This is a genomic window from Mucilaginibacter sp. P4_A11 (genome assembly GCF_056402535.1).
The window spans coordinates 1-57671 of record NZ_JBFUHE010000017.1; the positions used below are offsets into that span (position 1 = coordinate 1).

49 protein-coding genes (1 of these 49 running past the window's edge) are annotated in these 57671 nt (G+C 42.2%); 21 read left to right on the forward strand and 28 right to left on the reverse strand.

Annotated elements, in window-relative coordinates; translation table 11 throughout:
* The first annotated feature begins 1194 nt into the window (after positions 1-1194).
* The 4 genes from AC1DUD_RS25615 (at position 1195) to porD (ending at position 4703) form a co-directional block, all read left to right on the forward strand.
* Positions 1195-2121, forward strand: coding sequence for an outer membrane protein assembly factor BamD (locus AC1DUD_RS25615; RefSeq protein WP_477379775.1), 927 nt, complete (start codon positions 1195-1197; stop codon positions 2119-2121).
* A 31-nt stretch (positions 2122-2152) separates the two neighbouring features.
* Positions 2153-2485, forward strand: a complete 333-nt coding sequence (locus tag AC1DUD_RS25620; RefSeq protein WP_112575789.1) for a DNA-directed RNA polymerase subunit omega — start codon at positions 2153-2155, stop codon at positions 2483-2485.
* 125 nt (positions 2486-2610) lie between these two features.
* Complete coding sequence (gene coaBC, locus AC1DUD_RS25625) at positions 2611-3813, forward strand: bifunctional phosphopantothenoylcysteine decarboxylase/phosphopantothenate--cysteine ligase CoaBC (RefSeq protein ID WP_477379777.1); 1203 nt, start codon at positions 2611-2613, stop codon at positions 3811-3813.
* Entirely contained in the window at positions 3810-4703 is an 894-nt protein-coding gene (gene porD / locus AC1DUD_RS25630) for a type IX secretion system protein PorD (protein WP_477379779.1), read from the forward strand. Before coaBC ends, porD begins: the two co-directional genes overlap by 4 nt.
* Positions 4704-5095: 392 nt before the next feature.
* Here the strand turns inward: porD and AC1DUD_RS25635 are convergent, their stop codons facing one another.
* From AC1DUD_RS25635 to AC1DUD_RS25660, 6 genes are all read right to left on the reverse strand, one after another.
* Positions 5096-6763, reverse strand: a complete 1668-nt coding sequence (locus AC1DUD_RS25635) for an ArnT family glycosyltransferase (protein ID WP_477379781.1) — start codon at positions 6761-6763, stop codon at positions 5096-5098.
* Positions 6764-6795: 32 nt separating this feature from the next.
* The gene (locus tag AC1DUD_RS25640; RefSeq protein WP_477379783.1) at positions 6796-7776 is read right to left on the reverse strand and encodes a glycosyltransferase; all 981 of its coding nucleotides are present in this window, start codon (positions 7774-7776) and stop codon (positions 6796-6798) included.
* Between the two features lie 137 nt (positions 7777-7913).
* Positions 7914-8354, reverse strand: a complete 441-nt coding sequence (locus AC1DUD_RS25645) for a sterol desaturase family protein (protein WP_477379785.1) — start codon at positions 8352-8354, stop codon at positions 7914-7916.
* Between the two features lies 1 nt (position 8355).
* Entirely contained in the window at positions 8356-8976 is a 621-nt protein-coding gene (locus AC1DUD_RS25650) for a TlpA family protein disulfide reductase (RefSeq protein WP_477379787.1), read from the reverse strand.
* Positions 8977-9085: 109 nt separating this feature from the next.
* Positions 9086-10489: a dihydrolipoyl dehydrogenase gene (gene lpdA, locus AC1DUD_RS25655; RefSeq protein WP_477379789.1), complete on the reverse strand. Its 1404-nt coding sequence runs from the start codon at positions 10487-10489 to the stop codon at positions 9086-9088.
* Between the two features lie 248 nt (positions 10490-10737).
* Positions 10738-11304, reverse strand: a complete 567-nt coding sequence (locus AC1DUD_RS25660) for an SMI1/KNR4 family protein (RefSeq protein ID WP_477379791.1) — start codon at positions 11302-11304, stop codon at positions 10738-10740.
* A 184-nt stretch (positions 11305-11488) separates the two neighbouring features.
* On the opposite strand from AC1DUD_RS25660, the gene AC1DUD_RS25665 reads away from it, so the two are divergent.
* From AC1DUD_RS25665 to AC1DUD_RS25695, 7 genes are all read left to right on the forward strand, one after another.
* On the forward strand, positions 11489-13345 hold the full coding sequence (locus AC1DUD_RS25665) for a CocE/NonD family hydrolase (protein WP_477379793.1): 1857 nt from the start codon (positions 11489-11491) through the stop codon (positions 13343-13345).
* A 262-nt stretch (positions 13346-13607) separates the two neighbouring features.
* Positions 13608-14066: an XAC2610-related protein gene (locus AC1DUD_RS25670; RefSeq protein ID WP_477379795.1), complete on the forward strand. Its 459-nt coding sequence runs from the start codon at positions 13608-13610 to the stop codon at positions 14064-14066.
* A 37-nt stretch (positions 14067-14103) separates the two neighbouring features.
* Positions 14104-15774: a M1 family metallopeptidase gene (locus AC1DUD_RS25675; RefSeq protein ID WP_477379797.1), complete on the forward strand. Its 1671-nt coding sequence runs from the start codon at positions 14104-14106 to the stop codon at positions 15772-15774.
* An 11-nt stretch (positions 15775-15785) separates the two neighbouring features.
* A complete protein-coding gene (locus tag AC1DUD_RS25680; RefSeq protein ID WP_477379799.1) occupies positions 15786-17450 on the forward strand; it encodes a M1 family metallopeptidase in 1665 nt (554 codons plus the stop codon).
* Between the two features lie 269 nt (positions 17451-17719).
* Positions 17720-18463 (forward strand): head GIN domain-containing protein, encoded by a 744-nt coding sequence (locus AC1DUD_RS25685; protein WP_477379801.1) that lies wholly within the window; start codon positions 17720-17722, stop codon positions 18461-18463.
* Between the two features lie 205 nt (positions 18464-18668).
* The gene (locus AC1DUD_RS25690) at positions 18669-19691 is read left to right on the forward strand and encodes a proline iminopeptidase-family hydrolase (protein WP_477379803.1); all 1023 of its coding nucleotides are present in this window, start codon (positions 18669-18671) and stop codon (positions 19689-19691) included.
* Between the two features lie 43 nt (positions 19692-19734).
* Complete coding sequence (locus tag AC1DUD_RS25695; protein ID WP_477379805.1) at positions 19735-20574, forward strand: DUF2911 domain-containing protein; 840 nt, start codon at positions 19735-19737, stop codon at positions 20572-20574.
* Positions 20575-20681: 107 nt separating this feature from the next.
* On the opposite strand, the gene AC1DUD_RS25700 is transcribed toward AC1DUD_RS25695, so the two are convergent.
* From AC1DUD_RS25700 to AC1DUD_RS25710, 3 genes are all read right to left on the reverse strand, one after another.
* Positions 20682-21407 (reverse strand): DUF2490 domain-containing protein, encoded by a 726-nt coding sequence (locus AC1DUD_RS25700; protein ID WP_477379807.1) that lies wholly within the window; start codon positions 21405-21407, stop codon positions 20682-20684.
* A gap of 156 nt (positions 21408-21563) precedes the next feature.
* Positions 21564-22589 carry a hypothetical protein gene (locus AC1DUD_RS25705; protein ID WP_477379809.1) on the reverse strand — a complete coding sequence of 342 codons (1026 nt, stop codon included), beginning with the start codon at positions 22587-22589 and terminating at the stop codon, positions 21564-21566.
* A gap of 10 nt (positions 22590-22599) precedes the next feature.
* Positions 22600-24321, reverse strand: coding sequence for a glycosyltransferase family 39 protein (locus AC1DUD_RS25710; protein WP_477379811.1), 1722 nt, complete (start codon positions 24319-24321; stop codon positions 22600-22602).
* A 150-nt stretch (positions 24322-24471) separates the two neighbouring features.
* Here AC1DUD_RS25710 and AC1DUD_RS25715 point away from each other — a divergent pair, with 150 nt between their 5' ends.
* Positions 24472-24951: a DinB family protein gene (locus AC1DUD_RS25715; RefSeq protein ID WP_477379813.1), complete on the forward strand. Its 480-nt coding sequence runs from the start codon at positions 24472-24474 to the stop codon at positions 24949-24951.
* Here the strand turns inward: AC1DUD_RS25715 and AC1DUD_RS25720 are convergent.
* From AC1DUD_RS25720 to AC1DUD_RS25760, 9 genes are all read right to left on the reverse strand, one after another.
* Positions 24948-26261, reverse strand: coding sequence for a hypothetical protein (locus AC1DUD_RS25720; protein ID WP_477379815.1), 1314 nt, complete (start codon positions 26259-26261; stop codon positions 24948-24950). The two genes, AC1DUD_RS25715 and AC1DUD_RS25720, sit on opposite strands and share 4 nt — an antisense overlap.
* Before the next feature lie 14 nt (positions 26262-26275).
* A complete protein-coding gene (locus tag AC1DUD_RS25725; RefSeq protein ID WP_477379817.1) occupies positions 26276-27784 on the reverse strand; it encodes an FAD-binding protein in 1509 nt (502 codons plus the stop codon).
* Positions 27785-27786: 2 nt separating this feature from the next.
* Positions 27787-28146 carry a Bor/Iss family lipoprotein gene (locus AC1DUD_RS25730; RefSeq protein ID WP_477379819.1) on the reverse strand — a complete coding sequence of 120 codons (360 nt, stop codon included), beginning with the start codon at positions 28144-28146 and terminating at the stop codon, positions 27787-27789.
* Positions 28147-28279: 133 nt separating this feature from the next.
* Positions 28280-29395, reverse strand: coding sequence for a cyclopropane fatty acyl phospholipid synthase (gene cfa, locus AC1DUD_RS25735; RefSeq protein ID WP_477379821.1), 1116 nt, complete (start codon positions 29393-29395; stop codon positions 28280-28282).
* Positions 29396-29486: 91 nt separating this feature from the next.
* Positions 29487-30035 (reverse strand): REP-associated tyrosine transposase, encoded by a 549-nt coding sequence (locus AC1DUD_RS25740; RefSeq protein WP_477379823.1) that lies wholly within the window; start codon positions 30033-30035, stop codon positions 29487-29489.
* A 179-nt stretch (positions 30036-30214) separates the two neighbouring features.
* Positions 30215-31237 carry a recombinase RecA gene (gene recA / locus AC1DUD_RS25745; protein ID WP_477379825.1) on the reverse strand — a complete coding sequence of 341 codons (1023 nt, stop codon included), beginning with the start codon at positions 31235-31237 and terminating at the stop codon, positions 30215-30217.
* 210 nt (positions 31238-31447) lie between these two features.
* Positions 31448-32209 (reverse strand): endonuclease III, encoded by a 762-nt coding sequence (gene nth, locus AC1DUD_RS25750; protein ID WP_477379827.1) that lies wholly within the window; start codon positions 32207-32209, stop codon positions 31448-31450.
* A 242-nt stretch (positions 32210-32451) separates the two neighbouring features.
* The gene (locus AC1DUD_RS25755) at positions 32452-32646 is read right to left on the reverse strand and encodes a hypothetical protein (protein ID WP_121234147.1); all 195 of its coding nucleotides are present in this window, start codon (positions 32644-32646) and stop codon (positions 32452-32454) included.
* Positions 32647-32917: 271 nt separating this feature from the next.
* Positions 32918-33502, reverse strand: coding sequence for an RNA polymerase sigma factor (locus tag AC1DUD_RS25760; RefSeq protein ID WP_090534404.1), 585 nt, complete (start codon positions 33500-33502; stop codon positions 32918-32920).
* A 506-nt stretch (positions 33503-34008) separates the two neighbouring features.
* Between AC1DUD_RS25760 and uvrA the strand changes: the two genes are divergently transcribed.
* The 4 genes from uvrA to AC1DUD_RS25780 all read left to right on the forward strand — a co-directional run bounded on the left by uvrA (position 34009) and on the right by AC1DUD_RS25780 (position 41083).
* Positions 34009-36903, forward strand: coding sequence for an excinuclease ABC subunit UvrA (uvrA, locus tag AC1DUD_RS25765; RefSeq protein ID WP_477379830.1), 2895 nt, complete (start codon positions 34009-34011; stop codon positions 36901-36903).
* Between the two features lie 212 nt (positions 36904-37115).
* Entirely contained in the window at positions 37116-39404 is a 2289-nt protein-coding gene (locus AC1DUD_RS25770) for an IPT/TIG domain-containing protein (protein WP_477379832.1), read from the forward strand.
* 188 nt (positions 39405-39592) lie between these two features.
* On the forward strand, positions 39593-40186 hold the full coding sequence (locus AC1DUD_RS25775; RefSeq protein WP_477379834.1) for a glycoside hydrolase family 19 protein: 594 nt from the start codon (positions 39593-39595) through the stop codon (positions 40184-40186).
* A 99-nt stretch (positions 40187-40285) separates the two neighbouring features.
* A complete protein-coding gene (locus tag AC1DUD_RS25780; protein WP_477379836.1) occupies positions 40286-41083 on the forward strand; it encodes a Fic family protein in 798 nt (265 codons plus the stop codon).
* A gap of 2 nt (positions 41084-41085) precedes the next feature.
* Here the strand turns inward: AC1DUD_RS25780 and AC1DUD_RS25785 are convergent, their stop codons facing one another.
* Entirely contained in the window at positions 41086-41652 is a 567-nt protein-coding gene (locus tag AC1DUD_RS25785) for a hypothetical protein (RefSeq protein WP_477379838.1), read from the reverse strand.
* A gap of 137 nt (positions 41653-41789) precedes the next feature.
* Here AC1DUD_RS25785 and AC1DUD_RS25790 point away from each other — a divergent pair, with 137 nt between their 5' ends.
* Complete coding sequence (locus tag AC1DUD_RS25790) at positions 41790-43430, forward strand: ABC transporter substrate-binding protein (protein WP_477379840.1); 1641 nt, start codon at positions 41790-41792, stop codon at positions 43428-43430.
* A gap of 163 nt (positions 43431-43593) precedes the next feature.
* Here the strand turns inward: AC1DUD_RS25790 and odhB are convergent, their stop codons facing one another.
* The 5 genes from odhB to msrA form a co-directional block, all read right to left on the reverse strand.
* A complete protein-coding gene (odhB, locus tag AC1DUD_RS25795) occupies positions 43594-45162 on the reverse strand; it encodes a 2-oxoglutarate dehydrogenase complex dihydrolipoyllysine-residue succinyltransferase (protein WP_477379842.1) in 1569 nt (522 codons plus the stop codon).
* 62 nt (positions 45163-45224) lie between these two features.
* A complete protein-coding gene (locus AC1DUD_RS25800; RefSeq protein ID WP_477379844.1) occupies positions 45225-48041 on the reverse strand; it encodes a 2-oxoglutarate dehydrogenase E1 component in 2817 nt (938 codons plus the stop codon).
* 171 nt (positions 48042-48212) lie between these two features.
* Positions 48213-49508 carry a DASH family cryptochrome gene (locus AC1DUD_RS25805; RefSeq protein WP_477379846.1) on the reverse strand — a complete coding sequence of 432 codons (1296 nt, stop codon included), beginning with the start codon at positions 49506-49508 and terminating at the stop codon, positions 48213-48215.
* Between the two features lie 223 nt (positions 49509-49731).
* Positions 49732-50538 carry a 5'-nucleotidase, lipoprotein e(P4) family gene (locus tag AC1DUD_RS25810; RefSeq protein WP_477379848.1) on the reverse strand — a complete coding sequence of 269 codons (807 nt, stop codon included), beginning with the start codon at positions 50536-50538 and terminating at the stop codon, positions 49732-49734.
* A 134-nt stretch (positions 50539-50672) separates the two neighbouring features.
* Positions 50673-51218 carry a peptide-methionine (S)-S-oxide reductase MsrA gene (gene msrA / locus AC1DUD_RS25815; RefSeq protein WP_477379850.1) on the reverse strand — a complete coding sequence of 182 codons (546 nt, stop codon included), beginning with the start codon at positions 51216-51218 and terminating at the stop codon, positions 50673-50675.
* A gap of 113 nt (positions 51219-51331) precedes the next feature.
* Here msrA and AC1DUD_RS25820 point away from each other — a divergent pair, with 113 nt between their 5' ends.
* A complete protein-coding gene (locus AC1DUD_RS25820; protein WP_477379852.1) occupies positions 51332-51724 on the forward strand; it encodes a hypothetical protein in 393 nt (130 codons plus the stop codon).
* A gap of 438 nt (positions 51725-52162) precedes the next feature.
* Complete coding sequence (locus AC1DUD_RS25825) at positions 52163-52909, forward strand: hypothetical protein (RefSeq protein ID WP_477379854.1); 747 nt, start codon at positions 52163-52165, stop codon at positions 52907-52909.
* A gap of 51 nt (positions 52910-52960) precedes the next feature.
* On the opposite strand, the gene AC1DUD_RS25830 is transcribed toward AC1DUD_RS25825, so the two are convergent.
* The gene (locus tag AC1DUD_RS25830; protein WP_477379856.1) at positions 52961-53857 is read right to left on the reverse strand and encodes a LysR family transcriptional regulator; all 897 of its coding nucleotides are present in this window, start codon (positions 53855-53857) and stop codon (positions 52961-52963) included.
* Positions 53858-53957: 100 nt separating this feature from the next.
* On the opposite strand from AC1DUD_RS25830, the gene AC1DUD_RS25835 reads away from it, so the two are divergent.
* Both AC1DUD_RS25835 and AC1DUD_RS25840 read left to right on the forward strand, forming a co-directional pair.
* Positions 53958-54596 (forward strand): NAD(P)H-dependent oxidoreductase, encoded by a 639-nt coding sequence (locus AC1DUD_RS25835; protein ID WP_477379858.1) that lies wholly within the window; start codon positions 53958-53960, stop codon positions 54594-54596.
* Positions 54562-54852 carry a putative quinol monooxygenase gene (locus AC1DUD_RS25840; RefSeq protein ID WP_477379860.1) on the forward strand — a complete coding sequence of 97 codons (291 nt, stop codon included), beginning with the start codon at positions 54562-54564 and terminating at the stop codon, positions 54850-54852. Before AC1DUD_RS25835 ends, AC1DUD_RS25840 begins: the two co-directional genes overlap by 35 nt.
* Positions 54853-55189: 337 nt before the next feature.
* Here AC1DUD_RS25840 and AC1DUD_RS25845 read toward each other — a convergent pair whose 3' ends face one another.
* The 3 genes from AC1DUD_RS25845 to AC1DUD_RS25855 form a co-directional block, all read right to left on the reverse strand.
* On the reverse strand, positions 55190-55510 hold the full coding sequence (locus tag AC1DUD_RS25845; protein WP_477379862.1) for a hypothetical protein: 321 nt from the start codon (positions 55508-55510) through the stop codon (positions 55190-55192).
* A gap of 142 nt (positions 55511-55652) precedes the next feature.
* A complete protein-coding gene (locus AC1DUD_RS25850) occupies positions 55653-56708 on the reverse strand; it encodes a hypothetical protein (RefSeq protein WP_477379864.1) in 1056 nt (351 codons plus the stop codon).
* A gap of 131 nt (positions 56709-56839) precedes the next feature.
* Positions 56840-57671 carry the 3' portion of a M1 family metallopeptidase gene (locus AC1DUD_RS25855; protein ID WP_477379866.1) on the reverse strand. It continues 1508 nt past the right edge of the window, so only the last 832 of its 2340 coding nucleotides appear in the window; its start codon lies beyond the right edge, outside the window — the gene reads right to left on this strand; it ends in the stop codon at positions 56840-56842.

Sequence of the window (57671 nt, forward strand, 5' to 3'; positions counted from 1 at the left end):
GCTGCAAAGGTGCGAATTTCTTTTCTCTTTCACAAAAGATTTTGAATCTTTTTTTTACCCCTCTGCTCGCCCTTTTCTAACCCTTTAATGAACTATCCCGCTACTTCGTTTCCTCGTTTGCGGGCTGCAAAGGTACATGCTTTTTCCCTTTCTCCAAATTATTTATAACTCTTTTCCTTAATACTATCTTAACATCCTATTTATCAACAACAAAAAGTTTTAACCACCCGCCTCCCAGCAGCCCTTTTCCCGCTGCAGCTGCATCCCTCCCCATCTAAAACATTCATTCAACATTTATGGATAACCCTTAGTAAAGCTTAATTCCCCATTTGATACACAATTATTATATAAGCAGCTACCTGCATATACTATAACTCTCCTATTATATATACTGTAAAGCTTTTATACCCCTGGCGTATACTAAACCAATATATGCTTTCGGCAGCTATTCTATTTAAATACTATATATACCCATCGAACAGCTGATACAGTTATTAATGAAAGAACTTTACTTTATAAACCGGCCCCACGTTAGGGATAGTAGCGTAAAGCCCGCAGCGTGCGCTGGCCATTGTGTAAAGGCAAAGCGAGGACTTGCAGCGGATAGCCCGGCCGCAGGCAACGCCATAATTCAATTTAAAGCGAAAATTAACTTATGATTCCTGGTAAATGATGCAAAAAACACCGGAGTTGTGTACCTCCGGCACACTAAAAATTCAATCGTTCTATTTCTACAAACCTTTTGCACCTCTGGTGCAGCCACCCTCAATCCCTTAGCTTGCACTTCTGGTGCGTCCCTCAATCCCATAGTTTATTGTATGTACCGTTAGTCAACACCGGGTTGAATAGCTGTCGAAGTTGCTATACCCATGCCATCATCAACCTACCTTAGTCGTATTTAAAAACAGTGCACTTACACATAAATATCATATATACTACAGAAAACACAAACGGCCTGCGATGACTCCATTCAATCATACAGCTCCCCGATCAATAAGTCCTCAAAAACCGATATACATTATATAAGAAACAAACGTTTTAACAGTATTAGTTTAACAAGCCCGGCATACCCAAACCGTCAATAGTTAAAAGATGTTAAATACACTATATATATAGGTACCGGGCCAATGCCTCGTTATATATTAGCGGCTAAATAAAAATTGATTGATTTATATTATTAACTATCTTTGCAAAATGTTTAAAAAGCAACTAACGTTATTAGCCAGTGTTTTAGCTATCGTAATTATTACGCTTGGCAGTTGTAAAAGCAAATACGAAAAGTTAAAAGCCAGTAACGATTACGCCAAAAAATACCAGGAAGCTATTAAGTACTATAACAAAAAGGACTATAACAAGGCTTTAGGCTTATTTGAGGTGCTGGTTGAACGTTACCGTGGCCGTGAAGGTGCTGAAGATCTTTTTTACTATTACGCCTTTACGTATTATAAACAAAAGGACTACACATCGGCAAGATACCACTTTAAAACATTCGCGGATACCTATCCTTCAAGCTCAAGGGCTGAGGAGTGCCGCTTCTTTTCGGCTTATTGCTACTACCTTGATTCGCCGATATTTTCGCTTGATCAGGATAATACGTTAAAGGCTATCGACGCTTTGCAGTTGTTCATTAACCTTTATCCAAAAAGCGACCGTGTAGCTGAGGCCAGCAAGCTTATCCAAAACCTGCGTGATAAACTGGAAACCAAAGCTTATGCCAACGCTAAGCTTTATTTAACTATCAGCGATTATCAATCGGCAGTTATTGCGTTCAACAATGCGTTGCGCGATTATCCTGATACCAAATACGGCGAGGAAATGGAATACCTTATTGTTAAGGCACAATATCAATATGCTTACCATAGCTTTGAAACTAAACAGGAAGACCGTTTTAACCAGGCTATAGCTTACGCCGACCAGTTTGCTGAGAAATATCCGAACAGCAAATATCTGCACGAAACTCAAACTTACGCCAAAGACAGCCATCAAGGCATCAAACAAGCTCAACGCCTTATAGCCGAAGCTATGAGCAATTCAAAAGTTGCCAAAAAGCTTGCAACTAAAGACACTGTAACAACTACTGCGCCATCTGAAAAAAATCAGCCGCAAAAAATACCATATTAATTAAGATATATTAAAGAGTTAAATATAAGATATGACAGCTAACAACAGTAATAAACCAGCAGCAGCCAGCAGCACTGTAACCCGCGATTTACGCGAGCTGGATACCAAAACAGAGAACATCTATGAGTCGCTTGTGATTATGTCAAAAAGAGCGAACCAAATCTCGAACAATATCAAAGAAGAGCTTCACCAGAAACTTTCTGAGTTTGCCTCATCAAATGATAACCTTGAAGAAGTGTTTGAAAACCGTGAGCAAATTGAAATCTCAAAACACTACGAGAAATTGCCAAAACCTTCATTGGTTGCAGTTCAGGAGTTTTTAGATGGTAAAGTTTACTATCGTAACCCAACTAAAGAAGTTTAGTCGCCCCCGGCCTCTCTACAAGGGGGGAGGAAATTTATTTATAAAATAGAAAAAACTCCCCTATCGGGAGTTTTTTCTATTTTAGCCTATATTTAATCTTTCGCCGAATAGGTGGATCTGAGCTTATGCTTAAAGATAAAAACATTATTTTAGGAGTTTGCGGCAGTATTGCTGCATACAAATCGGCATTACTGGTTAGGCTGTTGGTTAAAGCTGGCGCCAATGTTAAAGTGGTAATGACTACCGATGCCACGCATTTTATTACCCCGCTTACCCTTTCAACATTATCAAAAAACCCAGTATTGGTTGATTATTTCAAAACTGATACCGGTGAATGGAACAACCATGTTGAGCTTGGCCTTTGGGCCGATATGCTGATCACAGCCCCAGCTACAGCCAATACCCTTGCAAAAATGGCCAATGGTCTTTGCGATAACCTGCTTAGCGCCGTATATCTATCGGCCAAGTGCCCGGTTTATTTTGCCCCGGCTATGGACCTGGACATGTGGCTGCATCCGGCTACCCGCCAAAACGTGAACAGGCTGCAGTCATTTGGTAACATCATGATCCCCCCTGGTAATGGCGAGCTGGCCAGCGGTCTGTACGGCGAAGGCCGGATGGCCGAGCCTGAAGAGATCGTTGCTTTTTTGGAAGCTGAATCAAAAAAAAAACTCCTTTTAGCCGGTCATAAGATCCTGGTAACTGCGGGACCAACCTATGAAGCCATCGACCCGGTTAGGTTTATCGGCAATCACTCGTCGGGTAAAATGGGATTTGCTATCGCGGATGAGCTTGCTTTGATGGGTGCCGATGTTACTTTGATAACCGGTCCTACGGCACAGGTTAGTAAACAACACAATATAAAAAGGGTGAATGTTACTTCGGCGGCACAAATGCTGCAGGCCTGCCTGGCTGTTTATGCTGATTCAAAAGCTTGTATTATGAGCGCTGCCGTGGCTGATTATACCCCGGCCGATGTAGCCACCCAAAAGATCAAAAAACAAGAAGGTGGCCTTACCATCGAACTGAAGAAGACCACTGATATATTAAAAACCCTTGGCGAGGCTAAACTCGAAGGACAAATACTGGTTGGTTTTGCCCTAGAAACCAACGACGAGGAAATGAATGCAATAACCAAGCTGCAAAAGAAAAATCTTGATTTTATTGTACTAAATTCGCTCAATGACGCGGGTGCCGGTTTTGCAGGCGATACCAATAAAATAACCATTATTGATCGCGAATTGAAGAAAACAACTTTCGACCTGAAAAGCAAGGATGCTGTGGCCCGCGATATTTGCAATAAAGTTGCCCAACTGATAAACGGATGAAAAAACTGCTGCTTCACACCGCGCTGATGTTCCTTTGCTACAGGACTGTGGCCCAGGACCTGAACGCACGTGTACAGGTGGTATCACCTAAAATACAGGTGAGCAATAAACGCGTTTTCCAAACCCTTGAAACCGCCATGAAGGATTTCCTGAATGGCCGTAAGTGGAGCGCCGACCCGATTTTACCACAGGAAAGGATAGATTGCAATTTTGTGCTGAACATTACCAACTGGGATGGCAGCAGCAATTTTACCGGCGAACTGCAGGTACAATCATCCCGAGCCGTTTTTGGGTCATCTTACACCTCTACCCTGTTAAACCTCAATGATAAAGACATCAGCTTTAGCTATACCGAAGGTCAAACCATTGACTATACCGATCAAAACTTCCAGGGGAACCTGAGCTCCATCATGGCTTTTTATGCCAATATTATTGTGGGGCTTGATTATGATACTTTTTCAAAATTTGGCGGCACGCCTTATTTTTTAGCCGCGCAAACTATAGTTACCAATGCGCAAACATCCTCCTACAACGGCTGGAAAGCTTTCGACGGTAACGTGAACCGTTACTGGCTATCCGAAAACCTGAACAACAAATTATATAATCCGCTGCGTAGTTTTCTGTACGACTACCATCGTAACGGACTCGACCTGATGGCTGACAATGTAAGCAAAGGCCGTAAAGCCATTGACGCACTGTTACCCTTATTGCAGCAAATAGATCGTCAGCGTGTAGGCGCTATGCTCCCGCTTATATTCTATACTGCAAAAAGCGATGAACTGGTATCGATTTACAGCAAGGCCGATAACCAGGAACGCTTAACCGCCATGAACCTGTTTTTACAGCTTGACCCGGCTAATGGTAATAAATATCAAACGTTGCAGAAATAATCCTTACTATTGTTTTAAAACGAATGAAGAAGACGTCATTGCGAGGAGGAACGACGAAGCAATCCCCTACTTACAGGGCCGCTCTTTATAGTTTAAGATTATTAATAATTAAATTAGATCTTAGGTATTAATGAGCTTCCTTAGGGCGTTGTCTTTGTTCTTTATAATGACGTAATTGTAAGTAAATTGATTGTTCTTTTTAATTAAGATAATGGCGTTCCCGTTAGCTAACGGGCCGGGCTATCCGCTACAAGTCCTCGCTTTCCTAGCGCGCAGTGGCACATGCACGCTCCGGGCTTTCCGCTCCTATCCCTAACGCGGCCGTCACACAGTCCATCAAAACAACACCTTAACAGCATCATTACATTTGTCGATTTATAGCTAACACCTCTCTACCTGATCTTAATCAAATAAAACTGATCTAAAGTAGAGGCCCTCTTCTTTTTAATGATAAAAGGTAGGCTCAGGTTTTCATGAGGAAAATCCCGAAAAGCTTTTATTGTAGTATAGCCAATCCCCTTCTCATTTAATTCAGCTATCGCTTTTTCATCGGCTACTATGATCCGGCTTTTTAGGCTGTCGGTTTTTAGAATAGCATCAACATTGGTATACGTTACCTGTCCCTTGTAATAAAAATCAAAGGTATTTGATAAAACAGTTGCACTCACCTTTTGCTGCGGATAGTTATCGTTAAGGTATTCGGCAGCCGAAAGATCTCCGCGGTAATTAACAATAGTTGGATAGGCTACGGTAACCAGGTAAGTATTTACCAATATAGATACAGCGCAGGTAAACAAAAATACGGGCTGGTAAACTTGTGTCGGCTTTTTATAAATGTAGATAGCCAAACCTGTAAATCCTGCAATCAACAAAACAAACAGCGGCCAGCATTCGGGCGCAAAGATGAAGTTAAGTGCAATAACAGCCACGAGCAAAAGACCTGTAATAATGTATTGTGTGATCTTAAAAAACTTAAACTCGGCACCTGCCTTTAATGAGTCGACAAAAACGGCGGTTATAATAGCAAAAAACGGGAACAGGATATTTGTATAAAAAGGCAGCTGAAACTTGGAAAGTGAAAAGATCAGCAGCAGCAATAACCCGCCTGAGATGCACAGATATTCGGGCTGGGCAATACGCTTAACCATTTTCCTGATGGTAGCATAAAGCGCATAGAACAGGATAATAGCCCAGGGTGCAAAAGCCCAAAGCAGGGTATGAACAAAAAACAGCTTATCGCCGTGCGTATTGGTGATATAGCCGTTATTGTTGAAACGCCCAAACTGGCTATCCCACAAAAACCAGTGGATCCCGGAAATGCCGGTGCGACCGAAAACAACTTTTTCGGGGTGGAGATCAAACTGGGTGTATACCGAATATATTTCGGGTAAGGTAAACACCACTACCAATATAAACGAGAGCAGCCATTTCCAGTGGAGCACACCTTTAATATTCCCCTTAAATAAATAATCGCCAATGATTGACGCCCCTATCGGGATAAGCAGGTAAATGCCTTTGGTCATTACAGCGCAGGCCGTAAATATTGATGCCAGCAGCACATCGGCCATGCTGAACCGTTCTTTTACTTTATAAAAGTGATGAACAGCTCCCATGAGCAAGCCCATAATATAAGGTTCGGCACGTACATCGGTATTTGACATTACGCTATGCTGGGCGGTAAGCAAGATCAGGATAGCAATAATGGCTGTTTCATCACCATAAAACTTTTTGGCCAATTTATAGGTGTAAGCTACAGCCATGAAAAAGAACAACAAGGCAGGCAGTTTATAGGCAATGGTATTTACACCAAAGATCTTGAAGCTAATGGCGATAGCCCAGAAAGGGAAATGGGGTTTGTCGAGCCAGTCGCCTCCATGATACATCAGATCAGTAAAATTATTACTGTGCGCCATGCTCCGGGCCAGGGCCGAATACAGGGCCGGGTCGTCAGTAAAAAATTTGATGCCGATACCTGCCACGTTGAGCACGATGGCCAATAGCAGCACTATGAAGTAAGGCCGTTTTTGTGATGAAAAAATTGAAGCTCCTGAACTATCCACTAAAAATATTTATGCTCAAAAATAGCTGAATTTTAATTATTCCACGGCAGGTATTTGGGCTGATCGTTATTGATGAGTTTGGGCTGTTCGGAATTTATCGCCTGTCCGTTTAGAACCTGTTCATACAGCGCCATATAAGCAGCGGCCATTTTGCCGATATTAAAGTTATCGGCCGCGTACTGGTGGCAATATTCCTTATTAAAGTTTTCAACGTTTCTAAGTCCGGCGGCTAATTCACTTTTACTTGCCGAAAGCAAACCAACCTCTGCTGATACCAGTTCAGGCAGTGAGCCGTAAGGGGTACCGAAAACCGGGCAGCCAAAATAAAAGCTTTCAATAATGGCTATCCCGAATGGTTCGTGCCACAATACCGGGAAAAGCAAGGCCTTTGAGCTGTTCATCACCACTGATTTTGCTTCATCCCCCACCATACCCTTAAAACGCACATTTAGATTTGGTGTAAAACGCAGGCCCATTTTTAGGTTGAGCCGGGTACCACCAAGTACTACCAACTTATTACCACTCATTGTAGCTACATCAATAGCCCCTTTTACATTTTTTACCCGCCAGGCCGCTTTAGCGAGGAAGTGGGTATGCGTTCGTTTATTATTGAGATCTGGCTTTTGATAATCGGCTGTATCAATTGCATTATGTACAAACACTGTTGAGCCATGCCTGTCCGCGTGATTGGCCGACACAAATACCGAATTAAGATCCAACTGCGCTCCACCCGGGTTATTATGAACCGTAACTATATAAGGCTTTTTAGTAAAACCACTCAGCTGGAACTGGAAGTGTACCACATCAATATCATTGGGGACTTGCTGGTTGATATCGACAGTTGGATTATAAGTCAACACCTTTGCAAACGGACAGCTTGATCCCTCACCTACCAGATAAGTGATTTTGTGACCAAGCCGGTTTAACTCGCGGCCAAGCCACCAGATAATACGCTCGGTACCGCCATATTTAGTAGCCGGGATTTGAGTATTGTTGACGATGAGGATATTCATAGATGTTTGGCAAAGATAATATTAGGAGTGGAATGAGTCGTTCAATAATTGTCTGAACCATGATTTGTAGGATTTATGGATTCCCCCGATACTCGAAACTCTAATCCAAATAATCCATAAATCCTACAAATCAAGGTTCATTTCTTAAACCATTTCCTGCTTGCTACCAGTAACCCAAACTCTTCCGATGGATATTTCTCCGTTGATTTATGGTGAATTTTATGCGCCCTCCGGATCCCGGCCAGGTAACGGCTATCACTTTTAAAAGCTTTGAAACGGTTATGGATAAACCAGTCGTGAAAAATGAAATAGATGACCCCGTAAATACTGATGCCAGTCCCTATCCAAAAACGATAATCCAAACTTAAGTGGCCGATCCACATCAGCCACAAAGCAAAAGCAGCAAAGCCTATACTGAAAATGTCGTTTAGTTCAAACCAACCATGCCTCTGCTGGTGGTGGGTTTTATGGATAAACCACAAAGGTCCGTGGAATAGATACTTGTGCATAGCCCAGGAGATGAGTTCCATTAAAGCAATGGTAGATAAAACAATCCCGATATCTGTCGCTATTTTCATGTTATTTAGCTGTTACGTTTCGCGCTATCAGGTTTTCCATCTTTAGGGTATTTTCATCTTCGTGATCACCATAGCCGGTCTTCTTAAAAATCAATTTTCCCTTCTTATTGAAAATAATAACTGTTGGATATCCCCTAAAACCAAACTGCCTATCAGGGCATTTGGTTTTATCATCGGGCGTGTATTTCGTTAATACTTTGCCGGTATAGATCTTTTCATTGCAGCCAGGTATAAAATACACAGGCAGCTTAAAATCCTGTCGACCGCTAAAATCCTTATACATCTGAACAAAATTAGCTATCGATTTATCCTGTGCAATAAACCGTTTCACTATTCCGCTATCGGTTTGGCATATCGTAATGAAACTAAAATTCTTATTGTCTTTGTACTTAGCATAAAGTTTATGCAGCATGCCCATTTCACGAAAACAAGGCGGACAGGGTACAAACCAGCAATCAATGAACAACACTTTATTTTGGCCCAATTGCTTTAGGGTTGTATGTTTTCCGTTGATATCGTAAACGTCAATATCAGGTACCGATTTAATTTGTTTGGTTTGTGCATGAACCATGCATCCCAACAAAATTAAAAATGCGAATAAGGTGCAGGTTATTACTTTCATAACAGAAGTATTTAACGCTAACTTAAAATTAAAAAAGCGGCTATCAAATGATAACCGCTTTTAAATATTTCAAATTAAAAATCCGAAATCGAAAATCCCAATTCCGAAATTAAATATGTATCGCCCTGTTTTCAGTAGCAGCTAAACATGCTTCGCGCATAGCTTCGGTATAAGTTGGGTGGGCATGGCTCATGCGCGAAATATCTTCGGCGCTTGCGCGGTACTCCATGGCAACAACGGCCTCGGCTATCATATCGGCAGCACGCGGACCAATCATGTGTACGCCTAAAATTTCATCGGTAGTGGCATCAGCCAGTACTTTTACAAAACCATCCAGGTCGCCGCTTGCACGGGCACGACCACTGGCCTTGAATGGGAACGAACCTGTTTTGTATTTGACACCTGCTGCTTTCAATTGCTCTTCTGTTTGACCAACAGCAGCAACTTCCGGCCAGGTATAAACCACACCAGGGATCAGGTTATAATCAATATGCGGTTTTTGTCCGGCAATAATTTCGGCAACTAATGTACCCTCATCTTCGGCTTTGTGGGCAAGCATAGCGCCTTTTATCACATCGCCAATGGCGTAAACACCTTTTACTTTAGTTTCCAGGTGCTCATCAACCGTAATTTTACGGCCGCGTTCTTCAACAGTAATGCCAATATTTTCTAAACCTAAGCCATCGGTATAAGCAATACGGCCAACGGCTAACAGACAGTAATCGCCTTTAAGCTCTTTCTTTTCGCCTTTAGGGCTGTCAAAACTTACAGTAACCTCGTCGCCTTTAACAGTAGCACCGGTAACTTTATGGCCCAGGTAAAATTCCATACCCAGTTTGGTTAGTACCTTTTGTAATTCGCGACCTAAGCCCTTATCCATAGTAGGGATAATGCCATCCATAAATTCTATTACCGATACTTTGGCACCTAAACGGGCATAAACCGAACCAAGTTCCAAGCCAATAACACCACCGCCAATCAGTACCAGGTGTTTAGGCACTTCGCTCAGGGTTAAAGCCTCGGTTGAGGTGATGATCCGTTTTTTATCGATAGGCAAAAATGGCAGTGCCGATGGTTTTGAACCTGTAGCAATGATCACATTTTTACCGGTGATCTCGGTAACGGTACCATCGCTCTTTTTAACGGTGATGGTGTTTTTATCTTTAAATGACCCTACACCAAAGTGGGTATCGATCTTATTTTTCTTCATCAGGTAGCTGATACCGCTGGTGTTGGCATCAACAACTTCCTGCTTGCGTTTAATCATCTGCCCAAAATCTATCGAAAGATCTTTAAGGTTGATGCCATGTGTTTTAAAGGCATGGGCAGCATTATGGTAATGTTCAGACGAATCAAGCAGCGCCTTCGACGGGATACAGCCAACATTCAGGCAGGTACCGCCAAGCGTATTATACTTTTCAACAATTGCGGTTTTTAAACCCAGCTGGGCGCAGCGGATAGCGGCTACATAACCACCGGGGCCCGAACCTATAACTATAACATCATATTGCATAGTAGTGTGTATTTTATGGTGGGCAAAGTTAAGGATTTTAAAGTTGTTTTTGAGAGATTAGAGATTGGAGGTTAGAGATAAGCAACTATTTTCTGAACCGCAATTTTTAGGATTTAGGATTAACATGATATTGCCTTTTCCCTCGTTGTCGTGTCCTCACGACAACCTCTATGCATTGATTTTGAAAGGGATCAGTTCCATGAGGACTTGGTAACGGGAAAACAAACTAACATCCTAACTGAAATATTTTATTCATCACCGGCTTCCTGCATTTTTTTATAATCTTTATCCAGTCTTCTTAGCGCCATCCTGAAACTTGGAGCATAATCTGTGTGCCAATCTACCACTTCATGATCCCATAACACAACTGGATAATTTGCATTCAGATAACCACGGTTGGTATCAAAACATAACAGTCCCCAATCGCTCATACCCGCAAAAGGTATAAGTCCTTTATCAATCAAAAACTTTCTTGGATAACCATTATATATCATAGCAGATAATGAAGCGCGCCATGTATTTACCGGATGTTCGCACATTACACCTTCACCTATATTTAACTCATAAAAATGTTTATATTTAAGAAAGAAGACATAATCAGAAGGCAACTTATGACCGATTCGGCCTTCAAATTCCTCTATTTCCAGATCGGTTACCCTACTTTCAAGCGGCAACCATTTTTTCCATTCTTCTCCAGTTTCTTGCATTGGATCAAGCATATCCTGTTCAATTGACCGGGGTAGCTTATTAATGTCAAAATCTATAATTCGCTGAAGATAGAGGTCAACAAGATCCGTGATAAGTTTATCGGTCATTATATTTTTGATTATCCGATAAATATAATGATCGCAGCTAAACTTTTCATTGCTATTTCAAATCCAACGTCTTTTAAAATTAGCCCAAACTAACAGCATTTTAGCCTATTTGTAACAGAACCGCTGATAAATCGGTTTATCATGAACTGTTTATTAAATTAGCCCAATTAACCCGACTGATCTCATGAAGAAAATCAACCTTTTTTTCGCGCTGGTGTTGCTATGCACCGGCGTTAATGCCCAAAGCACCTATGTAAAGGAGCATTTTACCAAAAAAGATGTGTACATCACCATGCGCGATGGTGTAAAACTGTTCACGTCCATTTATACCCCGAATGATGCTTCGCCCAAAAACAAGTATCCGATGATGATGCAGCGTACCTGCTACAGCATTGCCCCATATGGCGAGGATAAATACCCGGCAAGGCTTGGCCCGTCTGAAATTATGATGAAAGAGGGCTACATTTTTATTTACCAGGACGTACGCGGCCGCTACAAAAGCGAAGGCACATGGACCAACATGACCCCGGTTATCGACAACAAAAAAAGTAAAAAAGATGTTGACGAAGGCTCTGATACCTATGACACCATCGACTGGCTGGTTAAAAATGTAACCAACAACAATGGCAAGGTTGGCCAGTATGGCATCTCTTACCCCGGCTTCTATACAGCAGCAGGGATTCTTTCAAACCATCCGGCACTGAAAGCCTCATCTCCGCAGGCACCTATCTCCGATTTCTTTTTTGATGATTTCCACCATAATGGTGCTTTTATCGAGGGTTACTTTTTCACCTTCCCGGTATTTGGTGTGCAAAAAACGGATACAACCAGCAAAGCCTGGTATACCATGCTTAAACCCGACAGCAAAGATGGTTATCAATACCTGTTAGATTTGGGTCCGCTTAAAAACGCCGATAAGTTTTACAAGGATAACTTCTTCTGGCAGGAAACCGTCAATCACCCCAACTACGACGAGTTTTGGCAAAAACGCGGCCTGTTGAAACACTATGGCAAAGTAAAACCTGCCGTAATGCTGGTAGGTGGCTGGTTTGATGCCGAAGACCTAACCGGTCCGCTGGCTATTTATAAAACCATTAACAAAACCGATCCAAACGCTTACAATACCATTGTAATGGGCCCATTTGGTCACGGCCGCTGGTCGCGCGAAACGGGGCATACCATGCACAGCAATGTTTACTTTGGCGATAGCGTGGCTACCTTCTATCAAAAAAATATCGAGGCTAAATTCTTCAACCATTTCCTGAAAGGCAATGGCGATAAAAACTCAGGGCTGCCTAATGCCTATATGTTTAATACAGGTAAAAAAGAATGGGCAACATTTGATAAATGGCCGGCCCCAAATGCCATACACGAAAAAATGTTTTTAGGTGCTGATGGCAAGCTGTCAACCGCCCAGGCCGCGTCTGCCGGTTCAGTTTCATTTGTAAGCGATCCACTTAAACCGGTTCCTTATACCGAGGATAATACCACCACCATGGGCTTCACGCCGCACAATTATATGAGCGAAGACCAGCGTTTTGCAGGTCGCCGACCGGATGTGCTGGTTTACCAGAGCGAAGTCTTAAATGATGATGTAACCCTTGGCGGCGAGATCATGGCGCACCTTAAAATTGCAACCACTGGTACCGATGCCGATTTTGTTGTGAAACTGATTGATGTTTATCCACCCGATGAGCCTAACAATCCATACATGCCCAACAAAAACATCATCCTGAGCAATTACTGGCAAATGGTACGTTCGGAAGTAATGCCGGCACGTTTCCGTAACAGCTTTGAAAAACCGGAGGCACTGGTAGCCAATCACAAGACAGATGTGAACTTCCGCCTGCAGGATGTGCTGCATACCTTCAAAAAAGGCCACCGCATCATGATCCAGGTACAAAGCACCTGGTTCCCTATTGTGGCACGTAATCCACAAAAGTTTGTGGAGAACCCGTACAAAGCAGATGAAAGTGATTACATCAAGGCCACCGAAACAGTTTATAACGATAGCTTTATCGATGTGCAGGTATTGAAGTAGTTATTTAGAGGTTGGAGATTAGAGATTAGCCACTACCTTCATTTGCCTTAAGCAGTTGGCCAGGTTATTAAACACTGGCCAATTGTTTTCGTAACTTGTTAGCATGAACCCAAAATCACTTTTTATACTGTTAAGCATCTGTGGTATTAATTTAAGGGCAATTGCACAAACCTGCAGGCATTCAAATTTGTCAAAGGCCTATGATTATATAATAGTTTCGGAAAGATATCCATTAAGTGATAGCGTATTTTATGGGGCTAACATGAGTCTTCAGATTTTTCGTAAAAACAAGCCACATGTCTGGCAAAACATCAGCTATAAAGCAAGCGTATTATATGAAGATGCTTTTAAAAACTGTAACGCGACACGTTCTTATATAACCGGCTACAGAAAAAATGCGGAGGTACCAGACTATGATTTTGGCGACTTGGTTATAGTCGACCTTAATTTCGACAAACTTGAAGATTTTGCTATCAAATATGATTCAGGTGGTAGCAGTGGTCCGCTTTATTATTTTTACTTTCAGGATAAAAGCGGTCATTTTTATTTAAGCAGATATTTAACTGATACTGTAGGTTCATTTCCGGCATGCATCAACCCCAAACAAAAAACCATCACTACTCAAATACATGCCAATGTAAGATATGAAGCAAGAAAAACTTTTAGATATAATTCCAAAACCCAAAAGTGGAAATTGATTAAATGGCAAATGATTGATTAACCAATTTAATGGATAATATTTGATATAATATAAGTACATGAAAATAAAACAACTATATCTTGCAGCGCTTACCTTACTAAGCACTGCAACAATTAGCCAGCAGGCAAAGGCCCAGCTCCTGAAAGAAAAAGAGCAGTTTACCCATGCCGATTCGCTTCGAGGTATACTTACTCCTTTGCGTACCTGTTATGATATCAATTACTATCACCTTGATGTGAAGTTTGATATCGATAAAAAATTCATCAGCGGCAGTAACCAGTTTAAATTTACCGCCACGCAGGATTTTACCAAACTCCAGTTCGATCTGTTTGCTAACCTAAAAATTGAAAAGATTGTTTATAAAGGTAAAGAGGTTGCCTTTACCCGCGATGGTAATGCTGCATTTGTTACTTTCCCTCAAACAATAACTAAAGGAAGTAAAGATGAGTTTACCGTTTATTATTCGGGCAATCCAACAATAGCTATAAACGCTCCCTGGGATGGTGGGGTAGTCTTCAAAAAAGATTCGTTGGGTAAACCATTTGTAGCTACGGCCTGTGAAGGCATAGGCGCCAGCATTTGGTGGCCTACTAAAGATCACCTGAGTGATGAGGTGGACAGCATGATGATCAGCATCAGCGTGCCTAAAGGTTTAAAAGATGTATCGAACGGTCGCTTGCGTAAAGTAACCCCGCTTAAAGACGGTTACACGCGTTTCGATTGGTTTGTGGCAAACCCGATCAACAACTATGATGTGGTTGCCAACATTGCCGATTATGTACACTTTGATGATACCTATATGGGCGAAAAAGGTAAACTCAGCCTCGATTACTGGGTACTGCCAACCAGCCTCGAAAAAGCAAAAAAACATTTCTCAGCCAACGTAAAACCGATGCTGAAGGCTTTTGAACACTGGTTTGGCCCTTATCCTTTTTATGAAGACGGTTACAAACTGGTTGAAACACCACACTTAGGTATGGAGCACCAAAGCGCCACGGCTTACGGCAATCACTTTTTAAATGGCTACATGGGCTATGATATGTCGGGCACAGGCTGGGGTACCAAATGGGATTACATCATTGTACACGAAAGCGGGCACGAATGGTTTGGCAATAATATCACTGGTAAAGACCTCGCCGATATGTGGGTCCATGAAAGCTTTACCTGCTACTCCGAGTCGCTTTTTATAGAAGATAACTGGGGCAAAAAAGCCGGGCTGGATTATAACTACGGCTTAAGGCTTACCATTAATAATGACAGCCCGATAGTAGGGGTTTATAATGTGAACAAAGAAGGCTCGGGCGATATGTATTCCAAGGGTGCCGTTTTCCTTAACATGATCCGTACTATTATTAATGATGATGAAAAATGGCGTGGCATCCTGCGCGGGCTTAACAAAACTTTTTATCATAAAACTGTTACATATGATGATGTGGTAGGTTTCATCAATGCGCAATCAGACATGAACTTTTCGGCCATATTTGACCAATACCTGCATTATCGCAGCCTTCCTGTTTTGGAGTTCACCAGTCATGAAAACAAGCTTTACTGCCGCTGGATTGCCGAAACCAAAGATTTCAACATGCCTATTAAAGTGCGCGTAAAGGGCGGCGAATATAAATTCATCACCCCTACAAGGCAACTGAGCCCTGTGGAAATTCCCGGCGCGACTAAGGATAACATCGAAATTGATTATTTAAACTACTACGTGGGTTCGCTCATGGACTAATTCCCAGATAAATGAAAAATAAGTTCTTAAATATTTGCGCAATTGCTTTAGGGCTAACAATAACCGGTGCGGCAACGGCCCACGCGCAATTAGGCTCCAACAAGCAAACGTTTACGCGTGCCGATTCGCTTCGGGGCGGGCTAACCCCGCTGCGTACCTGTTATGACATCAACTATTATCACCTTGATGTGAAGTTTGATATCGACAAAAAGTTCATCAGCGGCAGCAATCTGTTCAAATTCACTGCTACTCAAAACTTTACCAAACTCCAGTTCGATCTGTTTGCTAATTTAAAAATAGAGAAAATAGTTTATGAGGGTGCCGAAATACCATTCACCCGCGAGTTTAACGCCGTGTTTGTTACCTTCCCAAAAACAGTAAAAAAAGGCAGCAAGGATGAATTTACGGTTTACTACTCGGGCAATCCAACCATTGCCAAACGTGCTCCATGGGATGGCGGCATAGTTTACACCACTGACTCACTTGGAAAACCCTGGATAGCAACCGCCTGCCAGGGTATCGGTGCAAGCATATGGTGGCCGACTAAAGATCACCAGTATGACGAGGTGGACAGCGCCCTGATCAGCATAAGCGCACCTAATGGTTTAAAAGATGTTTCAAACGGCAGGCTGCGTAAAGTAACCGATCTGAACAATGGCTACACCCGTTTCGATTGGTTTGTGGCTAACCCCATTAACAATTATGATATAGAAGCCAACATTGGCGACTATACCCACTTTGAAGGCACTTACCAGGGCGAAAAAGGTCCGCTTACGCTTGATTACTGGCCATTAAGCTATAACGTTGACAAGGCCAAAAAGCAATGGGAACTTGACGCACCGCGGATGCTTAAATCGTTTGAATACTGGTTTGGCCCCTATCCTTTTTATGAAGATGGCTACAAACTGGTTGAAACTCCGCATCTGGGTATGGAACACCAAAGCGGTACCGCCTATGGCAACCACTACAAAAACGGCTACCTCGGTCGCGATTTATCAGGTACAGGCTGGGGCTTGAAATGGGATTTCATTGTTGTACACGAAAGCGGTCACGAATGGTTTGGCAATAACATCACCTCAAAAGATGTAGCCGATATGTGGATCCACGAAAGTTTTACCAATTATTCCGAATCGTTGTTCATCGAAACCTTTTACGGCAAACAAGCCGGGCAGGAATATGTAAACGGTACCCGCAAAAACATTCGTAACGATAAACCTATTGTTGGCCCATACGGCGTAAATATGGAAGGCTCAGGCGATATGTATTATAAAGGCGGCAACCTGTTAAACATGGTACGCACTATTATCAATAACGATGATAAATGGCGCAGTATCCTCCGTGGACTTAACAAAACATTCTATCATAAAACGGTTACTTATGATGATATTGTAGGCTACATCTGCAAACAGGCAGACATAAACCTGGCCCCTGTATTTGACCAGTACCTGCACTATAAGGATATCCCAACCCTCCAGTTTGTAGTTAAAGACGGCAAGCTTTATTCCAAATGGATTGCCAACGCCGAAGGTTTTAATATGCCGGTAAGGGTACGCGTTAAAGGCGGCGGGTATATCTTTATTAAACCAACCACACAGTTTACTCCGGTTAAGATCGACGGTATAACTAAGGACAATGTAGAGGTGGATACCTTTAATTATTATATTAAGGTTGATTGATGGTTGATTAGGTGAGTGGTTGATTGGGTGAATGGGGGATTTTTACCCGCGGCAAAATTAAAAACGGGTGTCATGCTGAGCCTGTCGAAGCATGTGGGCTGGCCTCTGCGCGCGACCCTTCGACAAGCTCAGGGTGACAGGCCCTCTTTAACCACTCACCTAATCAACTCAATCAACCACTCACCAAACACCCACAAAAAAATCAAATCCGGTGCAACTTTCCTCCCCCTATCGGCGTCTAATTTGAAAACGAAACTAAAACAACCGTCATGAAATCGATCTCAAAAATATTATTAGCCGCTGTGTTGGCAGCAGGAACAGCGGGTTACAGCACTGCAAAACCAGTAACCCCTATTGTTAAACATGCCGATCAAACCACGCAAGACCGCCATTTATCGGGCTTCAGCGCCATTGATCTGGCCGGTTCATTTGATGTTTACTTTACACAAGGCTCAAACGAATCAGTAAAAGTTGAAGCACCTTCAGATGTAATTGACAAGATCATTACCGAAGTGCAGGGTGGCGTATTGAAGATCTATAGTAAAAAAGGTACCAGCTGGGATAACTGGAGCTTTGGCCGCAGCCGTAAGATGATAGTCCATGTGGTAGCTAAAGATATGACCAGTATTAACGTTGCCGGTTCGGGCGATGTTTATTTTAAAGAAGGGATCACCACCAATTCATTAAAACTAAAAGTAGTTGGCTCGGGCGATATGCTGGGCAAAGTAACTGCTAAAAACCTGGATAGCAGCATTTCGGGTTCTGGCGACATGAAACTTTCAGGCCGTGCCGATAATTCGAGAGTGAACGTTGTAGGTTCAGGCGATTTTACCGCCCGCGACCTGATCACCATTAATACCGAGGTACATATAGCCGGTTCAGGCGATGCCACCATCAATGCCAGCAGTAAAATTGATGCTTCAGTAAGTGGCTCGGGCGATGTACACTATACCGGCGGAGCTAAAAATATTTCAAGCTCAAAAGCCGGTAGCGGGGATATTGAGAGGATCTAAGCGCCCTGCTACTTAAGGCAGTTAATATATAGGAGCGTCATTGCGAGGAACGAAGCAATCCCCGAGTTACAGAGCCACTCTGTATAGTTCGCGATTGCTTCGTACCTCGCGATGACGCTTTTTTTATAATCTGACAAAGCGCCTTTTATTCCGCTTCTTAGTATCTTTATCCAAAAGAAAACAATCCACCATTCCTATCGCTAACATGAAAAGGCTATTCTTCATCCTGATTGCTGCCTGCTTTTGCGCATGCAACAATCCATCAAAACCAGCTGCGGATACTGCCACCGGGTCAACAAATGCGCCTTACGAAATAAAAACCGGAGGTAGCAAAATGATCAAAGTTGCCGGGAAGTATAACGTATGGACGAAAAAAGTTGGCGACGGTAAAATAAAAGTATTGCTATTGCATGGCGGTCCGGGCTTTTCACATGATTATATGGAATGCTTTGAGGATTTCCTGCCGAAGGAAGGAATGGAAATTTACTACTATGATCAGCTGGGCTGCGGAAATTCAGATGCGCCTGCCGATACTTCACTATGGAATATTCCCCGTTATGTGGAGGAAGTTGAAGAGGTACGAAAGGGCCTGGGGCTGGATAATTTTTACCTGCTTGGCCATTCATGGGGTGGTATGCTGGCTATGGAATATCTGCACAAATACCAGTCGCACGTTAAAGGAGCGGTGTTATCAAATATGACTGCCGGAATTAAAGGTTATGTTACCTATGCGGCTGAACTGAAGAAAAAGTTTTTTACCCCACGTGATATTGCTGTATTTGATTCGCTGGACAGGCTCAAACAATACGACTCGCCACAATACAACGACCTGCTGATGAATAAACTTTACACCCAGGTAATTTGCCGGCTCCCTTTAGAAAGCTGGCCCGAACCGCTGTGGCGCGCCTTTAAAAAAGCCAACCATACCATTTACATACAAATGCAGGGTGTTGATGAATTTCATGTGACCGGCAATTTTAAAGGCTGGGAGTTTTGGGATAAACTGAAGGATATAAAAACACCTACCCTTGTTTTAGGTGGTATCCACGATGAAATGAATCCCGAAGACATGAAAAAGGAAAGTCGTTTATTGCCAAACAGCCGCACCTACCTGTGCCCCAACGGCAGTCATATGAGCATGTATGATGATCAGCAAAATTATTTCAAAAACCTGATCGCCTTTTTGAAGGACGTGGACGCGGGCACATTTACTGCAGATAAAAAGTAACACACCAATTATTAATACAATACCTTAACACCACCACACTCAAATGAAAAAGCTATTCACCTGTATCATCGCCATGATGGTATTTACTGCGGTAAATACCTATGCGCAGTTAACGCCGCAGCCCAGTTCAACACAAAGTATTGTGCAGGATTTCGGCCTCGGAAAAATCAGTCTGAATTATTCCCGCCCGGATGTAAAAGGCCGTAAAATATTTGGAGGCATGGAGCCCTATGGAGCTGTTTGGCGTACGGGCGCTAATTCGGCCACAGTAATTAAATTTACCGACGAGGTAACGATGGAAGGCAACAAGATCCCTGCGGGCGAGTACGGCCTGTTCAGTATTCCCGGCGAAAAAGAGTGGACAATCATCCTTAGCAAACAACCTAAACAATGGGGTGCATACCTGTATAAAGAAGCCGATGATTTCCTACGCTTCAAAGTAAAAACAGAACGTGTTTCTGCACTCACAGAAACAATGACCCTTGCCTTTACTAATGTAACCCCTACCACCTGCGATTTGCAAATGATGTGGGAGCACAGCGGTTTCGTGATCCACATGACCACTGATATCGATGCCAAAGTAATGGCTCGAATCGATTCGGCCATGAAAACCGATAAAAAGCCCTACTACGAAGCTTTGATCTATTATTACAACAACAATAAAGATATGGACAAAGCTTTAGCCTGGGCAACCGAGCTGGAAAAAGACAAGGATTTTCCGCCATTTGTACCTAAACTATGGAAAGCACGGATTTTATTGAAAAAAGGAGATAAAGCCGCGGCCATAACTACAGCCCAGGAAGGTGTAAAAATGGCAACCGATATGAAAACGGATGAGTATGTACGTTTAAATAACGAACTGATAGCGCAGGCGAAGAAGTAACATTTTAGTCGGTATGCAAATAAAAAGCCTTGCCAGTGATGTTGGCAAGGCTTTTTTATGTACTCACTTTTTTGAAATCATCTCCCTCGGAGAGGATTTAAGTGAAGTTAAAACCTCGTATAAAAAGCCACCTGCGCTACATGGTTTACCACATAGGCATCGGCTTGTTTAATGTACTGGTTAAGATAACCAGCTTCGGCATCAAATGATTTGCTGAAACGGTAACCAACGGCTACATAGGCACGGTTCTGATCAAAAAAATGCTTGTTTACTTTGTTTTTGTTTTGCACGTTTACAAAGGCCTCGTTTTGCAGGGCGAGGAAAGTACCTTCAGTAAACACGTCAGAATCAGGTTTCATTGGGATCACTGCACGGGCAAAATACCTGAAACGCTGGGCAAAATAGCGGTCATTCTTATTATCGGCAGTATTACCTAAAAAGCGTTGTTCCAGCCTTAACCGGTGTGCCAGTTGTATGTGTTTGGTAAGCTTATGGGTATAAGTGTACTGCTGCCAGATGCGGTGTTCCGGGCGAAAAGTTGTTTCGTTGCCAGGAGTACGGCCATAGGTAGCTATATAGGCATAACCTAAAGCCCCCACTTTATTTTTAGCAAAGTAATAATTAGCCGAAGGACGAAGCAGGATATGTTTAAGATAACTCACCTCATCATGTGAGCGCAATTGCCCGTCAAACGAATAGCCCCAATGTTCGGATAATTTATGGCTATGAAATATAGCCGCCCAGCCCGAAAATTGATTGTCTTGTGCAAGCAGCCTTGCAGGTGCCGCCAGCAGTAGTACTGCAAAAATTAATAGTTGTTTTTTTAATTGCATGGATATTATATGTGTTGTTATAAAGGTTAACATTTATTACAGAGACGCATTACATGCGTCTCTTTCAAAGACTGAAATTTGCAGGATCTGTCTTTAAAAACTCAGAAGTAGTGGTAGACAGGCAACCATTCACCTAATCAACTTACTCTCCACTCACTAATCTTTAAACCTCACCAACGTCTGGCGGCCCAGGTCAACCGTTACCCTGAATGCCTCCTGGTTACTGCTGTAGCCCGGCGTTTGGTGCAGGCTCAATATAAACTGTCCTTTTACACGCTTGTATAAAAACGGCGTGTAAATGATATCAAGGCGGTTATAGGTCTTCTTTTCAAAAAAGGAATCCCCATAAATAATATGGCTGCCCTGGCCTTTGTAAAATTCATCAAACAAGGCAAAACGTTTCCAGCTTAAATAGGCATTGGCCACAAAGCCGGTAGGTGTCCTGAAACCATCAACACCACGCACCCGCTCAAATGATGTCATGGCACCAGTCTCAATAGATAACGAATCTAAAATGGTTTTATGACTGAAGTCCAAACCTAATCTTATTTGTCCGCCGCCGTTATCCTGGATATGATCATTAGGTAGCAGCACTTCGGCGCCCGCATCATGCATCAGCAAAAAATAATGGCTCACATAAAACGGACCTGTCAAGCTTGGACGGTATTTACCCGAAAAACCGAACAGGAACTGCTCGCGGTCGGTAACGGTTTGGCGGCTTACCCAGTCAATCCAAACCGTTTCGGTCAGGTGATCATTGTGAAAACGCGTAAGCAAACCCTCAACGTTGGGGCGATAGTAGCGCAAAGTATCGTTCAATAACGCCCGCGGATAATCATCCAGTAAACCTTCCCGCGGGAAAGCACCGGCATTGAACAACCAGTTTTTGCCGGTAAAGCTGTAATAAGCAACCGGGTTCACTTTTAAAAAGTATGGTTTTGCGCCAAACTCGTGAATGCCGTTAACACCTACAATAAAGTGGTTCAGGCTGTCAATATTTAACCCAAGGTCGAGCGCGGTACGTACGCCCGAATAGGTACGCGAGCGGGCCACGAAGTCCTTATACTCGCGGTTATCCATAAAACCCAAACCATTAAAATGGATATCAAGGCTCCCCTGTGCAAGGGCGGCGGTAGTGGTTATGATCGAAAAAAGAACTAAAAGGTATATGCGTTTAAACATAGCTGATTTATTATTTTACTGTAATGTTGATGCTCTTGCTATTGCGGCCGCCAAAAAACGGCTCGGTACGAAGTGAAAAAATAAGTTGATATCTCCCCGGCTGCTCCGGTGCTGTTACGTTGAATTTAAAATGCGTGCTCTCGCCTGGCTTCAGGGCTATATTATGAAAAGAATCATCAGCCTTTTGATTGGAGATCTGATCAGTCTTTTTAAAGAAACAGGCTTCAAAAAACACAGGGTGCTTTTGATCTTTATTGCTGAAATCTATGGCGAAGGGATAAGGGTTTTTAACTGTAAGATCAAAATCCACCTTTTGTCCCGGACTAACCGTTTCTTTATTTGAAGGTAATTCAAACTCGACCCGCTGATAGGTGCGCGTATCATCAACCCAGCCGCCATACCACTTACCTGCAAATACATTAATGGAGTCGGTGGTTACACCTGGTAGCCAAACATCCAATACGTAATAAGTTTTTTTATGCTGAATACTGTCTTCTATCGGCCAGATATCGTACTGGGTGCGGCGATAATGCCGCGAATCATAGGCCAGTCCATGGGTTGTATTATTATAAAAATTGTATTTGGAAGGATCCTGAAAGCCTTCGTAAAAAATCACATAATTATCGCCCGCTTTTTGTTTGATTTGATGTGCCCACTCCTTAAACCCAAAAAAGCTTTTCATGGCATCTATTTTAAGCAAAAACGGCGGCCCCCAGATAATGCAGATACGGACAAGCAAAATCAAACTGGTATTTATTATCGCTAAACGGTTAAACCAGGCAGGCTTCCCTCCCGGTTTGGCGAAACTAATCAGCACCAGCATGCTTAGCGGCACGTAGGCAATGAGTGTCCAATGGAGTTGAACTTCACCTTTAAAAGATGTAAGAAAAAAGAACAGCAAAATACCCACACTGTTTACGAGTAAGGTGCGGGTAAAAACATCCTGGATCTTGCTTGTAAATCCTTTGTAAAACAAAAACCAGCCAATCAGCGGTCCTGCCATTAATAATTGACCAAGGGGATATAGGTAAGTATTATCCAGCTGATAATCATCAGCCGAACGCTCATTAAGGTGATAACTTATCGATGGATAATCATGGTTCACCTGCCAAATAATGTGAGGAGCGTATAAAGCTAAGGCCAATATCACGATAGCATAAAACGACCCGCGCTTCAATAGTTTAATGTTAGATGCCAATGTGAAAGCAACCAATAAAATACCATGATACTTACTATACAGCAGGCAGGCAATCACAACACCTAAAATAATAGCCAGCTTAAAGCTATCCTCTTCAATATATTGCTGATAAAAATACAGGAACAGCACAGTGAAGAACAGCAATGGCGCATCGGGCGTGGTGGTAAAACCGTAAATATGGAATACGAAAATACCCGAGACCACCAATATGAAGTTAATAGCATCAACTTTATACCGCTTTAACATCACCCACATGAGGTACAACGACGCAGTAGTACTGATCACCGTAAAAAACCTCACACCAAATTCATTATGCATGAGACTGTAGCCGGCCTTAATGAAAACGGCCACCATAGGTGGATGATCGTAATATCCCCAATCTAAAAAGCGTGAATACACCCAATAGTAAGCTTCATCGGCATGAATCTCGAGCGTAAATGCCTGTACGGCATTTAGCAAAGCCCACAGCAGTAAAAAATAAATTATTGGCTTATTATATTTTACCGGTGCGCTATTTAAAGAGGTATCCTGCATTAAAATGGATGAGTAAATGAATGGGCAAAGGTATGATAAAAGATATAAGCCATAAAACGTTGGCGGCGGCGATATGATAATTTGACGAAAAACATACCACAATCTTCATAATTTAGCGTAGTTATAGAAGCGTAACCCCTCCAATATAAAATGAAACAAGAATTTGAGGTTATCAAAAAACCACGCCTGATGCTGCTTAATGTTGTTAAAGACCTTACCCCCGAGCAGCTTAACCATATCCCCGCCGGCTTCAACAACAACCTGATCTGGAACCTGGCGCACCTTATTTCGGGTCAGCAGGGTATTTGCTATACCCGTGCAGGCGTGCCTATTGTGGTGGATGATAAATATTATACCCCCTATCGTCCAGATACCAAACCACAGGGCTTTATTAATGCCGATGATATAGCCGAAGTTAAAGAACTACTTATTTCGACAATTGACAAACTGGAGGAAGATTATCATGCAGGCATTTTTGCAAACTATCAACCGATGACTACCCGCTACGGCGTCACGCTGAGCAATATTGAAGAGGGCATCCGTTTTCTGCCTTTTCATGAGGGTTTGCATGTGGGCTATACCATGGCGTTGAAAAGAGCGGTTTTGGAAGAGATCAGTAAGCTGGTTTAGTAAACTATCTTACTAAACGGAATGCCCACGGTTAACCCCACAACGGTTTTATTGAAAGGCAGGCGGGTATCTTTTAATGAATTGTTCATGTCCTGAAGTAAAAGCTGCGCTTCAAAATTTATGGCGGGCACACCTTTTTTATCAATCAAAACAATGGGGATACCTATAATAGAGTTGAGCACCTTATACGTTCCCCAGTTTTTCTCGATCCGGAAGCTCAGGCCTACATGCGAGGTTGAAGGGATGTAAACCAACTTACCTGCCGCAACCGGTGTTATGAAGTTTTTATATTGGCCTATATACCTGTTACCTTTATTTATGGTAACAGCGTTGATCCCATCGTTCCCCTGCGCCCCTGTTACATCAGCACTGAATAATGAACCGCTTTGTACGGAGTTATTCACAAAGCCCTTGCCTGCAAATGTTAAAAAGAACCGGCCCAATTTTGGGCTCTCCCAAAAGCGGGTATGGCTTATAAATAATTCGAGGGGATAATTATAGTGTTTATTAACCTGTGCATTAACATCACTGCTTACCATAAACTTTTGGGGTATAACCGGGATATAAACGCCCAGGCTTGTCCAGTTATCGGTCACCAGATCATAATTAGTCGTGTTAACCATAAGCTCCGATTGCTGTTCAGAAAACTTCTGCAAATAATCCGCCCGAAGTGTTGCGTAAAAAGTTTTCCGGAGTTTGCTTTTAACTTCGTTAAGATTTTGTCCCGGCACTTCATCCTGCTTTAAAGCATTGAGGGATTGCTCAAACTCTTCAACTTTTTTATTGATACTTTGGGCAAGCGTATGTACCATTAACGCCCGTGCTGCATCCATTTCCTTTTTAAAGTTTCCGTGGGCTGCATAATGGGTCGTGGGTTTCCCCATCCACGTTTTTTGAATGGTAAAGCCAAGCTGGTTATCAAAATATCTGTTTGTCAACTTAGCTGCATAAGCGTTGGCGATATTTACGCGTGCACCAACAACCACGAATGATCGCACCCAATCGTCACTATCTACAGGTTGATGAAAATTATGATTAATGCTGATCATCCCTTCCGCAGCATTGATATTCACATAATTTTTATAAAGTGAAAGATCCTCATTACCGGAGAGGTAGGAGCTTACTTTATTCGACAGGAAAATATTCATGGCCTTGTTAGAGATCAGCATCCCCTGCCCATTACTGTTAGGCCAGTTGGTAACTTTGCTGTTTATACCTTTTATCTCATCGATGATCTGCCCGGAGGTTTGTGCTTTTAGCCCCACCGTTGCGCTGCACAAAAATAGCAGGCAATAAATCACAGTTTTCAAACAACTTCGATATGTCAGGCCAGCCCCCATTGCTGTGTAATTTGATTGGTGAAAACTTTCTGGCAATCGGCGTTGAGCAGGGTTTTACGGGCATTGATCCAACGGGTGGCAGCGTCACCGTACATTCTTTGAATACGTTGAGGGGTAACCTCATTCGCTTTCCCCCAATGAAAAGTAAAAGGAATATTTTCGTGCTCAAGCATTAGCCATACCTGGGTATAAAAGGCGTAAGTTTTATCGGACAGCGGTGCATCCAATTCCATAATACAAGTGTGCTCAAAACGCGTAAAGCCCAATGTAGCTTTGGTTTGCTTAACAAACCTGAATGAAAACACGCCGCTGAAAGGCCCTATATCTTTATTGATCTTCAGCATCAGGTCGGCAACCCTGGGCGAAAGCTCCGACGGGAAGCCAATTGCAGAGCTCAACAATTTACCTCTTAAAGTGGTATTGCTAAAAATTTCGCCGAGCGTGCCAAAATGAGGATCAGTATTGGTCGTCATACTGGTATTCAATACCTTAGTAACCACAATTGGGACCAAAGCGGGAATCGCATCAGTAATAGTACCTATAAAACTGGCAGCATCATCCCCCGGCCCAATCCCTGCCGCATTATCAACCGGCGGCTGATAATTGGTACGATATGGCCGCTTGTACATAGTAGTTACGAACGCACCTTTATCCAGATCATACGGGTTAAGCAGTACCGAAAAGTGAAACGGGCGCTCGTTACCGCATGGCAGCTTATTGGTATTACTAAAATCCAGCGTTTCCATCATGCCCTTCAGCTCAGTATCGTAAGGCAATCGTTGCAGATAAGTTTCTAACAAAAACAGGGGTTCTGTTTCCATCAGTACGCCGTGTATGATACCAAAGCTGCCGAAACTTACTAATGCGGCATTGAAAAGTTCATCGTCCTGTACCAACTCGGTTTGCAGCAAATCCATAAATTTTTGTGCTACTACCGGTGCCGATGCCCTTTCCAGCCAGATATGTCTGTCGGGACTAACCACAATATGTAGCCCTACTACAAAATCAGGTGTTGCGCCAAAATCAAACGCCGAACCATGCGTTCCCGTGCCAACTGCACCGGCTATAGTTTGTCCGTTGCTGGCACCGGAAGTTTTAAGCGATAAGCCCCTGTTTTTCAGAAATGCGCCAAGTTCCCAAATGCCGTTACCGCTTTGTGCAAAAAGTAAATGATCCTTGTTACCCGGATACGCCGGATTCACCGCCGTATCCGCTACGGTAAACCTTGTATTAAGCGGCTTGGTATCCAGCATTACACCATCTTTAACTGTCGCTATCTTTGTCCAAGACCAGCCTGCGCCTAATGACCGCAAGGGCGTATTGGTGGCAATAGCTTCTTTTATAATATTTTGCAGCCCTTTGGTAGCATCATTGTAGCTGTCAAGCGCATCAAGACTGGCTTCGTTGCCCAATTCATACAAATCTTTAATTTGTTCTGTAAAAGTTTCATGCCGGTTCTCCCAGCTGCTAACTCCTGTTTTAATAACTTTCATAGCTACTTTCCAATTACGCCTTCTTTGGCACAGGGTTTACCACATTTCCACTCTACCCTTGCAGGGCTCCAGATACCTAAAGTGATCACTGTAAGGAGTGAATAACCGAAGTTATTTTTCACAGTAACTTCAGCCATTCCATTTACGCCAAGGGAATCACATATAGGGGTAACTATTCGCTTAGGACTTTGAATAGCTCCCCAAAAAAAGAAATTTACATTTTGGTGCGATACTTCCGTGCCGGCCTGGGCCTTGGTTTCAATCCGGGCTGTGTAACAACTGCTTAACATTACCGGAAGCAACAGGATGGGTACAAGTTTTCGATAAAAACGGACAGACCGGTTCAGATAGGATGGCATCATAAGGCAAGTATTTAGGATTTTACTGAATAGAAATAAAGTAAATCTAAATACCTGATTTTCAAATAAGTAAAAACACGCTTATTGAATACGTATTTTTACGCCATTTTTGAAGTGCATTTGAAGAGCAGTATTTTTATCTTATTGATTTGTATAATCCCAAATGTTTGGGTTTGGTTAAAACAATATGCCACAAATGATTTTTCCTTGAACGGAAGGATGCAGCACTGGCGCTAAGGTAGTAACGCCACATGCGATAAAAGGTATCGCCATATTTGTCACTAAGCTGCGGCCAGCTCTGTTCAAAGTTTTTACGCCATTCCATACAGGTGCGATCATAATATACCCCGAAGTTGTGCCAGTCTTCAAGGATAAATAAACCCTGCCATGCAGTTGAGAGCTGTGCTGCAGACGGCAACATACCATTAGGGAAAATATATTTATCAATCCAGGGATCGGTAACTTTGGTAGAATAGTTGCCACCGATAGTATGCAGCAGAAAAATACCATCGTCGGTTAAATTTCTGGCAACAGTTTCCATGTACGTTCTGTAATTACGATAACCTACGGCTTCCAGCATAGCGATAGATACTATCCGATCGAACTTTTCATTAACATCTCTGTAATCTTCCAGCCTGATTTCAACCGGTAAGCCTTTATTAATTTCGCGCGCAAGTACTGCCTGTTCTTTAGAAATAGTTAGACCAACTACCGACACGCCATATTTTTCAGCGGCATACCTGGCAAAGCCACCCCAGCCGCAGCCAATCTCTAACATTCGCATGCCTGGCTCCAATTTCAATTTACGACAGATTAAATCAAGCTTGGCTTCCTGGGCTTCATCTAAAGTTTTGGCGTTTTCCCAATAAGCACAAGAATACATCATGCGTTTATCAAGCATTTGCTCAAACAGATCATTGCCAATATCGTAATGTTTATGTGCAACTTCTATAGCCTTTGATTTGGTTTGCTGGTTACCAAATTTTGCTTTCAAAAAATATTTAAGCGTATTTAAATCGCGGGGAAGCGCTTTATCAATGCGGTGATATTGCACACGGAAAAAGAACTCATCCAGGGCTTCACAATCCCACCAACCTTCCATATAAGCTTCACCGAAGCCTAATGAGCCCCCGGCCAGCAAACGATCATACAATTTAGGATTGTGTACCTGTACATCCCAGGGATTGGTACCATTCATGGTAATACCTCCCGCAGCAAACATATTTGTAACAATCTCTTTTGATGATCCCATAGTTATATAGATAATTTTGCCGATAAATATACACATCTACCGCGGGTTTAGCGTAGCGTAACCCGTGGGTACCATGATTTAAGCTTCCAGCTTAAATCATCAATTCGATATCAATTAAACCCTTATCATCAGCATAATCCCTGGCACTGCTATACAGGAAATGTTCCGGCTTATCAACCCAACCAGTAACGACAGGATTATTATTCAAATAGTCAAGCTTTTGATCAATCATCTTATCACCAAACAATTCTATGGGATGGTTACCAGCCTGCCAAAACTGATAATGTTCGTCACCCGGGTTTTTCCGGCCTTCGCGTTCAAAGAACCAAAGTAGCCAGTCGCGCCTGCTCTCCTGCAAGTTCTCCTCAATTGCTTTGATAATGGTTTTAGAAGTGTGTCTTTTGATATCCCTTAAAATATCCTGCATCGGTTTATCCGTGGTTCCGATAATTAAATGCACGTGGTTGCTCATGATCACCCAGGTATATAACTTGAGGCCTTTGTTTTTGATACAATACTTCAGGCTCTCAACCAAAATATCTTTGTATTCAACTCTGGTGAATACATCGATCCATTGTACAACAGTGAAAGTTACAAAATAGGGAAACTCCTGGTTATGGAATTTATAATTGCGGCTCATGATTTAGGTTATGGGTTTATTTAAGCTGGAAGCTTAAATTGTGCAATACCACAGGTTACGCTGCGCTAAACCCGCGGCAGATGTCAAATGTTTATATTTCATTTACAAAAAAAGCCCCCCTCGCGGGAAGCTCTTCTCATATATAGATTAAATCACTTTAAAAATCAGTGCAACCTTGGTTACACTTCTTCCATGCTTTCGCCGGTTACAGTTTCGCGGATCTTGCTTTCCAGTTCTTCCTGTAGTTCGGGGTTATCAAGGATCAGTTGTTTAACCGCATCACGACCCTGCCCTAAACGGGTTTCGCCATAGCTGAACCATGAACCTGCCTTTTTAATAATATTGTACTCAACACCCAGGTCAATGATCTCACCTGCTTTTGAAATACCTTCGCCAAACATAATGTCAAACTCGGCTATACGGAACGGAGGGGCAACTTTGTTTTTAACGATCTTAACTTTTACACGGTTACCTGAAACCTCGTCTGTATCTTTAATTTGTGAGATCCGGCGTACATCCAAACGTACCGAAGCATAGAACTTCAATGCGTTACCGCCTGTTGTAGTTTCGGGATTACCAAACATAACACCGATCTTATCGCGCAGCTGATTAATAAAAATACAGCAGCATCCGGTTTTGCTGATGGTACCGGTTAGCTTACGCAATGCCTGCGACATTAAACGTGCATGTAAACCCATCTTTGAATCGCCCATTTCACCTTCGATCTCGGCCTTTGGTACTAATGCAGCAACAGAGTCGATAACTAAAATATCAATAGCGCCTGAGCGGATCAGGTTATCGGCAATCTCGAGAGCCTGCTCGCCGTTATCCGGTTGAGAGATCAGCAGATTTTCAACATCTACACCTAATTTCTTGGCATAAAAACGGTCGAAAGCATGCTCCGCATCAATAAAGGCTGCAATGCCACCTTTCTTTTGCGATTCGGCAATGGCATGGATAGCCAAAGTTGTTTTACCTGATGATTCAGGCCCGTATATCTCAATGATCCTTCCTTTAGGCAAACCGTTAACTCCCAAAGCAATATCAAGCCCTAATGAGCCTGTTGATATAACTTCAGTTTGCTCAATAACGGAGTCGCCCAATTTCATGATGGTACCTTTACCGTATGATTTTTCCAGCTTATCTAATGTAAGCTGTAATGCCTTCAATTTATCAGCGCTATTTTTATCTATGTTAGCCATCGTATTATTTTCTTCAACAAATATAATTACATTTTTTACAATTACTAATTTTTTTAGTAATTTTTATTCACCCGTCGTTGCGAAGTACGAAGCAATCCCCAACTATACAGGGAAACCAGCATAGCTACTCTGCTATTTGGGGATTGCTTCGTACCTCGCAATGACGCTCTTAGATTTAATGAGGAAAGTTAACCAGCATTAGCTTAGCAATCAAATCTCTTTCTCCACACTCCGCTTCTTCAATTCCTTACTTATCGTATTGAGTGCCTTTTTCTTTTTAGCTTCTTTGGCCTTCTTAACTTTAGCGGCTTCAGCCCGTTGCAGCGCGGCTTCGGTATTGTTCCGCTCGTAATACCGGCAAAACCAGGTAAGCGGACAAACATCACATTTGGGGCTGCGCGCCAAACAAATATATCGCCCGTGCAGTATCAACCAGTGATGCGCAACCGCTATATATTCCTTTGGGATATTTTGAACCAGCTGCTTTTCAACAGCCAGGGGGGTGCGGGCACTGTTGGTTAAGCCAATACGGTTAGCTACCCTGAAAACATGGGTATCAACAGCCATAGCTGGTTCTTCAAAAATCACCGAGGCAATTACATTGGCTGTTTTACGGCCTACGCCTGGTAATTTTTGCAGGTTTTCAATCCCGGCGGGTATTTCGCCGTTAAAAACATCTATGAGCATTTTGCCCATGCCTACCAGGTGTTTGGCTTTATTATTAGGATAACTTACTGATCGGATATAGGAAAAAACCTCGTCGGATGTTGCAGCAGCCAGGTCTTGCGGGGTTGGGAAACGCTCAAACAACGCAGGCGTTACCTGGTTGATCCGCTTATCAGTACATTGTGCTGAAAGAATAACAGCCACCAATAACTGAAACGGATTATTGTAATGTAGCTCAGTAACCGGGTTTGGCTGGTTTTTAGAAAAATAATCAACAAAATGGCGGTAGCGTTCGGCTTTTAACATTAGTTCACTGGTTCATTTGTTCATTAGTTTACTGGTGCTTTGCATATGGCAAATACATTTTATAAACTACTTTCCAAAACTATCAAACTTTTCACCAATGAACGAATGAACCAGTGAACTACTGAACTATCTTAAAATAGAAAGGTTCATAAATCATTCATTGGGTTTAGGTTTTCGATTCGCATCAGCAACCTTCTCAACAATTATGATCTATGAACCAGTGGGGGAATCCGCAATAGCGACTAACGTAAGCTTTTTGAATAATCCAGGATCTGGTGTATGGTTTGTACTTTGGGTTTCCTGACCAGCAGGTCCAAGTCGGCGCGAATTGAATTGTAAAAAATCACTTCGTCGGCATCCAGATTTTCTTGTGCATTCCTGTTCATTTCAGCTTCGTTAGCTAATGCATTTAACGTTTTTGTAAAGGTTTCATCCATAAGCTTATTTTACTATAATTTTTATATGGTTTATAACGGTGGCTTAAAGATAATATTTTGTTAAATGAAAATTAAATGAAATTTTTATTTAACGAAATTAATGGCTGCAGGCCCTGAATTAGCATATTATAACAGTAAACAACTTTATATCAATCACTAATGAAATTATATCAAAATTTTGTTCAAAAAATAAGGTTAGGATATTATTGTTTGATTTAACCTAAACAATAATATCCTAACCTTTTATTTCTTATTGCCGAACGGCAAAAACCTAATTCTTCAGGCTAAGTTCCTTGCTCTGCATCATTTTGCGGAGATTATTAAGCGCGTAACGCATGCGGCCAAGCGCGGTATTGATACTAACATCGGTAATGTCGGCAATCTCTTTAAAGCTCATGTCGCCAAAGTGACGCATAATAAGCACCTCTTTCTGCTCTGACGGAAGCAGTTGGATCAGCGCTTTAAGGTCTTTATGGGTTTGATCCCTGACCATTTTGTCCTCGGTACTTTCATCGTAATTACCAAGCACTTCAAAAATGTCAAAATCATCGCCATTGCTGATCATTGGCGCGCGCTTTTCACGGCGAAAATGGTCAATCACCAGGTTATGTGCAATTCGGGTTACCCAAGGCAAAAATTTACCTTCTTCGTTGTATTTACCGGCTTTAAGGGTGTTGATCACCTTTATAAATGCATCCTGAAAAATATCTTCAGCAAGGTATTCGTCTTTTACCAGTAAGTAAATAGAAGTGTATATTTTTGATTGGTAACGCCTTATCAATTCTACTAAACCGGCTTCGTCGCCGGCTACGTATAGATGGATTAGATCCTGATCACTCTTCAATTGAAAATCCATAGAAAGTACTACTTAAACTTAATTTTTAGTTAAAACCTTTTAAAGTAAAGTGTATTCTATAGCGTGCTCCTTAGGGGTTAAAGATTTGTTTCCTCAAATAAAATAAATTATTGACAAAAAAACAAATAAAATTTTTTTTAAAAGCTCAACTTTACTATTTAATCGGCAAAACCGTTCGTTAAACAATCATTTATTTGGTTAGCTCTCTTTAGACTAATTTTTAATACCGAAGGTTTAATCATTCACCAAAATAAATTTTTTAAAAAGAAGTTGTTAAAACAACATTAAACTTTAAAAAGTCAGCAAACTGTAAACTCCAATAATTCACGTAGTTTAATCCAATAAACAATTAAAACTCATTTGGATTCTGCTAAATATTTTAGGATTTTTGCATTCCGAAAAGTTCATGGTTCATAGATCATGGTTCATGGTGTAAATTTTGCCATCAACCAACCAAATTCATGGCTATCTTCTATAAACCATCAACTTTGAACTAATTCAACAGAATGAGTAAAGAAGCAGAAAAAGATCCGCAAAAACATATTATCATAAAAGGCGCAAGGGTACACAACCTTAAAAACATTGATGTGGCTATCCCCAAAAACAAACTGGTGGTAGTTACGGGTATGTCGGGTTCGGGCAAGTCATCGCTTGCTTTCGATACTTTATATGCCGAAGGCCAGCGTCGTTATGTGGAAAGCCTTTCGTCATATGCGCGCCAATTCCTGGGCCGTATGAATAAGCCTGATGTTGACTATATTAAAGGTATTGCACCTGCTATAGCTATCGAGCAAAAGGTGATCACTTCCAACCCTCGTTCAACAGTTGGTACATCAACCGAGATCTATGATTACCTGAAACTGCTTTTTTCACGCATCGGTAAAACCATATCGCCCATATCAGGCAATATCGTAAAAAAGGATTCGGTTACCGATGTGGTAAATTTTGTGCTTTCACTTCCTAATGAAACCCAGGTAACCATTCTTGCGCCCCTGCATCCGCACAATAACCGCAGTCTTAAAGAAGAGCTTGCAGTATTAATGCAAAAAGGTTTTGTTCGCGTTGAATATAATGGCAAGCTTTCGCGTATCGAATCTTTATTAGAGGATGAAACAGTAGAGAACGTTCCTTTAATGGCGGCTGAACCGGTAGTGGAGATCAAAAAAACCAAGGCGAAAAAAGCTGCTGCGGAAGCCCCGGAAACCGACCAGCAAACCGCTGTACGCATTGTTGTTGACCGTGTTACCAAAAACGAAGAGGACGAAACCGTTAGCCGTTTAGGCGATTCGATACAAACTGCTTTTTTTGAAGGTAAAGGCGATTGTTTTGTCCGCTTCCAGGAACCAGATGGCGAAACAGAGCATGAGCGCTTTTTTTGCGACCGCTTTGAGCTTGACGGACTTAAATTTGAAGAACCTACTCCAAACTTTTTCAGTTTCAATAACCCTTACGGCGCCTGCAAAAAATGCGAAGGTTATGGCAAGGTAATTGGCATTGATGAGGATCTGGTTATTCCCGATAAAAGCAAATCTATCTACGAGGGAGCCATTGCCCCGTGGCGTGGTGAAAAAATGCGCGAATGGAATGATGCCCTGGTAAAACATGCTTTAAAATTCGATTTCCCTATTCATCGCCAATACAACCAGCTAACAGAAAAAGAACAGCGCCTGCTATGGACAGGTAATAAATTTTTCCGTGGCCTTGATGAATTTTTCAAGGAGATGGAAGAGCAAACCTATAAGATCCAGTACCGCGTTTTGCTATCGCGATACAGGGGCAAAACTACCTGCCCGGAGTGTAAAGGCAGTCGCCTGCGGATAGATGCCTCTTATGTAAAGATCAGCGAAAAATCAATTACCGATGTTGTGCTGATGCCACTGGATAAGGCATTTGAATTTTTCAAATCACTGGAACTAAGCGAAACCGATGCAAAGATCGGTAAACGCCTGCTGATGGAAATAACCAACCGTCTCGGCTTTTTAAACGATGTAGGTTTGAGCTATCTAACGCTTAACCGTTTGTCAAATACATTATCGGGCGGTGAATCGCAGCGCATCAACCTGGCCACCTCATTAGGCAGCAGCCTGGTGGGTTCGGTTTATGTGCTGGATGAGCCAAGTATCGGTTTACACCCGCGTGATACCCAGCGACTGATCACTGTATTAAAATCCCTTCGCGATGTGGGCAACACCGTATTGGTTGTTGAGCACGAGGAAGAGATCATGAAAGCGGCCGATCATATCATAGATATCGGCCCTGAAGCCGGCACCCATGGCGGCGAATTGGTTTTCACCGGCACTTATAATGAAATTATAAAAGACGATAAAAGCCTCACCGGCAAATACCTGAGCGGCCGGGAAGAAATTGCTATCCCTGCAAGCCGCCGCAAATGGCACGATTTTATTGAAATCAAAGGTGCGCGCGAAAACAACCTGAAACACGTAAACGCCAAGTTCCCGTTAGGAGTACTTACTGTTGTTACCGGCGTATCCGGCTCGGGTAAAACCAGTTTGGTAAAACGCATCCTTGCCCCTGCCGTTCAAAAAGCATTAGGCAATTATTCGGGCGAGCAAACAGGTTCATACGATGCCATTGATGGCGATTATGGCAAAATTGAACAGGTTGAGATGGTTGATCAAAACCCGATAGGCCGTTCATCGCGCTCAAACCCGGTTACCTATGTTAAAGCATGGGATGAGATCCGTAACCTGTATGCCGGCCAACCGGCGGCAAAAGCTGCGGGGTTAAAACCATCTGCATTTTCATTTAATGTTGAAGGCGGTCGCTGTGATGTTTGCCAGGGCGAAGGTGAAGTTAAGATAGAGATGCAGTTCATGGCGGATATCTTTCTTACCTGCGAAACCTGCGGAGGCCATCGTTTTAAACAACACATCCTTGATATCCAATACAAAGAAAAAAACGTATCGGATATCCTGAACATGACCATTGATGAGGCTGTGGAGTTTTTTGCCAAAGAGCCTAAGATCATTGCCAAAATAAAACCGCTGGTTGATGTTGGCCTGGGATATGTACAATTGGGCCAGTCGTCAAATACCTTATCGGGTGGTGAGGCGCAGCGCATCAAGCTGGCGTCATTCCTTGTAAAAGGCAATAACACCAATAAAACGTTGTTTATTTTTGATGAGCCTACTACTGGTTTGCACTTTGCCGATATAAAAAAACTGCTAAAATCATTTGACGCCCTGCTCGATCATGGCAATACCATTATTGTTATTGAACATAATATGGATGTGATCAAATGTGCCGACTGGGTTATAGACATCGGTCCTGAAGGCGGCGACCGTGGTGGTAAAGTTGTGTTTGAAGGCATACCCGAAAACCTTTTGAAACAAAAGGACAGCTATACCGGCAAGTTCCTAAAAGAGCGATTTGATGATTAGCATCAATATTATATTTTAATTAAGCTTCTGTAAAATATACTTACATATATAAGAGCAAAGCGTATAAATGAGGCCATTTGTACGCTTTGCTTATGTAACATGTACCTGCGTTTTTACGTATTATAACACCAACTATCTGTATTTAAATAGTTGCGGCAATCTTCCCAAAGCTTATCAACCTAACCCTTATCAATTATCGAAATATCACCAATATGAATATATCTTTACAAACCTCTTTCAAGGCTTCATGTCTTTTGCTTTTACTTGTTGTATTAGGCGTATCCTGCTCCAAATACAAAAAGCCCGAAGATGATATAACAACCAAGCCAACAGCAGCTTTTACCGCAAAAATTGATGATACTGATTATACAATTGATGCGAGTGATTTCTCTTCAATTTACTATAACACAACCGGCGACGATATTAAGGCCCTGCTTACCACGGCTACATTAAACACAAAAGGAAGTAAGATCACTTTTTTTGTTAACGATTTTAAACCCGGCACGGCTGTTATCAACAAAAAAACGGGCACCTCATCAAATCCTGGCAACCCACGTTTAAAGGTTAATGCCATTACCAACTCCGTAGTACAAAGCTATGCGCAATATATCAACGGAGGCAATACTTATTATGCTGTTTCGGGGAGCATTACTGTTTCTTTAAGTGGTAACACGGCTACAATAAAATTCAACCTTACTTTTAAAGATGCTGCAGGTAAGACATTCACAGCTTCCGGGTCATACACAATAAACGATTTTACAACCAATACAAAACCAAAATCGCAAATCATCGACCCAACACCTGTTGTAAGTAAACCGACTATTGAAAATATAACTCCGCTAAGCGGATATGTTGCCGATACCGTTTCCATTACCGGTACCAATTACGGCACCACTTTAACAGACAATGTTGTTAAATTTAATGGCACCGATGCAAAAGTTGTATCAGCTACGGCTACTACCATCAAGGTGACTGTGCCTACCGGAGCAACAACAGGTGTAGTAACCTTGAAAGTAAAAGACAATGAGGTAATAACTGGGCCCGCATTTACCATTTCATCGCCGGCAACCATAACTTCGATAAGCCCAACCAACGGCAGGGCCGGCGATACTGTTACCATTAATGGAACCAATTTCAGCAGCTCAATTGACGGCAATAGAGTTCGCTTTAACAACGCAGGAGCTATTATAATTTCGGCGACTCCAACAAAAATTAAGGTTAAAGCAGCGTTGGATGGCTCAACAGGTAATGTAACGGTATCCGTTGGCTCTTCTGCAGCTGTTACAGGCCCGGTATTTACCTACCTGAACGTTCCGCGGGTACAATTTCTTTCACCTTATCAGGGAAGAGCCGGCGACACCATCAATATTCAAGGTAACTATTTTGCAAGTACATCAGCAGCCAACATTGTAAGGTTTAACGGGATACAGGCAAACACGCTTAGCGCGACAGGAACCAACCTAAAGGTAATTGTACCCCAGGGTGTTACTTCCGGCAGGGTTACAGTAACCGTTAACGGCAAAACATCAACTGATAACGCGCCGTTTACAGTTAATGAGCCATATCCTAATGTTCAATGGCAGGAGATCTTTTCTTCTACAAGTATTCAGAACATTAATATGATGGCTTCCTTAAAGACCGGCTTATTATTTACTGGCAGCTTAAACTCTGGCTATCTCTATTACAGCAGCGATAACCAAACATTCACCAATGTTTATAACAACCTGCCGTTTAACAAAAATAAAAAGCTGGTTATAAATTTGCTAAGCCAGGACGGAACGGCATTTTATGTAACCAGTAACCTTGGTGTAGCCAAATCAACCAATGGCATAAACTGGACAAAACTTAACCCGGATAAAAACGATCCGGATAAAGGTTTTACCGGTATTGTAAGCACCAGCGAAAGGCTTATGCTGGTTTCCGGTTCAACTACGTACACTTCATTAGATGCCGGGGGAGTCTGGACCGCAACCACCAATTCTCAACCTACTCAATTGGATTACTTTATTAGTTTTCCTAACAGCAAATATATATTCGCCATTGATACTGCAAAAAACACCGCATCGCACAACGCTACCAAATTTTACACATCAATTGATAAAGGGACAAGCTGGTATGCTTCAAACAGTTCTTTTACCGGGATCTATCATTTCAATGAGGGATACAAAGACTTCTTTAAAATAACTGATTACAGCGTTTATTGTGCTTTTAGTCCTGTATCAACCCCTGACATAGCTCATCAACGCCTATACCGATCTATGTATCAAGGCGAGTTCTGGACCCTGGTGAGCAATGAAGCATGTAATGTTGTAAAGACAGCTGGTTTGCGTGTGGCTTATGGCAGCAGAACTTTCAACCTTTCAACAAATGATGGCACTACTTTTAAAAGCTTTGCATTACCAGCCGGTTACACCTTGGGCGGTATAGAATTAGGCCCATGGATCTATATCAGCGCCTATAATGCATCTGGTGCACATAAAATATTCCGGTCAAGCTGGTAATCCTTCTTTCATAAAGAATAAAAGCCCTTTAGCCTATAAAGGGCTTTTTATTCTCATTTTGAGCATCTTAGCTCTTTGATATTCTAAACTTGAATATCTATCTTTATCCAACTCTTCTACACCTTTTTAATCTGAAACGTTCGCTTACAGCAATTAACTTTTATTAATAAAACCTAAATTTTGCAGTTATGCCAGGTACAAAAGAATTTTATGACACCATTCGTGACACCATATTTAAAGGTCACATTTCACAAAGCCAGGTTGATGGCATCGAAACCATTTTAAAAGCCACAGCAGATGCCGGCATTACCGATCAGCGTAAAGTAGCCTATATGCTGGGCACCGTTTATCATGAGTGCGCGGGCACCATGCAGCCGGTAAACGAAAACGGCAAAGGCAAGGGCCATCCTTATGGCGAAAAATTTAAAATGGGGGCAGGCCCCGGTCACCGGGTGCCTTATACCACGCCCGATCAGTTATATTATGGCCGTGGTTTTGTACAATTAACATGGTACGAAAGCTATGAAGCTATTGGCAAGCATCTAAATGTCGATCTCCTCAACCATCCGGAACTGGCATTACAACCCGATATAGCAGCAAAGATCATGATTGACGGCATGACCAAAGGCATGTTCACAGGCGTTGGCTTAGGCAAATATTTTGATGACAAACATGCCGACTGGATCAACGCGCGCCGAATCATTAATGGCAATGATCAGGATGTTTTAATAGCAGGCTATGCCAAACACTTTTATAAGGGATTGACTGGTATTGATGCATAGGAAATTAAGTTCGGCTGTTCAAGAGCTAATCTCTTGAACAGCCGAACCTATGAACAACTACATATAAAAACTTATAAGTATTTTCGCGTTGTAGTAACGATGGAAATACTTAAACTGATAGAAAAATACAATGATCTTGGTATAGCCGATGTGATAGATCACGACCGGTTTAAGCTGATCTCTATCGACCATCACTCCACCCGGATAGAAGGATCGACGTTGACTGAGGTGGAAACCCAGGTATTGATCAACGAAGGCCGCACCCCCAATGGAAAACCATTAGAAGAAAGCCTGATGGTAACAGATCATCATGCAGCTCTTCTTTTCACAATCGCAAACGCTAAAGAAAAAAAGGCACTATCTGTAGCTCTGCTACGAAACATCAATGCCTTAGTGATGAAAAACACGGGCAAGGTATACAATACCATGCTTGGCACCATAGATTCCAGTACCGGCGCATTTCGAAAAGGCAATGTTACTGCCGGGATCTCCTATTTTCCAAACTTTGATAAGGTAGAACGCTTAACGACTGATCTCGTAACAAAACTGAATGAGTCTATTGACTCTCCGCTATCTGTTTCTGAGCAATTGAATCTCTCCTTTGATGCTCACTTTAACCTTGTCAGCATACATCCCTACTATGATGGCAATGGCCGGACGTCACGATTATTAATGAATTATATCCAGGCACGATATAGTCTTCCCCTGGCAATTGTGCGAAGTGAAAACAAGGCAGCTTACATCCAGGCATTGATTGATACCCGCCAACAGGAAAACATTGAAATATTCCGCGAGTTCATGGCCGGTGAATATGCCTATTTACTAAACCAGGAAATTGAAAAGTTTGAGGAGATGAAAAAGCCTTCAAAAGGACAAGGCTTCACTTTTCTTTTTTAGTTTTAACCTTTCTGTTCATTTGCTGTTTCTTCATCCTGACTATATCCGTTTGCATCCAACAGCCGCCCCATCCTTTTAATCAGTTTTTGCCTGTTAAAGAAATCATCAAGCAAATACGCGGGAATAAAAAGGATCATCCAAATAGTAAGGGTTGTAAAGTCAGAAACATCCCAATTAAAAGCTACCAAAGCAATGACAACAATCATCAGTGATACAAAACCGGTTAATGAATAATAATTGGATTGTCGTAGTTTTAGTGCAAACCCATACTGCCTGTAGTTCATTTTAAACGCAAATGTCAGTATCGGTATAAATAAGAAGAAAAACACAATCTTCATTAAAAAATTGAGCCCTTCAGTTACATTTCGTTCAATAAAAGTATTTAGCTTTTCCTCCTGCTTGGTATTGTAGCTGTAAATATCCTGTTCAGATACCTGTCTATCCGAAAGCTCCTCAACAGCCACTGCAACAGCAAGTTCAGTGTAATTGGTTTTATTATTTATAATTTCCAATAGCTTGTCTGTGGATAGTTTTGCATACTTCTGCTGTAAGTCTTCCTTTGTGATCATTTAGGTTTTGCTTATTCAAATCAAATATAATATTTAACCCATATAAATTGATGCTTGCCATTTATGATATTTCATCCCCGCGTAATAATCAGCTATTCAATTATTCTGCTATCTCGATATTTGATATATTAGCATAAATGAATAAGCTGATCACTTACCTTTTTGTATTATTCTCCATTCAGCTTTGCTCCTGCCATACCGATAACTCTTCCAATCAGCATAAAACAGTTTTTAATATTAACCTGGAAGAAGGCCTTACTTCGCTTGATCCTGCTTTTTGCCGTAACCACTATACCATTTGGATGGATAATCAGCTTTACAATGGCCTGGTGCAGATCAATGATAGCTTAAAAACCATCCCATGTATCGCCAAAAGCTGGGAAACATCGGCAGATGGTTTGCTTTATACCTTCCACCTGCGCAATGATGTTTATTTTCATGACGATCCTCATTTTGCAAATGGCGTAGGTCGCAGGGCAATTGCATCTGATTTTGTTTATAGTTTTGGCCGGTTGATCGATCCAAAAGTAGCCTCGTCCGGCTCATGGATCTTTAGCGACAAAGTAAAAGACAAAAGCGCGTTCATAGCCCTTAATGACAGTACCTTTCAAATCAGGCTAAAACAGCCCTTTGCACCATTTTTAAGTCTGCTTACGGCACAATATTGCTCTGTAGTACCCAAAGAAGTGGTTGAGTTTTACGGCAAGGATTTCAGAAGCCACCCGGTAGGTACCGGCCCTTTCCGGTTCAAATATTGGAAAGAGGGTGAGGTGCTTGTATTTTTAAAAAATGAGCATTACTGGGAAAAGGACGAAAAAGGTAACCAACTCCCCTACCTGGATGCCATCCGCTCCACCTTTATTGCCGATAAGCAAACATCCTTCCTTGAGTTTGTAAAAAAGAATATCGACTTTTTAAATGATATCGACGGCAGCTACCGCGATGACATCCTCACCAAAGCAGGCAAGATAACACAAAAATACAAGGGTAAATTTATCCTGAACACCGCCCCTTACCTGAACACTATTTACCTGGGCATGTTAGTTGATACAACTCTGCCTATCGTAAAAAAATCCCCTTTAAAACTACTGAAGATCAGGCAGGCCATCAATTATGCCATTGACCGCGAAAAGATGATCAAATACCTGCGTAACAGCATGGGGACTCCGGGTTATGAGGGTTTTGTGCCCGAGGGTATGCCCGGCTTTAACGGCATAGGGGTAAAAGGCTATAACTATGATCCTGAAAAAGCCCGTTGCCTGCTTCGCGATGCCGGTTATCCCAATGGCAAAAACATGCCCGAAATTACGCTGGCTACAACCGTTGGATATCGCAGTTTGATAGAATATGTGCAAGGCCAGTTTGAACGCATCGGCATAAAAACCAATGTGGAGATAACGCAGGGAGCCAGCCTGCGCGAGCTGATCTCCAAGAATGGCATCAACTTTTTTTATGGTTCATGGATAGCTGATTATCCCGATGCCGAAAACTACCTTTCGGTATTTTACTCTAAAAACAAGATCCCTTTTGGCCCTAATTATACCGGCTTTAACAATAAAAAATTCGACGAACTTTTTGAGCAAACCTACCAGGTAAAAGACGACGAAAAACGTTTTGCCATCTACCGCCAAATGGATAACCTCATGATGGAGCAATCGCCCATCGTGGTATTATACTATGACAAACTGGTGAACCTTTACCAAAACAACATCAGCGGCTACAGCCTCAATGGGCAAAATTTATTGGTGCTTAAAAGGGTGGTGAAGGGTTCGCTTTAGAGATTAGAGGTTGGAGATCAGAGATTAGGCCTTTATACAGAATTCTTTGAACTGCTTTGTTATTCTTCCCTATTTTTGGTTTGATCCAATGCCCCGATATTAATCACAAAAAAATCCCGGAAGGAAAACCAACCGGGATCTCTTTTATAAAGTTTTTGCAGGGTTATACACCTAACAACAACCTTGCAGGATCTTCAAGCAATTGTTTTACCCTTACCAGGAAGCTTACCGATTCACGGCCGTCAATGATGCGGTGATCATATGACAGGGCAAGGTACATCATTGGGCGGATAACTACCTGGCCGTTTACAGCAACAGGGCGCTCAATGATATTGTGCATACCTAAAATGGCCGATTGAGGCGCATTGATGATAGGCGTTGATAACATTGAACCGAACACACCGCCATTGGTGATGGTAAATGTACCGCCGGTCATTTCAGGGATGGTCAGTTTGTTTTCGCGGGCTTTGCCTGCAAGCACAACAATAGCCTTTTCAATTTCGGCAAGGCTCATGCTGTCAGCATTACGGATAACCGGAACAACCAAACCTTTAGGGGCAGATACAGCGATAGAGATATCAGCAAAATTGCTGTACACAACCTCTTCGCCTTCAATACGTGCACCAACAGCCGGCCAGTCTTTCAAAGCTTCAGTAACTGCTTTGGTAAAGAATGACATGAAGCCTAAGCCCACACCATGTTTTTCTTTGAATTTATCTTTGTATTTACCGCGTAACTCCATGATCGGCTGCATATCAACCTCGTTAAAGGTGGTAAGCATTGCCGTTTCATTTTTAACTGCTACCAAACGTTTGGCAACAGTTTTACGCAATGAGGTCATTTTCTCACGTTTCTCGTCTCTCGCACCACCAGTTGAAGCTACAACCGGGGCAGCAGCTGGCTGAGCCGCAGGAGCAGCAGGTTTAGCTGCCGGAACTTGCGCGCCAAGTGCATCACCTTTAGTGATACGGCCATCAACACCCGATCCTGATACTGATTTTGGATCAACACCTTTTTCAGCTAAAATTTTAGCTGCAGCCGGTGATGGAGTGCCTGATGCATAAGTTTTAGCACTTTCGGCAGCTGCACCACCACGAGGTGACTCGTCAGCAGCGCTAACCACAGCCGGGGTAACCGGAATAGTAGCGGCAGCTTGCGGAGCGCCTGCACCTTCAATAGTACAAACAACAGCACCTATCGCTAATACATCGCCTTCTTTAGCCAAGGTTTTTAAAACACCGGCTTTTTCGGCAGTAAGTTCAAATGTAGCTTTATCTGATTCCAGTTCGGCAATAGCTTCGTCCATAGCAACGGCCTCGCCATCTTTCTTGATCCAGCGAGATAAAGTAACCTCTGTGATAGATTCACCTACAGGCGGCACTTTAATTTCAACAGATGCTCCTGATGATGCAGGTGCGGGAGCAGCGGCAACAGGTGCAGGAGCAGGTGCGTTAGCTACAACCTCAGGCTGTGCAGCCGGAGCAGCAGCTTCAGCGCCGCCATCTTCAATATTGGCAACAACAGCGCCAATTGGTAATACATCGCCTTCGTTGGCAACGATCTTTAAAGTACCGGCTTTTTCGGCAGTAAGCTCAAAAGTAGCCTTGTCTGATTCCAGTTCGGCAATAACCTCGTCCATTTCAACGCGGTCGCCGTCTTTCTTTTTCCAGCTCGAAAGGGTTACTTCTGTAATTGATTCGCCTACGGTAGGCACCTTAATCGCTAAGCTCATATTGTAGTATTGTAGATTTTATATTTTTTAATGGACAGTTATCGGGATAATTAATTAAAAAATCAATCAGCCCCGGCATCAGCCATTTTCTTTGTCGTTTTTTTAACAGCTTCTTTAACTACTTTTCCGGCAGGGGCCTCAAAAGCTTTTGAAACGATATATAACTGCTGGGCGGCATGCTGTTTGGCAAAACCGGTTGCGGTACTGCTGCCTTCTATCCTTGAAATAACGCTCAGGTTGATCACCTTATCGTTATGGAACTTACGGCAAATGTAAGGCCATGCCCCCATGTTTTCAGGCTCTTCCTGTACCCAGATAAACTCAGCCTTTTCGTATTTGGCTTTGATCTTCAGGATTTGAGTAACCGGAGTTGGGTAAAGCTGCTCCACACGTACAATAGCCACATCCTTGCGGTTATCGGCCTGTTGTTTATCCAGCAGGTCATAATAAACCTTACCGGTACATAGCAATACGCGTTTAACCTTTTTAGGATCAACGTAGCTGTCATCAATCAATTCGTGGAATTTGCCATTGGTAAAATCTTCCAGCGGCGAAACACATTTAGGACTGCGCAGCAAGCTTTTTGGTGTAAAGATGATCAAAGGCTTACGGAAATCGCGGTGCATTTGGCGCCTTAAAATATGGAAGAAGTTGGCAGGTGTGGTGCAGTTGGCTATTTGAATATTATCATCGGCACAAAGCTCCAGGAAGCGTTCAACACGTGCAGATGAGTGCTCAGGGCCCTGACCTTCATAACCGTGAGGCAGCAGCATTACCAAACCGTTACCGCGCTGCCATTTTGTTTCGGCGCTGGCAATGTACTGGTCAACAATGATCTGTGCACCGTTAAAAAAGTCGCCAAACTGGGCTTCCCAAATAGTTAAATTATTAGGGTTTGCAAGGGCATAACCGTATTCAAAACCTAAAACACCATACTCAGATAATAAAGAGTTATAAATACTCAGCTTGGCTTCAGTGTTGATAGTAGCAAGCGGTGTAAATTCATCTTCAGAATCAACCAGCGTTAATACCGCATGACGGTGCGAGAAAGTGCCACGTTTTACGTCTTCGCCACTTAGCCTGATCGGATAACCTTCTTTTAACAAAGTACCATAAGCAAGTAACTCGCCCATAGCCCAGTCAAATACTTTGGTTTTGTTAACCATTGCGCTGCGGTCTTCAAACAGCTTTTCAATTTTTTTGAAGAACTCTTTGTTTGGCGGCAAAACAGTTAACTTATTGCCAATTTCCAGTAACTCTTCTTCGGCTACAGATGTATCAATAGCTTTTACCAGTTCTTTATGGCTTGCCAGGTGCAATCCGCTCCAGGCCCCCTCAAACATGGCAATGGTATCAGTAAACCTTTCTTCAGATTTTACTTCGTCCAGTTTTTGCTGTAACTCGTCTTTGAAAGTTTTTTCGATAGATTTTAAGAACTCAGCATTAATACTGCCTTCGTCTATCAGTTTCTGATTGTAAATTTTAAGCGGGTTAGGATGGGCGTCGATAGCTTTGTACAACAGCGGCTGGGTGAATTTTGGTTCATCAGCCTCATTGTGCCCATAACGACGGTAGCAAAGGATATCAATAAATACATCCTCGTTAAATACCTGCCTGTATTCCATAGCCAGGTTTACTACGTAAGCCAAGGCTTCAACATCATCCCCATTTACGTGGAAAACCGGCGAAAGCACAGTTTTGGCAACGTCTGTACAATAGGTACTTGAACGCGCGTCTTTATAGTTGGTGGTAAAACCTATCTGGTTGTTGATAACCAGGTGAATAGTGCCGCCGGTGCGGTAACCATCCAGTTTCTCCATTTGTAAAACTTCATATACGATACCCTGTCCGGCAATTGAAGCATCGCCATGGATCAGGATCGGGGCGATCTTTGAATGGTCGCCGCCATATTTAAAGTCGATTTTTGAGCGGGTGATACCTTCTACAACCGGGTCAACAGCCTCCAGGTGCGATGGGTTAGGGCAAAGGCTCAGGTGAACTTTTTTGCCATTTTTGGTGAGCACATCGGTTGAAAAACCTAAGTGGTATTTTACGTCGCCGCCAAAGGGTGATTCAGAATCATAGTTTTTACCTTCAAACTCAGAGAATACCTCTTTATAGGTTTTCTCCATGATGTTGGTCAACACGTTCAAACGACCGCGGTGAGCCATACCAATGATGAACTCTTCGATACCCAAATCGGCACCATTTTTAATTACCGAATCCATTGAAGGAATCAGCGCTTCAGCACCTTCAAGCGAGAAACGTTTTTGACCAAGGAATTTGGTACCTAAAAAGTTTTCGAAGGTTACAGCTTCGTTCAGCTTGTTAAGCATTTCCTTCTTTTCATCAACAGTGAAAGAAGGTGTATTGCGGCGGCTTTCCATCCGCTCTTCAAACCATTTTATTTTTATTGGGTTACGGATGTATTTATACTCCGTACCAATTGAACGGCAATAGGTATCTTCAAGTAACTGGCGGATATCGCGCAGTTTGGCAGCTCCTAAACCTACTTCAACACCTGCGTTAAATACGGTATCAAGGTCGGCATCGCTCAAACCAAAGGTTTCAAGCTCCTTACCAGGGAAATAATGGCGACGTTCACGAACCGGGTTTGTTTTTGCAAACAAATGCCCGCGCGAGCGGTAACCATCTATCATGTTTAATACGTTGATCTCCTTTAAGAAATGCTCAGGAGTAGCTTCGCCAACAGCAGCGGGCGCAATTGCGGCAGAGGCGTCTGTGTCCTTGCCAAAATCAAATCCTTCAAAGAATTTTTGCCATCCGTAATCTACCGATTCCGGCTCCTGCTTGTACTGTTCGTATAGGGAAGATATGTAGGCAGCGTTTCCGCTATTTATATAATTGAGACGATCCATGTGAAACTGATCTTTAAAACGGTACAAAAGTAAGCATATACCCCTATATACTTCATAATTAATTGTAAAGAAATTTACCCATTATTGGGCTTATTTTATCCTTTGGGGTGAAAACTCAAATTATCGATAGTTGTTTTGCAACAGATACAAATATTTTAATGCGGATAATACTTAAGCGCTAACCAAATCCCCGGCTTCATCAATGGATGATGGCTGCCAGGTATTCACAAAATCGGTTTTGGCTTCAAGCTCTTTGGGGAGTCTCGTAGCTATAGTGTATTTACTTTCTTTAGCGTCATTAACACCGGCAATAAAGGCCCAGTTGCCCCAGTTGCTGGCCGGCGAATAATCAATAAGCTTTTCTTCAAAATAAGCTGCGCCCTGGGTCCAGTCGGCCTTAAGGGTATTTACTAAATAGCCAGCTACTATTTGCCTGTTTGGATTGCTGATAAAACCGGTAGCGTTAAGCTCATGCATGGCAGCATCTATCAGCGGCACGCCTGTTTCGCCGTTTTTCCACTTTTGCAACAGCAAACCGGCATCGGGTGCAAGGTCCTGGGCTTCATCTTTTGCTTTGATGAATTTTTGCCCGTGCTTTTTAAACATAAACCTGAAATAGTCGCGCCAAAGCAATTCAAGTTTCAAAAGATTGCCATTGCCGCCGTATTTTTGAATTTCCCAATACACTTGCCTTGGCGAAATACAACCTATTGACAGCCATGGAGAAAGCTTTGAAGAAAACTCAGATCCATTACGGCCATTTTTTTGTTTTACGGCCTGATCAAGATTGGAGAAGTATTTGTGCATCTGCACTATTGCAGCTGTTTCGCCCCCTTGAAAATACTCGGTAGCGCGCATATCATCAACAGGTTCATTCAAACCTAACTGTTGCAAGGTTGGCAGTTCGCCGGCATCAATAATTTCGGGAACAGTAATATGATCGGGGGTCGGTACGCACGACCTAACATTACTATCACGTTCTACTTTCTTTTTAAAAACCGCAAAACTATCAGGGATATCCTTGATCGGGAAAGGAAGATCTTCCTTGTGGTACATAGTATGACCGATGAAATGCTTGAGGTTAAGCCTCATTTTCCACAAGGCCGTTTCAACTTCTTCGGAGATATTGGTTTCCTCATAAGCTACCTCACGGTGATGGTAAACCTCATTTACATGATATTCTTCGGCAAGCTGCGGGATCACTTCGGCAGGATTACCAATACGGATTATCAGTTCGGCACCAAAGCCCTGTAAATTTTTGCGGAGATCAGCAACAGCCTCCAGCAGGAACCTGGCCCTGAAACTCCCTGTTTTTGGCGCGCCACCTGTGGTGTGCTGAAAATAGTAAGGATCAAAACAATAAACCGGCAGTACTTTATCAGCCTTGCGAACAGCTTCTAACAAAATTTCGTTATCGTGAATACGCAAGTCATTTCTAAACCAAACCAGAATAGTTCTATCACTCATAGTTAAACAGGGGTTAACTGAATAATGCAGTATGCAAATTTGCAATTTATTTGCGTTTTATGCACATTTTGCTACAAGATTATGACATCACCCAAACATTTAATTATTTTATTAAACTAAACCTTCGGGACTGCCAGCGTGTAAATATACGCAAATACAGTTAACTAAGTTATAACGCGTATCTCGGGGATCTTGCCCATCACCCGTTAAATAACCCTGAACCCTACTGATCAGCCTTGATCTTAGCCCTGATCACCGAATCTTTTTGAGCAGGGGTCAGTTTGTAATTAAACTGGAACAGGGCTCCTTCAAAATCGCCATATGAAGGATTAGGGATAACAATGTACCTGCTGCCAAATTCCTTTTGCAGCTTTTGTGTAGTTGCAATCCTGTTTTCTTCGGCCGGATGGTTATCATACAGCAGGTCAAAATCGGGCAGATTATCGCCACAAAGCAAGAGGATATTATGCGTTTTTAACACATTAAGCCTGCGCGCCTCCTTACTTGAGGTTGTTGTTTTTAGCTGCAGGTGCTCATCGTCGGCATTAGGCAATCCATATAATTGCAAATTTTTCAGGGTGCTTGCCCGCTCGTTTTCATTACGGTTGGTAATGTAAAATATAGTGATCCCTTTTGATGCCGCATATTTAAAAAATGCAGGAGCGCCCGGCACGGTATCAGCAATAGCTTTGTCCGTCCACTGTTTCCAGGTGGCATCGCTGTAATCTAACTTTTGTAAGGCACGGTGTGCATCATATGGACTGTTATCCAACAGGGTTTCGTCGATATCGGTAACAATAGCCAGCGGCTTATCACCAGGAGTTTTAACTCCTTCATCAACCCTCAGCTTAGCTATATTATAGGCCTGAAAGCACAGCGCTTTGTATTCTGCCGCCCGCTGCTGCCATAAGGAAGCCCAAATTTTACCATCATTGGTAATACTGGTACTTGAAGTAGCAGTTTTTTTAACGGATGTACAGGCGCTGAATAATAACAGACCTGATAGTAGATAGCTATAACTTTTTTTCATAGTGGTTGATGGAGATAAATCATAACGTCATACTGAACTTGTTTCAGCACCCCATAGGACAAGTGGACAATTTACTTAGCGTGCGGCTTAGCAAGTAGGATCCCGAAATAAATTCGGGATGACCACAGTATACTTTACAACAACTCCGGTTTTATTTTATCCTTAAACTCCCTGGCAAATTTATTGAGTTTTGGCTGGATAACAAACGCACAGTACGACTTGTTAGGATTATCGTTAAAATAATTCTGATGATAATCTTCGGCACTGTAAAATTCACTTGCCGGCGTTATTTCAGTTACAATAGGGTCATCAAAAACATGCTCATTAGTAAGCGTTTTTATCATGGCTTCCGAAGCCTGTTTTTGCTCATCGGTATAATAAAATATTGCCGACCTGTATTGTGTGCCTACATCAGCACCCTGACGGTTAAGCGTTGTTGGATTATGAGTTTTAAAGAAAACCAATAGCAATTCATCAAACGAGATCACATCAGCATCATACTCCAGGTGGATCACTTCGGCATGGCCGGTAGTGCCGGTACAAACCTCCTCATAGGTTGGATTTAAAACCTTGCCGCCCATATAACCTGATGTTACTGATGTTACACCATTAAGAGCCTGAAACACGGCCTCGGTGCACCAAAAGCAACCGTTGCCGAAAGTTATTTTTTGAATGTTCATATACCCCCTTAATCAAAAGCGATGCCTGTTTAAATAGTTAGCTATGAGGGAATTTGAATATGTCAATTAAATTACTAAACTTAGTGTTTAACCTTATATTAAACCTATTAATTATGAAAATTGCAGTACTAATTGCCCGCACTTTGCTGGGGCTCGTTTTCCTGGTGTTTGGTTTGAACTTCTTTTTCCAGTTCCTGCACATGGCACAACCGCCCATGACCGATAAAGCACAGGCTTTTAGCGGCGGATTGTTCGGTTCGGGCTATTTTTTTCAATACATGAAAGTAATTGAAATAGCCAGCGGCTTCTTTTTGATTATTAATCGTTATACCGCGTTGTTTGTGTTGGTGCTACTGCCTATTTCGCTTAATATATTCCTGTTCCATGCCATTTTGGCACCGGCCGGTATACCTATCGGATCGGCAGTTATAATTTTACAGTTGTTTCTGCTGTTTGCTTATCGTAAATATTATGCGGGCATATTTGAAGCAACGCCCACTGTATAGGCGCACTGCGGTTCAAAACGCCTGCATCCATTGTAACAAACAATGTGTCCCAATTTTTTGATTCCCGAAAAAAATTGAAAAAATGCAGGTGTCTCTTTTTCCATAAATAAGAAGTGTTCCATTTTTTGAATGTGAAACACTGAAACGGGTAAATCATGAAACATTCTGGCAATCAACAGTTTATCTTTCCGACCAAAACACCATTAACTAACTGATTATCAATCAATAGAAGTTTTAGGAATAGAAAATCAGCGTTTCAGATCCGGCTAAAAAATGCCCGGATCTTTTTGTTTGTTTTTGGATGATTTTCTACGTTTTTTGAAATTTCCCTCTGGTGATAAAAGGCACTGACACAATAGCGCCACCATTATTTTGATTTGGAATTAGTAATAAAAGCAGCAAAATAAAAGCATAAATTGGCGTGTAAACCTTGCCTGTATGAAGAGATGCGCCGCCTTAATGATTGCCTTGATTTTTATGCTTTCTTTCGATCATCTATCCGCACAAGCTTGGCTAAAAACTGCTGAGGCAAAAGCAACCAAAAGAGATACGAAAACATATCACCTTGTATCTGTCGACGGTAAAAATCAAACAGTAAAGATCATTCCCGATTATGAAAGCCATGTACTTAAAATCACTTCTTTAAAGGAAACTATCAGCATACAAGATTTTTGGGGCGTACCACCCGAAACCCGTTTATTGAATAAAAGCTTTATCGAAATAAAATATGCGGTAAGGGGCGGATCAAACGTTGGGTTAGGAAATTTATTAATAATATGTTTAAGCGGTGCCCATCTATATGAAGCGGTGTACGCCTGCTGGTACTCCAACGGAGAAACGGGGGRTGAACAAGAAGAATACCATATCAAGTTAAACATCAGCGGAAATAATGCAAACAACTATAAATTGAATGTGCACGTTCATGATTACGTTAGTTCAAAACACGATCCAGAAACAAATTATGTTTATGATGACAGCACCGTTTTAGCTTTTGATAAAAAGCTAAATGTTTTCTATAGCATTAAGCATGGTTTATATGATCATTTTATCACTGCGAAAAATAAAATCAAACAGAAGGTTACCGGCATTTTTCCGATGATCATTTTAGGTAAGGAAACTTATTATTTTATTAATGGCCGATGGTACACCGGTGACCTTGACGAAGAAATGTTTGAGTTTCAATAAAGCGCATGGTTTGCAATTGCCACGGTATAGAAGATTTGAGCTACCTGTTCATCACACCATTTCCCGTTCAAAAATCCCCTGGATCATCGCCACCTGCTCCGCGTAAATCGACTTTTTACGCGTACCGAAGTACAGTGTATTTTCTATCAGGTTGTAGCCTTCCCAAAGCAATTTGATATTACCATTGTCACGCTCTTTTTTTGAAAGAAAATCGGGGATCACCGCTATTCCCTTACCATCGCTCAGGCAGCGGATAATGGAGCCCATATTGGGTACAATAAAATTGGGCTTAAAATCTGGGCGCTTACCGAAGTTAATATGCCAGAAACGCCGCAAGTGCTCCATATCGCCCGATGAACCATACCATGTTTGAGCTTTGAGCCAGGCCTGGATCTGGTTAAGGTCTTTAGTTTTCAGCAGTTCATTAAACTCTGCTATTGGCGTTTGGGAACCTGCCAGCACTACTATCCGTTCCTTAAAAAAGGGCTTATATTCAAGGCCTTTATAATCGCCTTTATGGGGCGTTACGATCAGATCGAGGATACCGTTATCAAGATCGGCCAGCATTTCGGGGTATTCGCCAAATTTAATGATCACATTAAAAGGCAGCGTAGGTAAATAGGACTCCAGCGTAAACTGAAAAGTTTCAAAACACATGCCTATGCTTATGGTAGGCACGTCCTTTTCGGTACTTTTATGAAAGTGCCGCTCGGCTTCTTCCAGTTTACTGATAGATTCCTGGATGTAGTTATACAGGATCTTTCCCCGCTCCGTCGACACCATCTTCCGCGAGGTGCGATCAAACAGTTTATAGCCTACATAACTTTCCAGCGAGCTTAAATGCAGGCTCACTCCGGGTTGGGAAATAAACAGCGCTTCTGCCGCCCCGGTTAAGGAGCCTGTTTCATATATAGCTTTAAATGTACGGAACCATTCAAAATTTACCATGGCCTATCTATTATAATTATGATACAAATGTATAAATTATACTATTTTAATAGTAGATAAATGCGCCGTAATTTTGATGAAAATTAAAACAAGAAAATAAATGAAGAACATATTTGTAATAAACGGCGGACAGATCTTCGGTCACTCCGGCGGAAAATTTAACAAAACATTATTAGATACTACCGTACAATATTTTACCGGTCACCCCGATTTTGAGGTACGTTCAACTGATGTTAATAACGCTTATGATCCTATGCAGGAGGCCGAAAACTATAAGTGGGCCGATGTAATTATTTACCATACTCCCGTTTGGTGGTTCCAGGTGCCTCATGCTTTTAAAAAATATATAGATGAAGTTTTTACCGCAGGTTATCAAAATGGCATTTACCGCAGCGACGGCCGTACTGCCGAAAATCCTGGCGTTAATTATGGCACAGGCGGTCTGATGCATGGCAAACAATACCTGCTTACTACCTCATGGAATGCCCCAATCACAGCTTTTACCCTACCCGGCGAGTTTTTTAATGAGCACAGTGTTGACGAAGGCCCGCTGTTTGGTTTTCACCGCATGAACGCCTTTACCGGCATGCAGCAATTAGAAAGTATCCACTTTTATGATGTGATGAAAAACGCTAATATTGAGGAGAACCTGCAACGCTACCAGGAGCATTTAAACAAACTATTTACCCAAAACAACCCAAACCATGAAAATTTACTTAACAGCCTTAGTGAAGTGTAAGGCCGGCACAACCGCCCAAATGAAAGATTTTTTGGACAAGCTAGTAGCAGCATCACGCCAGGAAGAAGCATGCCTGCAGTATGAGCTGTATCAATCAACCACCGATGAAACCCAGTTTGTTTTTCACGAAACCTGGGCAAGCCAGGAAGGGCTTGATCAGCATGTTAAACAGGAGCATTTTCAATTGTTTAGTCAGCAGATTGCCGATGTTATAGACGGCCCGTTGGGCATATATAAAACTGATAGGGTTCATTAATATTGAGTAGTTATGGTAATGGTTACCAACTATAAAGCAAAAGCCCCCGGTTATCACCGGGGGCTTTTTGTTATTATTTACTGCATGTTTTATTGCAATCGCTACTGGCCTTGCATGTTTTGCTGCAATTATCCAAACACGTTGGTTTGGTGCATGATTTTGCACATTTAGTGCAATGGTTCATTTTGCTATTGCAGCAAGGGGTATTGGCAAACGAAATATTAAATACAGTAAACAGCATCACTATTGTGATGAAAAGAAACTTTTTCATGATTTTCAAATTGAATGTTTAAATAAAAAGATACGCTATAGGAGATAGGCAGATGTTCTTTTTCATTTAAACTTTCGGCGGGTTCCAGCAGGTATTGGTATAACCGGGCAAGTTGCCTATTAAATACGGCAGGGTTGCTTTACTATCAACGGTGATAGCATGCGCCTCCACCTTAACTGGTTCAGTTTTTAAAAAGCAGCAATTATTACATGATAATACGGTTACGCACACACCGCCATCGCATCCTTTTGGGATACGTTGATGCTTTTGCGGCATATTAGCCATTTTATGGCAGCAACCTTTCATACCCGTAGCTTGCTCGGCTTTTCCAGGTATTGTGGAAACGAGCAGCATAAATATGAGCATGAAAAAGAAGATTGCTTTCATTACGAAATTATAACGCGACATCCTCGTAAAATAGTACGGGTTAATTCAGAAATTTATAAGCTGATACAAAATATTGCGTGGACGCAACTTCGTGCAAATCGTCCCAGGCGTCCACGGCAATACCTACAATACTGCGCAGTTATTAGTTATCTTGTTTTAACGGCGGTACAGGCACGCTTATATTAGGATCTTTAGTGATCTTAATAAAAGGGGTAGCGCCATTCCAGTTAAATGTTACCAACTCGCCAAAGTTGTGTTTTTGAGCTACAACACCACGCTTTAACTGCACCTGGCTCCACCATTCGGCACTTTGAGGCCAGTAATATAAAAACAGGTTTGCCAAATCAAAAAAACTACCGGTAATTGTTCCGGATGTAACACGGTGGTTTTGATTAACTGCAAAAGTCATCCTCAACTTGGGCGCTTTTTGCGAACCGATGTATCCTTTAGAAAATATGTAATTAAAAGATCCTTTTTTTTCCGGGGTATCTTCCGATTTAAACCCTTTCATCTGGACGTAGGATGAGATCTCATTAGTATAATATTCTTTAAAACCAATAATCCTCACCAAAAAATGCCCGGATTGTCTTTCTATCATATCCTGATGCACCTTTTCAGCCTGGCTACCATATAGTTCTTCATCGGCTTTTGTCCAAACGGCTTTCACTTTTGGCTTTATTGCCGCAACAGCTTCTATTTCTATGCTTTTACTTTTATACTCTGCTTTCAAAAGGGCAACGTATTCATCGTAATATTCATTTGATGTTCCCAATATGAAAGCAGCTTGCTTAGTCTCAGAGAAATCGGTCCCAAAATCCCTTTTGATCTTTAAGTTTTTGCTTCGATTGAATGTTGAATAAAATATTGAATCGATTAAAACTATTGGACCTTTAATTGTAATTTTTGTAAAAGTATAATCATCCTGCGAAGCCCGTTCGGTAGTGACATCAACAATATCGTCCCAGGATTTCCCATTCGTTAACCTAAAATAGTATGTTTTCAGCCTCTTAACACCATTCTCTGTTATGTTTTGGCGATCGTCACCGTAAAACTTATAGTCTTTAGGCATAAAAGTCATTAAATAATCACGAAGTTCGCCCATGCGCACTGTTGAATAGTAGTCCCCAACATCAAGCGGGGTTTGTGCCGTAGCTGATAGACTGAGGCCAATAAATAGGATAAGGAATAGTTTTTTCATAAGGCTCAAAGATAATTTTAGCCAGCGAAAAAAATCATCTCAAAATTAATAGATACTAAAATATCCCGTGGCTTCTTACATAAACAAAACAGCCTCCCGATCTTCATTCGGGAGGCTGTTCTCATAAGATCTTACTGTCCGCCCTTCCTGGCTTCCTGCATCGGGTTAGCGCCCGAAGTTGCTCCCCTTGGCAGGGTTTGCTGTTTAAACAATTCAAACCTTGATGGAGCGTACTCCCTTGGCCAGCTGTTGTTACTTTCGTCAATATCAGCAGTTTCGCGATATGGGTCAAGCTTGATACTCTTTACCTCTTTGGTTTTGGCAAATACCTTGGTCACCTTATTTTCGTTTTTACGCCAAATGTAGGCTGAAATTTTTTCTAACTCCTTAGTTCCATCCGCATAAGTCCACTCAATAAGCAGTGGGGTTACCAGTCCCCCTTTATTGGTGAAACTCACCTCGTAAAAGTAGTTCTTGCTATCGTATAGTTTCTTTTCGGCAGGGCTTAGGGCATTGTACATAGCCTGGTAGCTTTGAGAGGTTGCCGGTGTTGCAGCAAACCTGTCCCATTTACTATAAAAATCCTGCAAGGCAGTATCAGCTTCAACCGCGAAACGGGCGCCAGCTTCCTTATTACGGGTGGTACTGATGTTCTCTAAATTACGGTCGAACTGGGCACGGTCGGCAGTGCCTTCAACCGCCGGATTTTTGGTATTAAGGCGATAGTATTTTACACTGTCGATAGAAACGTCAACCGGATCGGTTCCATAAAACCAACCTCTCCAAAACCAGTCAAGATCAACTGCCGAAGCATCTTCCATCGTACGGAAAAAATCAGCAGGTGTTGGGTGTTTAAAGGCCCAGCGGTGCGCGTAGGTCTTAAATGCATAATCGAATAGCTCGCGCCCCATAACGGTTTCGCGAAGCACGTTCAATGCTGTTGCAGGTTTAGCATAAGCGTTG

Coding starts and splice junctions, on each gene's coding strand:
- AC1DUD_RS25650 (WP_477379787.1), bottom strand. CDS start 8,976: ATGAAAGTAATAACCTGCACCTTATTCGCATTTTTAATTTTGTTGGGA.
- AC1DUD_RS25780 (WP_477379836.1), top strand. CDS start 40,286: ATGGAAATACTTAAACTGATAGAAAAATACAATGATCTTGGTATAGCC.
- AC1DUD_RS25775 (WP_477379834.1), top strand. CDS start 39,593: ATGCCAGGTACAAAAGAATTTTATGACACCATTCGTGACACCATATTT.
- AC1DUD_RS25700 (WP_477379807.1), bottom strand. CDS start 21,407: ATGCAATTAAAAAAACAACTATTAATTTTTGCAGTACTACTGCTGGCG.
- AC1DUD_RS25830 (WP_477379856.1), bottom strand. CDS start 53,857: ATGGTAAATTTTGAATGGTTCCGTACATTTAAAGCTATATATGAAACA.
- nth (WP_477379827.1), bottom strand. CDS start 32,209: ATGTTAAAAGCCGAACGCTACCGCCATTTTGTTGATTATTTTTCTAAA.
- cfa (WP_477379821.1), bottom strand. CDS start 29,395: ATGGGATCATCAAAAGAGATTGTTACAAATATGTTTGCTGCGGGAGGT.
- AC1DUD_RS25820 (WP_477379852.1), top strand. CDS start 51,332: ATGAAAATTGCAGTACTAATTGCCCGCACTTTGCTGGGGCTCGTTTTC.
- AC1DUD_RS25740 (WP_477379823.1), bottom strand. CDS start 30,035: ATGAGCCGCAATTATAAATTCCATAACCAGGAGTTTCCCTATTTTGTA.
- AC1DUD_RS25845 (WP_477379862.1), bottom strand. CDS start 55,510: ATGAAAGCAATCTTCTTTTTCATGCTCATATTTATGCTGCTCGTTTCC.
- AC1DUD_RS25755 (WP_121234147.1), bottom strand. CDS start 32,646: ATGGATGAAACCTTTACAAAAACGTTAAATGCATTAGCTAACGAAGCT.
- AC1DUD_RS25690 (WP_477379803.1), top strand. CDS start 18,669: ATGAAAAGGCTATTCTTCATCCTGATTGCTGCCTGCTTTTGCGCATGC.
- AC1DUD_RS25850 (WP_477379864.1), bottom strand. CDS start 56,708: ATGAAAAAACTATTCCTTATCCTATTTATTGGCCTCAGTCTATCAGCT.
- AC1DUD_RS25715 (WP_477379813.1), top strand. CDS start 24,472: ATGAAACAAGAATTTGAGGTTATCAAAAAACCACGCCTGATGCTGCTT.
- AC1DUD_RS25660 (WP_477379791.1), bottom strand. CDS start 11,304: ATGACCGATAAACTTATCACGGATCTTGTTGACCTCTATCTTCAGCGA.
- AC1DUD_RS25705 (WP_477379809.1), bottom strand. CDS start 22,589: ATGTTTAAACGCATATACCTTTTAGTTCTTTTTTCGATCATAACCACT.
- AC1DUD_RS25805 (WP_477379846.1), bottom strand. CDS start 49,508: ATGAGTGATAGAACTATTCTGGTTTGGTTTAGAAATGACTTGCGTATT.
- AC1DUD_RS25665 (WP_477379793.1), top strand. CDS start 11,489: ATGAAGAAAATCAACCTTTTTTTCGCGCTGGTGTTGCTATGCACCGGC.
- coaBC (WP_477379777.1), top strand. CDS start 2,611: ATGCTTAAAGATAAAAACATTATTTTAGGAGTTTGCGGCAGTATTGCT.
- AC1DUD_RS25675 (WP_477379797.1), top strand. CDS start 14,104: ATGAAAATAAAACAACTATATCTTGCAGCGCTTACCTTACTAAGCACT.
- porD (WP_477379779.1), top strand. CDS start 3,810: ATGAAAAAACTGCTGCTTCACACCGCGCTGATGTTCCTTTGCTACAGG.
- odhB (WP_477379842.1), bottom strand. CDS start 45,162: ATGAGCTTAGCGATTAAGGTGCCTACCGTAGGCGAATCAATTACAGAA.
- AC1DUD_RS25810 (WP_477379848.1), bottom strand. CDS start 50,538: ATGAAAAAAAGTTATAGCTATCTACTATCAGGTCTGTTATTATTCAGC.
- AC1DUD_RS25785 (WP_477379838.1), bottom strand. CDS start 41,652: ATGATCACAAAGGAAGACTTACAGCAGAAGTATGCAAAACTATCCACA.
- AC1DUD_RS25615 (WP_477379775.1), top strand. CDS start 1,195: ATGTTTAAAAAGCAACTAACGTTATTAGCCAGTGTTTTAGCTATCGTA.
- lpdA (WP_477379789.1), bottom strand. CDS start 10,489: ATGCAATATGATGTTATAGTTATAGGTTCGGGCCCCGGTGGTTATGTA.
- AC1DUD_RS25730 (WP_477379819.1), bottom strand. CDS start 28,146: ATGATGCCATCCTATCTGAACCGGTCTGTCCGTTTTTATCGAAAACTT.
- AC1DUD_RS25840 (WP_477379860.1), top strand. CDS start 54,562: ATGAAAATTTACTTAACAGCCTTAGTGAAGTGTAAGGCCGGCACAACC.
- AC1DUD_RS25725 (WP_477379817.1), bottom strand. CDS start 27,784: ATGAAAGTTATTAAAACAGGAGTTAGCAGCTGGGAGAACCGGCATGAA.
- uvrA (WP_477379830.1), top strand. CDS start 34,009: ATGAGTAAAGAAGCAGAAAAAGATCCGCAAAAACATATTATCATAAAA.
- AC1DUD_RS25680 (WP_477379799.1), top strand. CDS start 15,786: ATGAAAAATAAGTTCTTAAATATTTGCGCAATTGCTTTAGGGCTAACA.
- AC1DUD_RS25770 (WP_477379832.1), top strand. CDS start 37,116: ATGAATATATCTTTACAAACCTCTTTCAAGGCTTCATGTCTTTTGCTT.
- AC1DUD_RS25800 (WP_477379844.1), bottom strand. CDS start 48,041: ATGGATCGTCTCAATTATATAAATAGCGGAAACGCTGCCTACATATCT.
- AC1DUD_RS25670 (WP_477379795.1), top strand. CDS start 13,608: ATGAGTCTTCAGATTTTTCGTAAAAACAAGCCACATGTCTGGCAAAAC.
- msrA (WP_477379850.1), bottom strand. CDS start 51,218: ATGAACATTCAAAAAATAACTTTCGGCAACGGTTGCTTTTGGTGCACC.
- AC1DUD_RS25695 (WP_477379805.1), top strand. CDS start 19,735: ATGAAAAAGCTATTCACCTGTATCATCGCCATGATGGTATTTACTGCG.
- AC1DUD_RS25835 (WP_477379858.1), top strand. CDS start 53,958: ATGAAGAACATATTTGTAATAAACGGCGGACAGATCTTCGGTCACTCC.
- AC1DUD_RS25620 (WP_112575789.1), top strand. CDS start 2,153: ATGACAGCTAACAACAGTAATAAACCAGCAGCAGCCAGCAGCACTGTA.
- AC1DUD_RS25710 (WP_477379811.1), bottom strand. CDS start 24,321: ATGCAGGATACCTCTTTAAATAGCGCACCGGTAAAATATAATAAGCCA.
- AC1DUD_RS25640 (WP_477379783.1), bottom strand. CDS start 7,776: ATGAATATCCTCATCGTCAACAATACTCAAATCCCGGCTACTAAATAT.
- AC1DUD_RS25645 (WP_477379785.1), bottom strand. CDS start 8,354: ATGAAAATAGCGACAGATATCGGGATTGTTTTATCTACCATTGCTTTA.
- AC1DUD_RS25790 (WP_477379840.1), top strand. CDS start 41,790: ATGAATAAGCTGATCACTTACCTTTTTGTATTATTCTCCATTCAGCTT.
- AC1DUD_RS25685 (WP_477379801.1), top strand. CDS start 17,720: ATGAAATCGATCTCAAAAATATTATTAGCCGCTGTGTTGGCAGCAGGA.
- AC1DUD_RS25760 (WP_090534404.1), bottom strand. CDS start 33,502: ATGGATTTTCAATTGAAGAGTGATCAGGATCTAATCCATCTATACGTA.
- recA (WP_477379825.1), bottom strand. CDS start 31,237: ATGGCTAACATAGATAAAAATAGCGCTGATAAATTGAAGGCATTACAG.